The 55,769-nt window shown below is 71.4% G+C and carries 50 protein-coding genes, 1 tRNA gene and 6 pseudogenes (1 of these 57 running past the window's edge); 33 read left to right on the top strand and 24 right to left on the bottom strand.

Going from position 1 to position 55,769, the window contains the following annotated elements; genetic code table 11:
- The 3 genes in view from AQJ67_RS46515 to AQJ67_RS01885 are tightly spaced (at most 30 nt apart) and all read left to right on the top strand, a layout consistent with a single transcriptional unit that may run on beyond the window.
- Nucleotides 1–2,525, top strand: partial view of a bifunctional acetate--CoA ligase family protein/GNAT family N-acetyltransferase gene (locus AQJ67_RS46515; protein ID WP_062716183.1) — the 3' portion only. It extends 226 nt beyond the left edge of the window; the window shows 2,525 of its 2,751 coding nt (coding positions 227–2,751); its start codon lies off the left edge, out of view; the stop codon is at nucleotides 2,523–2,525.
- Between the two features lie 12 nt (nucleotides 2,526–2,537).
- Complete coding sequence (locus AQJ67_RS01890; RefSeq protein WP_062716182.1) at nucleotides 2,538–3,269, top strand: CBS domain-containing protein; 732 nt, start codon at nucleotides 2,538–2,540, stop codon at nucleotides 3,267–3,269.
- Between the two features lie 30 nt (nucleotides 3,270–3,299).
- A complete protein-coding gene (locus AQJ67_RS01885; protein ID WP_062716181.1) occupies nucleotides 3,300–3,800 on the top strand; it encodes a flavodoxin domain-containing protein in 501 nt (166 codons plus the stop codon).
- A 245-nt stretch (nucleotides 3,801–4,045) separates the two neighbouring features.
- Here the strand turns inward: AQJ67_RS01885 and AQJ67_RS01880 are convergent, their stop codons facing one another.
- The 10 genes and pseudogenes from AQJ67_RS01880 to AQJ67_RS01840 form a co-directional block, all read right to left on the bottom strand.
- Entirely contained in the window at nucleotides 4,046–4,672 is a 627-nt protein-coding gene (locus AQJ67_RS01880; RefSeq protein WP_062716180.1) for a CBS domain-containing protein, read from the bottom strand.
- A gap of 21 nt (nucleotides 4,673–4,693) precedes the next feature.
- On the bottom strand, nucleotides 4,694–6,025 hold the full coding sequence (locus tag AQJ67_RS01875) for a Ni/Fe hydrogenase subunit alpha (protein ID WP_062716179.1): 1,332 nt from the start codon (nucleotides 6,023–6,025) through the stop codon (nucleotides 4,694–4,696).
- A complete protein-coding gene (locus tag AQJ67_RS01870; RefSeq protein ID WP_062716178.1) occupies nucleotides 6,022–6,792 on the bottom strand; it encodes an NADH-quinone oxidoreductase subunit B family protein in 771 nt (256 codons plus the stop codon). Before AQJ67_RS01870 ends, AQJ67_RS01875 begins: the two co-directional genes overlap by 4 nt.
- 1 nt (nucleotide 6,793) lies before the next feature.
- The gene (locus AQJ67_RS01865) at nucleotides 6,794–7,600 is read right to left on the bottom strand and encodes an FAD/NAD(P)-binding protein (RefSeq protein ID WP_062716177.1); all 807 of its coding nucleotides are present in this window, start codon (nucleotides 7,598–7,600) and stop codon (nucleotides 6,794–6,796) included.
- Nucleotides 7,597–8,061 carry a Crp/Fnr family transcriptional regulator gene (locus AQJ67_RS01860; protein WP_062716176.1) on the bottom strand — a complete coding sequence of 155 codons (465 nt, stop codon included), beginning with the start codon at nucleotides 8,059–8,061 and terminating at the stop codon, nucleotides 7,597–7,599. Before AQJ67_RS01860 ends, AQJ67_RS01865 begins: the two co-directional genes overlap by 4 nt.
- A complete protein-coding gene (locus AQJ67_RS01855; RefSeq protein ID WP_062716175.1) occupies nucleotides 8,061–9,233 on the bottom strand; it encodes a 4Fe-4S dicluster domain-containing protein in 1,173 nt (390 codons plus the stop codon). Before AQJ67_RS01855 ends, AQJ67_RS01860 begins: the two co-directional genes overlap by 1 nt.
- A gap of 246 nt (nucleotides 9,234–9,479) precedes the next feature.
- Nucleotides 9,480–9,530: pseudogene (locus tag AQJ67_RS48870) on the bottom strand (hypothetical protein); the annotation flags it as partial.
- Between the two features lie 89 nt (nucleotides 9,531–9,619).
- Nucleotides 9,620–9,973: pseudogene (locus AQJ67_RS48865) on the bottom strand (acylphosphatase); the annotation flags it as partial.
- The gene (locus tag AQJ67_RS01845) at nucleotides 9,945–10,451 is read right to left on the bottom strand and encodes a hydrogenase maturation protease (protein WP_062716173.1); all 507 of its coding nucleotides are present in this window, start codon (nucleotides 10,449–10,451) and stop codon (nucleotides 9,945–9,947) included. The pseudogene AQJ67_RS48865 and the gene AQJ67_RS01845, both read right to left, overlap by 29 nt.
- A 121-nt stretch (nucleotides 10,452–10,572) precedes the next feature.
- Nucleotides 10,573–11,397, bottom strand: a complete 825-nt coding sequence (locus tag AQJ67_RS01840; protein ID WP_062716172.1) for a universal stress protein — start codon at nucleotides 11,395–11,397, stop codon at nucleotides 10,573–10,575.
- Between the two features lie 183 nt (nucleotides 11,398–11,580).
- Here AQJ67_RS01840 and AQJ67_RS01835 point away from each other — a divergent pair, with 183 nt between their 5' ends.
- The 8 genes from AQJ67_RS01835 (at nucleotide 11,581) to AQJ67_RS01800 (ending at nucleotide 20,955) form a co-directional block, all read left to right on the top strand.
- A complete protein-coding gene (locus tag AQJ67_RS01835) occupies nucleotides 11,581–12,525 on the top strand; it encodes a universal stress protein (RefSeq protein ID WP_062716171.1) in 945 nt (314 codons plus the stop codon).
- A 15-nt stretch (nucleotides 12,526–12,540) separates the two neighbouring features.
- Nucleotides 12,541–15,228 (top strand): pyruvate, phosphate dikinase, encoded by a 2,688-nt coding sequence (gene ppdK, locus AQJ67_RS01830; protein WP_062716755.1) that lies wholly within the window; start codon nucleotides 12,541–12,543, stop codon nucleotides 15,226–15,228.
- A 474-nt stretch (nucleotides 15,229–15,702) separates the two neighbouring features.
- Nucleotides 15,703–16,647, top strand: coding sequence for an FtsX-like permease family protein (locus tag AQJ67_RS01825; protein WP_341846134.1), 945 nt, complete (start codon nucleotides 15,703–15,705; stop codon nucleotides 16,645–16,647).
- Between the two features lie 75 nt (nucleotides 16,648–16,722).
- Entirely contained in the window at nucleotides 16,723–17,586 is an 864-nt protein-coding gene (locus AQJ67_RS01820) for an ABC transporter ATP-binding protein (RefSeq protein ID WP_244190339.1), read from the top strand.
- A 22-nt stretch (nucleotides 17,587–17,608) separates the two neighbouring features.
- Complete coding sequence (locus AQJ67_RS01815; RefSeq protein WP_062716170.1) at nucleotides 17,609–18,304, top strand: hypothetical protein; 696 nt, start codon at nucleotides 17,609–17,611, stop codon at nucleotides 18,302–18,304.
- 54 nt (nucleotides 18,305–18,358) lie between these two features.
- Nucleotides 18,359–19,027, top strand: a complete 669-nt coding sequence (locus AQJ67_RS01810) for an NUDIX domain-containing protein (protein ID WP_062716169.1) — start codon at nucleotides 18,359–18,361, stop codon at nucleotides 19,025–19,027.
- A 94-nt stretch (nucleotides 19,028–19,121) separates the two neighbouring features.
- Entirely contained in the window at nucleotides 19,122–20,105 is a 984-nt protein-coding gene (locus AQJ67_RS01805) for an aldo/keto reductase (RefSeq protein WP_062716168.1), read from the top strand.
- 46 nt (nucleotides 20,106–20,151) lie between these two features.
- Nucleotides 20,152–20,955 (top strand): DUF427 domain-containing protein, encoded by an 804-nt coding sequence (locus AQJ67_RS01800; RefSeq protein WP_062716167.1) that lies wholly within the window; start codon nucleotides 20,152–20,154, stop codon nucleotides 20,953–20,955.
- Here AQJ67_RS01800 and AQJ67_RS01795 read toward each other — a convergent pair.
- From AQJ67_RS01795 to iolC, 6 genes are all read right to left on the bottom strand, one after another.
- Entirely contained in the window at nucleotides 20,945–21,730 is a 786-nt protein-coding gene (locus AQJ67_RS01795; RefSeq protein WP_062716166.1) for a GntR family transcriptional regulator, read from the bottom strand. The two genes, AQJ67_RS01800 and AQJ67_RS01795, sit on opposite strands and share 11 nt — an antisense overlap.
- Nucleotides 21,731–21,752: 22 nt before the next feature.
- Nucleotides 21,753–23,246, bottom strand: coding sequence for a CoA-acylating methylmalonate-semialdehyde dehydrogenase (locus tag AQJ67_RS01790; RefSeq protein ID WP_062716165.1), 1,494 nt, complete (start codon nucleotides 23,244–23,246; stop codon nucleotides 21,753–21,755).
- 64 nt (nucleotides 23,247–23,310) lie between these two features.
- A complete protein-coding gene (iolD, locus tag AQJ67_RS01785) occupies nucleotides 23,311–25,188 on the bottom strand; it encodes a 3D-(3,5/4)-trihydroxycyclohexane-1,2-dione acylhydrolase (decyclizing) (protein ID WP_062716164.1) in 1,878 nt (625 codons plus the stop codon).
- A gap of 8 nt (nucleotides 25,189–25,196) precedes the next feature.
- Nucleotides 25,197–26,084: a 5-deoxy-glucuronate isomerase gene (gene iolB, locus AQJ67_RS01780; protein WP_062716163.1), complete on the bottom strand. Its 888-nt coding sequence runs from the start codon at nucleotides 26,082–26,084 to the stop codon at nucleotides 25,197–25,199.
- Between the two features lie 25 nt (nucleotides 26,085–26,109).
- Complete coding sequence (locus AQJ67_RS01775; RefSeq protein WP_062716162.1) at nucleotides 26,110–26,988, bottom strand: Cgl0159 family (beta/alpha)8-fold protein; 879 nt, start codon at nucleotides 26,986–26,988, stop codon at nucleotides 26,110–26,112.
- Between the two features lie 35 nt (nucleotides 26,989–27,023).
- The gene (gene iolC / locus AQJ67_RS01770; RefSeq protein WP_062716161.1) at nucleotides 27,024–27,983 is read right to left on the bottom strand and encodes a 5-dehydro-2-deoxygluconokinase; all 960 of its coding nucleotides are present in this window, start codon (nucleotides 27,981–27,983) and stop codon (nucleotides 27,024–27,026) included.
- 299 nt (nucleotides 27,984–28,282) lie between these two features.
- Here iolC and AQJ67_RS01765 point away from each other — a divergent pair, with 299 nt between their 5' ends.
- From AQJ67_RS01765 to AQJ67_RS01745, 5 genes are read left to right on the top strand one after another with little or no spacing between them, the layout of a single operon-like run.
- Nucleotides 28,283–29,299, top strand: coding sequence for a sugar ABC transporter substrate-binding protein (locus tag AQJ67_RS01765; protein ID WP_062716160.1), 1,017 nt, complete (start codon nucleotides 28,283–28,285; stop codon nucleotides 29,297–29,299).
- Between the two features lie 5 nt (nucleotides 29,300–29,304).
- Nucleotides 29,305–30,378, top strand: coding sequence for an ABC transporter permease (locus AQJ67_RS01760; protein ID WP_062716754.1), 1,074 nt, complete (start codon nucleotides 29,305–29,307; stop codon nucleotides 30,376–30,378).
- A 5-nt stretch (nucleotides 30,379–30,383) separates the two neighbouring features.
- Nucleotides 30,384–31,292 carry an ATP-binding cassette domain-containing protein gene (locus tag AQJ67_RS01755; RefSeq protein ID WP_062716159.1) on the top strand — a complete coding sequence of 303 codons (909 nt, stop codon included), beginning with the start codon at nucleotides 30,384–30,386 and terminating at the stop codon, nucleotides 31,290–31,292.
- 1 nt (nucleotide 31,293) lies between these two features.
- Complete coding sequence (locus AQJ67_RS01750; RefSeq protein ID WP_062716158.1) at nucleotides 31,294–32,196, top strand: sugar phosphate isomerase/epimerase family protein; 903 nt, start codon at nucleotides 31,294–31,296, stop codon at nucleotides 32,194–32,196.
- Nucleotides 32,197–32,221: 25 nt separating this feature from the next.
- Nucleotides 32,222–33,244, top strand: coding sequence for a Gfo/Idh/MocA family protein (locus AQJ67_RS01745; RefSeq protein WP_062716157.1), 1,023 nt, complete (start codon nucleotides 32,222–32,224; stop codon nucleotides 33,242–33,244).
- Nucleotides 33,245–33,354: 110 nt separating this feature from the next.
- Here the strand turns inward: AQJ67_RS01745 and AQJ67_RS01740 are convergent, their stop codons facing one another.
- Genes AQJ67_RS01740 through AQJ67_RS01725 form a run of 4 tightly spaced genes read right to left on the bottom strand, consistent with a single transcriptional unit; the run spans nucleotide 33,355 to nucleotide 37,406 of the window.
- Nucleotides 33,355–34,377: a Gfo/Idh/MocA family protein gene (locus AQJ67_RS01740; protein WP_062716156.1), complete on the bottom strand. Its 1,023-nt coding sequence runs from the start codon at nucleotides 34,375–34,377 to the stop codon at nucleotides 33,355–33,357.
- Nucleotides 34,374–35,378 (bottom strand): Gfo/Idh/MocA family protein, encoded by a 1,005-nt coding sequence (locus AQJ67_RS01735; protein WP_062716155.1) that lies wholly within the window; start codon nucleotides 35,376–35,378, stop codon nucleotides 34,374–34,376. The genes AQJ67_RS01740 and AQJ67_RS01735 overlap by 4 nt, the downstream gene beginning before the upstream one ends.
- Before the next feature lie 58 nt (nucleotides 35,379–35,436).
- The gene (locus AQJ67_RS01730; RefSeq protein WP_062716154.1) at nucleotides 35,437–36,213 is read right to left on the bottom strand and encodes an SDR family oxidoreductase; all 777 of its coding nucleotides are present in this window, start codon (nucleotides 36,211–36,213) and stop codon (nucleotides 35,437–35,439) included.
- Nucleotides 36,214–36,239: 26 nt separating this feature from the next.
- A complete protein-coding gene (locus AQJ67_RS01725) occupies nucleotides 36,240–37,406 on the bottom strand; it encodes a phytanoyl-CoA dioxygenase family protein (RefSeq protein ID WP_062716153.1) in 1,167 nt (388 codons plus the stop codon).
- A 107-nt stretch (nucleotides 37,407–37,513) separates the two neighbouring features.
- Here AQJ67_RS01725 and AQJ67_RS01720 point away from each other — a divergent pair, with 107 nt between their 5' ends.
- Nucleotides 37,514–38,542 (top strand): LacI family DNA-binding transcriptional regulator, encoded by a 1,029-nt coding sequence (locus AQJ67_RS01720; protein WP_062716152.1) that lies wholly within the window; start codon nucleotides 37,514–37,516, stop codon nucleotides 38,540–38,542.
- Nucleotides 38,543–38,607: 65 nt separating this feature from the next.
- Nucleotides 38,608–39,219: a TMEM175 family protein gene (locus AQJ67_RS01715; protein WP_208614883.1), complete on the top strand. Its 612-nt coding sequence runs from the start codon at nucleotides 38,608–38,610 to the stop codon at nucleotides 39,217–39,219.
- 9 nt (nucleotides 39,220–39,228) lie between these two features.
- Here the strand turns inward: AQJ67_RS01715 and AQJ67_RS01710 are convergent, their stop codons facing one another.
- Nucleotides 39,229–40,389, bottom strand: a complete 1,161-nt coding sequence (locus tag AQJ67_RS01710) for a Gfo/Idh/MocA family protein (protein WP_062716151.1) — start codon at nucleotides 40,387–40,389, stop codon at nucleotides 39,229–39,231.
- A gap of 123 nt (nucleotides 40,390–40,512) precedes the next feature.
- On the opposite strand from AQJ67_RS01710, the gene AQJ67_RS01705 reads away from it, so the two are divergent.
- The 8 genes and pseudogenes from AQJ67_RS01705 (at nucleotide 40,513) to AQJ67_RS48520 (ending at nucleotide 46,825) form a co-directional block, all read left to right on the top strand.
- The gene (locus tag AQJ67_RS01705; RefSeq protein ID WP_062716752.1) at nucleotides 40,513–41,520 is read left to right on the top strand and encodes a LacI family DNA-binding transcriptional regulator; all 1,008 of its coding nucleotides are present in this window, start codon (nucleotides 40,513–40,515) and stop codon (nucleotides 41,518–41,520) included.
- 231 nt (nucleotides 41,521–41,751) lie between these two features.
- A complete protein-coding gene (locus tag AQJ67_RS01700) occupies nucleotides 41,752–42,402 on the top strand; it encodes a GntR family transcriptional regulator (RefSeq protein ID WP_062716150.1) in 651 nt (216 codons plus the stop codon).
- Between the two features lie 70 nt (nucleotides 42,403–42,472).
- On the top strand, nucleotides 42,473–43,261 hold the full coding sequence (locus AQJ67_RS01695) for a PIG-L deacetylase family protein (protein ID WP_062716149.1): 789 nt from the start codon (nucleotides 42,473–42,475) through the stop codon (nucleotides 43,259–43,261).
- Nucleotides 43,258–43,967 (top strand): annotated as a pseudogene (locus AQJ67_RS01690) (4-carboxy-4-hydroxy-2-oxoadipate aldolase/oxaloacetate decarboxylase). The gene AQJ67_RS01695 and the pseudogene AQJ67_RS01690 overlap by 4 nt, the downstream one beginning before the upstream one ends.
- Nucleotides 43,964–45,055 (top strand): annotated as a pseudogene (locus AQJ67_RS01685) (4-oxalomesaconate tautomerase); the annotation flags it as partial. The pseudogenes AQJ67_RS01690 and AQJ67_RS01685, both read left to right, overlap by 4 nt.
- 38 nt (nucleotides 45,056–45,093) lie before the next feature.
- Nucleotides 45,094–45,429 (top strand): annotated as a pseudogene (locus AQJ67_RS44605) (VOC family protein); the annotation flags it as partial.
- 193 nt (nucleotides 45,430–45,622) lie between these two features.
- Nucleotides 45,623–46,306, top strand: a pseudogene (locus AQJ67_RS50940) (MFS transporter); the annotation flags it as partial.
- 219 nt (nucleotides 46,307–46,525) lie between these two features.
- On the top strand, nucleotides 46,526–46,825 hold the full coding sequence (locus AQJ67_RS48520; protein WP_208614882.1) for a hypothetical protein: 300 nt from the start codon (nucleotides 46,526–46,528) through the stop codon (nucleotides 46,823–46,825).
- A gap of 61 nt (nucleotides 46,826–46,886) precedes the next feature.
- On the opposite strand, the gene AQJ67_RS01670 is transcribed toward AQJ67_RS48520, so the two are convergent.
- Entirely contained in the window at nucleotides 46,887–47,822 is a 936-nt protein-coding gene (locus tag AQJ67_RS01670; protein ID WP_062716148.1) for an alpha/beta hydrolase fold domain-containing protein, read from the bottom strand.
- 178 nt (nucleotides 47,823–48,000) lie between these two features.
- Between AQJ67_RS01670 and AQJ67_RS01665 the strand changes: the two genes are divergently transcribed.
- The 3 genes from AQJ67_RS01665 (at nucleotide 48,001) to AQJ67_RS01655 (ending at nucleotide 49,571) form a co-directional block, all read left to right on the top strand.
- Nucleotides 48,001–48,074: transfer RNA gene (locus AQJ67_RS01665), tRNA-Pro, on the top strand.
- 164 nt (nucleotides 48,075–48,238) lie between these two features.
- On the top strand, nucleotides 48,239–48,679 hold the full coding sequence (locus AQJ67_RS01660) for a hypothetical protein (protein ID WP_062716147.1): 441 nt from the start codon (nucleotides 48,239–48,241) through the stop codon (nucleotides 48,677–48,679).
- A 103-nt stretch (nucleotides 48,680–48,782) separates the two neighbouring features.
- A complete protein-coding gene (locus AQJ67_RS01655; protein WP_062716146.1) occupies nucleotides 48,783–49,571 on the top strand; it encodes an FHA domain-containing protein in 789 nt (262 codons plus the stop codon).
- A 4-nt stretch (nucleotides 49,572–49,575) separates the two neighbouring features.
- Here AQJ67_RS01655 and AQJ67_RS01650 read toward each other — a convergent pair whose 3' ends face one another.
- Nucleotides 49,576–51,480 carry a serine/threonine-protein kinase gene (locus AQJ67_RS01650; RefSeq protein WP_062716145.1) on the bottom strand — a complete coding sequence of 635 codons (1,905 nt, stop codon included), beginning with the start codon at nucleotides 51,478–51,480 and terminating at the stop codon, nucleotides 49,576–49,578.
- Nucleotides 51,481–51,772: 292 nt separating this feature from the next.
- Between AQJ67_RS01650 and AQJ67_RS01645 the strand changes: the two genes are divergently transcribed.
- The 4 genes from AQJ67_RS01645 (at nucleotide 51,773) to AQJ67_RS01630 (ending at nucleotide 54,750) form a co-directional block, all read left to right on the top strand.
- Nucleotides 51,773–52,555: a polysaccharide lyase family 7 protein gene (locus tag AQJ67_RS01645; protein WP_062716144.1), complete on the top strand. Its 783-nt coding sequence runs from the start codon at nucleotides 51,773–51,775 to the stop codon at nucleotides 52,553–52,555.
- 80 nt (nucleotides 52,556–52,635) lie between these two features.
- The gene (locus AQJ67_RS01640; protein WP_062716143.1) at nucleotides 52,636–53,136 is read left to right on the top strand and encodes a protein kinase domain-containing protein; all 501 of its coding nucleotides are present in this window, start codon (nucleotides 52,636–52,638) and stop codon (nucleotides 53,134–53,136) included.
- A gap of 33 nt (nucleotides 53,137–53,169) precedes the next feature.
- Nucleotides 53,170–53,793, top strand: coding sequence for a hypothetical protein (locus tag AQJ67_RS01635; RefSeq protein ID WP_062716142.1), 624 nt, complete (start codon nucleotides 53,170–53,172; stop codon nucleotides 53,791–53,793).
- Nucleotides 53,794–53,817: 24 nt separating this feature from the next.
- Nucleotides 53,818–54,750 (top strand): tetratricopeptide repeat protein, encoded by a 933-nt coding sequence (locus AQJ67_RS01630; protein ID WP_062716141.1) that lies wholly within the window; start codon nucleotides 53,818–53,820, stop codon nucleotides 54,748–54,750.
- Between the two features lie 33 nt (nucleotides 54,751–54,783).
- On the opposite strand, the gene AQJ67_RS01625 is transcribed toward AQJ67_RS01630, so the two are convergent.
- Entirely contained in the window at nucleotides 54,784–55,716 is a 933-nt protein-coding gene (locus AQJ67_RS01625; protein WP_062716140.1) for an ABC transporter permease, read from the bottom strand.
- Nucleotides 55,717–55,769 lie beyond the last annotated feature (53 nt).

Genomic DNA, 55,769 nt, shown 5'->3' with positions numbered 1-55,769 from the left:
TGCTGGCCGAGACCGGTGGTCGGGTGATCGGCCTCGCCGAGTACGACAGCGGCGGGACGGGGGACACGGCGGAGATCTCCATCGCGGTCGCCGACGGACTGCACCACCGGGGCGTCGGCACCCTGCTCGTCGAGCACCTGGTCTCCGCCGCCCGCGCCGAGGGCATCACCGGCTTCACGGCCGACGCGCTCAGCGAGAACCACGAGGTGCTGAGACTCTTCGCCGACCTCGGCCTGCGCACGACCCGCCACTTCGAGGGCCCCGAGGTGCGCTGCGCCATCGCCCTCGACCAGAGCGACACCTACCTCACGGCCGTGGAGGAACGCGGCCGCGCCGCCGACGTCGCCAGCCTCGAACCGCTGCTGCGGCCGCGCACGGTCGCTGTCATCGGGGCCGGACGCAAGGCGGGTTCGGTGGGCCGGGCGATCCTGCATCAGCTGCACACGGGCCGCTTCACCGGCCGCCTGTTCGCGGTGAACCCCCACGCGAGCTCGATCCTCGGTGTGCCCTGCCATCCCTCGGTCGGCGCCCTGCCCAAGACCCCTGACCTCGCGGTGCTCGCCGTACCGGCAGCCGCACTCTCCGCCACCGCCGAGGAGTGCGGGAAGGCGGGCGCACGGGCGCTCCTCGTCGTCACCGCCGGCCTGGACGCCGACCAGTCGCAGGCCCTGCTCGCGGCATGCCGCGCCTACGGCATGCGTCTCGTCGGCCCCAACTGCCTCGGCATCTCCAACACCGACCCGGAGCTGCGCCTGGACGCCACCTTCGCCGCCGGCCACCCGAGCCCCGGCACCGCGGGCGTCGCTGTGCAGTCCGGCGGCGTCGGCATCGCGCTGCTCGACGGGCTGTCCCGGCTCGGCATCGGCGTGTCCTCCTTCGCCTCGCTCGGCGACAAGTACGACGTCAGCGGCAACGACATGCTCCAGTGGTGGGAGAGCGACGGTCGCACCGGCCTCGCTCTGCTCCACCTGGAGTCCTTCGGCAGCCCGCGCGCCTTCTCCCGCACCGCCCGCCGCGTCACCCGCCGGATCCCGGTCCTGACCGTCGACGCAGGGCGCACCGAAGCGGGCCGCCGCGCCGCCGCCTCGCACACCGCGGCCGCCGCCACCCGCACCATGACTCGCGGTGCCCTGTTCACCCAGGCCGGCATCACCGCCACCCGCTCGGTCGGTGAACTCCTCGAAGTCACCGCGCTGATGAACTCCCAGCCCCTGCCCGCCGGTCGCCGCGTCGCCATCGTCACCAACGCCGGGGGAGCGGGCGTCCTCGCCGCCGACGCCTGCGCCGAGTCCGGGCTGGAACTCCCGGCGCCCGGCTCCGAGCTGGTCGACGATCTCCTCGCCGTCCTGCCCGCAGGCGCCTTTGTCGGCAACCCCGTCGACGCCACCGCCTCCGTCACCGAAGAGCAACTCACGGACTGCGTGGACCGGATCATGCGCAACGGTGCCGTCGACGCCGTCCTCGTGGCCCTCGTCCCCACGGCGGTCGCCGCGGCGACCGGCGACGACCTCGTCCGAGCCCTCACCCTCCCTCAGTCTCGAATGGACTCGACCGGGAGGGCCCCCGTTCCCGGACGACGGCCGCCCAAGCCGATCGTCGCGGTACGGCTCGAACAGGGCCTGCCCGTCGAGCTGTTGCCCGCCGCCGAAGGCACCACAATCCCGTCGTACGCCGAACCTCAGGCGGCGGCCCGGGCGCTGGCCCACGCGGCCCGCCGCGCCGTCTGGCTGGCCCGCCCCGTCGGGACGGTCCCCGACCTGGACGACGTCGAGACGGACCGCGCCCACGCCTTCGTCGATGCCTATCTCGACCGGCACCCGGACGGCGGCTGGCTCGACCCGCGAGAATGCGCCGAACTCCTCGGCTGCTACGACATTCCCCAGCTGGCCTGGGCCTGGGCGGGCACCGAGGACGACGCGGCTCTCGCCGCCGACCGGCTGCATGGCTTCGACGGACGTGTCGTGATGAAGGGCTACTGGCCAGGCTTGGTACACAAGACGGCCGAGCATGCAGTCCACCTCGACCTGCGCGGGGATGCCCAAGTCCGCGCCGCCTTCCGTGACCTGGAGACCCGGTTCGCCGGTCTGCTGGAGGGCGTGGTGATCCAGCCGCTCGCCGACCGCGGCACCGAACTGTTCGCGGGCGTCGTCCAGGACCAGGTCTTCGGGCCCCTCGTGCTGTTCGGGCTCGGCGGCACCGCGACGGAGATCCTCGCAGACCACGCCGCACGCCTGGCCCCGCTCACCGACCACGACGTGCACGACCTCATCACGTCCCCGCGCTGCGCCCCGCTCCTGCTCGGCGCTGGGGGTACCCCCTCTGGGGGAGGCGCCCGGCCGGTCGACCTCCCGGGCCTCGAACAACTGCTGCTGCGCCTGTCCCGCATGGCGAGCGACCTGCCGCAGCTGGCCGAGGCCGACTTCAACCCCGTTCTCGCGACACCGGGCCGAGTCACCGTGCTCGACGCGCGCGTACGCCTGCTGCCCCGCAGGCCCCAGGACCCGTATCTGCGCCGACTCCGCTGAGGAGGGACAACCATGAAGCACGACAAGGTCGGCTCCGTGATGACCACGGAGGTCGTCCGCGCCGAGTACGGCACCCCGTTCAAGCAGGTTGCCGGGCTGCTCGGCGACCACCGCATCAGCGGACTGCCGGTCGTCGACGACGACGAGAAGGTCATCGGCGTCATCTCCGAGACGGACCTGATGGTTCGGCAGGCCGAGACGCCCGACCCGTTCGAGCCGAAGAAGCGCTCCCGCTTCGACCGGCTGACCCGCGCCGGTCGGGAGCGCGCCGTCAAGGCGCGAGCCCGCACCGCCGGTCAGCTGATGACGCGGCCGCCGATCACGGTCCATGCGAACGACACCATCGTCGAGGCCGCCCGGACCATGGCGCAGCACCACATCGAACGGCTGCCCGTCCTCGACGAGGAGAACCGGCTCGTCGGCATCGTCACCCGCCGCGACCTGCTCCAGGTCTTCCTGCGGCCCGACGAGGACATCCGCGCCGAGGTCGTCGACGAGGTGCTGGTACGAGCCCTGTGGCTGCCGCCGCGCAGCATCGCCGTCAGCGTCACCGAGGGCGTGGTCACGCTCATGGGCCAGATGGAGCGCAAGAGCGAAACGGAGATCGCCGTCTCCATGACCCGTCAGATCGACGGCGTGGTCGCGGTCGTCGACAAGCTCACCCACCGGCTGGACGACTCGCGTCTCCGGCCCGACGAACAGGTGCTGCACGGCGTCGCCGACGACTGGCTGCGCAGGCTGTGAACCTGTGAACATGAAAGGAGGCGGAGCACCATGACCACCAAGGTGCTGGTCGCCTACGGGACGACGAACGGATCGACCGCGCAGATCGCCGAGGCCGTCGCCGAGGTCCTGCGTAAGGAGGACCTCACCGCCGAGGCACTCCCGGCCGGTTCCGTCGCACGCGTCGACCCCTACGACGCCGTCGTGGTCGGCGGCGGACTGTACGCCGGACGCTGGCACAGGGACTCCCGCCGGTTCCTGCGCCGGCACCGCCGCGAGCTGGCGCGACGCCCGCTGTGGCTGTTCAGCAGCGGACCGCTGGACCCGTCGGCCTCCGAGCGGGACATCCCGCCCGTGCCCGGCCTGAAGCGGGCCATGACCCGGCTCGACGCCAACGGGCACGTCACCTTCGGCGGCTGCCTGCAGGAGGGCGCGAAGGGATGGGTCGCCCGGATGATCATCAAGAACGGGAAGGGCGGAGACTTCCGGGACTTCGCCCGGATCGAGGACTGGGCACGGACGGTCGCCGACGAGTTGGTGGCCAAGGACTGACTCAGGCCCCGCGAGTCAGGAACGTTCCCGAAGGGGCAGCACCGTGTCCGTGTGCACGAGAGTCCTGGCCGTGCTTGCCACGTGTGCTCCGGTCGTGCCGGCTCCACAAGGAGTGTGGGTCCGGCCGCCGCACATCTTCCTGATCCGCCCGGGGGCGTGTGGCGGTCTGCCGCAACTCCAGCAGACGCCGGGCGGGGACGCGAGCACGGTACTCGCCGAGGTACTTCACAGATCGTGCCGCCCCTTCAGCGGTGGCTCAGATCCAACTGGACGTCGACGACTCCCTCGACCGCGCGCACGGCCCGGGCCACCACCGGCTCGAGCCCGCGCTCAGGCATCGAACCGCTCAGCGTGACCACGCCCTCGACGACCGAGACGCCCAGCCCGGTGGTGACCGGGAGGTGGGTCAGCACGCCGCTCCGGATCTCGTCGGCGATTTCCGCGTCGGAGCGCAGGAACACCTTCAGCAGGTCACTGCGGCTGACGACGCCCTGGAGCAGGCCGACGCCGTCGACGACCGGGAGTCGTTTGACGTGCCGACGGGCCATGATGCGCGCCGCCTCGGCCAGCGACGCGTCCGCGTGCACGGTGACCGCCGGGGTGCTCATCAGTTCTCCTGCGGTCAGCGCCGCCGCCTTGAGCTGCCCTGTGGGGTCGCCGGCGGGCTCGTTGCCGTTGCGGAACTCCTCCTTGGGCAGCAGGTCGGCCTCGGAGACCACTCCGACGACCCGCCCCTCCCCGGCCAGCACCGGCAGGGCGCTGACCTTCCACTGGTTCAGCAGCTCGACGATCTCCTTGAAGGGCGCCTCACTGCCCACGGCGACGACCGTGTGCGTCATCACATCGCTCACGGTGTACGGGGATTCAGACATCGCGACCTCCCGTAAATCTTCTCAGGAACGGATGACCGTCAGGTCGAGGAAGTGGGTGGAGCAGGAGATGCACGGGTCGTGATTGCGGATCGCCCGCTCGCACAGGGCTGTCAACTCGCGGTCGTCCGGGTCACCCTCGCCGATCGCCCGCTGGGTCAGCAGCCTCAGGTCGTCCTCGATCGCGCCCTGGTTCTGCGCGGTGGGCGGCACCAGCAGTGCGTTGGTGACGATGCCGGCGGCGTCGAGTTCGTAGCGGTGGTAGAGGAGCCCGCGCGGCGCCTCGGTGGCTCCGTGACCGATGCCCGCGACCGGGGGCACATCCGTGTACGGCCTCGCGGGCGGTTCGTAGGCATTGATGATCCGCAGCGCCTCGCCGACGGCGTACACCGTCTCCACGGCCCGCACCATGATCGACCGGAAGGGATTACGGCACACGGCCCCCTCGCGCGGATCACCGAGCCCGGCCTCCACGGCGGCCTGCAGGGCCACCGGCGACAACTGTGCGCCACTGATCGCGAACCGGGCGAGGGAGCCGGTGAGATGGAGCCGTCCGTCGAGCCGGGAGTGCAGTGCCGTGGAGTGCGGCAGGTGTGTCTCGGTGACGTGCTCGGTGAAGTCCGGCACAGGGAAGGAGCCCGTGCTCCCGTCGGCCCGCAGCACGGTTGGCGTCCCGCTCTCGATGGCGTACGTGTCCGGCTCCGCCAGCGCCAGCAGATCGGCCTCGATCCGGGCGTCCGGGAACTCGAAGCCGGCGACCCAGCGAACGGTGTCCCATGCGTCGTCCAGCGCCTGTTTCAACTGCTCCTCGACCGGCCGCAGTTCCGTCCGCGTGGGCACCCGGTGGAAGCCGCCGAGACGGACGTTCACGGGATGCACGGCCCGCCCGCCGAGCAGCTCCATCAGTGAGTTGCCCGCCTTCTTCAGCCGCAGCCCCCGCTCGACCTCTCCCTGGTGTGTGCGGGCCAGTTCGATCGCGCTCGCGCGGCCCAGGAAGTCCGGTGCGTGCAGCAGATAGATGTGCAGGGTCTGACTCTCGATCCACTCGCCGCAGTACAGCAGCCTGCGGAGATCACGGATCGCCGGGTCGACCGTCACCCCGCACGCGTCCTCGATCGCCGCGCAGGCGCTCATCTGGTAGGCCACCGGGCAGATCCCGCACACCCGGGCCGTGATGTCCGGCGGTTCGGTGTACGAACGCCCGCGCAGGAACGCCTCGAAGAACCGGGGCGGCTCGTAGATGTTCAGTTGTGCGTCGGTGACCGTGCCTTCGTGGATGTGCAGGCGCAGCGCACCTTCACCCTCGACCCGTGACAGCGAACCGACGTGCAGCAGACGAGAACCACGGTGGGTCACTTGGTCGACTCCTTCTCGAACTTCTCGAACTTCTCGAACGCGGCGGCGTTGAAGGTGTGCAGGAACCGCACCACGGCGTCGTCGTCCAGGCCGTCGCGGCGCAGCAGCGGGATCAGAGCGGGCAGGTTCACCGACCCGGACGGCCCGAAGCAGCCGAAGCAGCCGCGCTGGTACGCGGGGCACAGTGCCCCGCAGCCGGCGTGCGTGACCGGACCGAGGCAGGGGGTGCCGTGGGCGACGGTCACGCAGACGGTGCCGCGCCGCTTGCACTCGAAGCACACGCTGTGGTCCGGGATGTCCGGCTTGCGGTCGGCGAGGAACGCGGTGATCACCTCGATGAGCTGACGCTTGTCGATCGGACAGCCGCGCAGTTCGAAGTCGACGTCCACATGCGCCGACACGGGTGTGGAGGTGGCCAGTGTCCTGACGTACTCGGGATGCGCGTACACCACGCGCCGGTACTCGTCGACGTCCGCGAAGTTCCTCAGCGCCTGAATGCCTCCGGCGGTCGCGCACGCTCCGATGGTCACCAGTCGGCGCGAGGCGGCGCGGATCGCACGCACGCGCTCCGCGTCCTCGGCCGTGGTGACGGACCCCTCGACGAGGGACAGGTCGTACGGTCCGGGCGCCACCGCGCTGGACGCCTCCAGGAAGTGGGCGATCTCCACCTCACCCGCCAGCGCCAGGAGTTCGTCCTCGCAGTCCAGCAGAGTGAGCTGACAGCCGTCGCAGGATGCCAGTTTGAACACGGCGAGCTTGGGGGTCATCTCACAACTCCCTTACCGACAGGAGCGGTTCGGCGTGCGCCCAGTCCACCACCGGGCCTACCTGGCACAGCAGCAGCGGTCCGAACTGGCAGTGCCCGCAGTGCCCTGTCGCACAGCGCATGTTCCGCTCCAGGGAGACGCGGACGCGGTCGCGGGGGACGCCGTGCTCGGCGAGTTCGCGGGCGGCGGCCCGGATCATCGGCTCGGGCCCGCACACGAACGCCCAGGTGTTGTCCGGGGCGAAGCGCGCGCGCCCCAGCAACTGGGTGACGACGCCGACGTCGCCGCGCCAGCCGTCGGCGGGCTGGTCGACGGTGACGCCGGTGAACGTCGTGGGCCAGCTCTCGATCTCTTTCCGGACGATCAGGTCGTCCGGGGTGCGTGCCCCGATGAGCACGTTGACACGGCCGTACGCCTTCCGCCCGTCCAGCGCGGTCAGGATCAGCGGCCGCAGCGGGGCGAGACCGATGCCGCCGGCCACGACCAGCACGTCAGCTCCGTGCGCCCGCTCCAGTTCCCAGGTGTTGCCGTACGGACCACGGAGCCCGACGACGTCGCCGACCCGGGTCGCACACAGCCCGTCGGAGACGGCGCCCACTGAGCGGATCGTGTGCGCGAGACCGCCCGTGGCCTGCACGGAACTCGCCGACACGGGGATCTCGCCCCGGCCGAAGGAGTGCACCATCGCGAACTGTCCCGGCGCGAAGTCGGGCAGCGCCGCGCCAACCGGTTCCAGGCACAACGTGACGGTGTCCGCGGTCTCCGGACGGCGGGCGACCACGCGGTGGGGAACCGGCACGGCGGTCATCGCACTTCCTTGGCCTCGTGGATCCCGTACAGGTCGACCAGCCGGGTGCGGGCCGCGTTCAGCCGGTGCGCGAGCACCCGACCGACCCAGTGCTCGACGGCACGCCCGAACTCGGGGTCCTCCAGGCACATCAGCCGGACGGCGACGGCGTCGAACTCGTGGGCGCTCAGCGGCGTCAGTGCCTCGGCGCCGAGCTGCCAGACGAACGGCTCGTACAGCCAGGACAAGCCGGTGAGGTCGCCGACGCCGAGGGTCTCGATGACCGGCGGCCGACGGCCGGGCACATACATGTCCAGGGCGGCAGTGCCGTTCCGGATGATCCAGAAGCGGCCCGCGTGACCGCCCTCCTCGAACAGGCGGGTGCCCGGCGCGAAGCTCACCTCGCGGCCGAGCCGTACCAGCCGTTCGCGGTGCTCGACGGGCAGAGCGTGGTTCATGCGCAGCGCGATCGAGGGAGGCATCAGTCCGGCTCCGTTCGGAAGGCCGCATGGTCGGCGTCGGCGGCGCTGCCGGTGAGTTCGGCGTCCAGTGCGGTGACTTCCTCCGTGATGTCGATGCCGGCCGGGCACCAGACGATGCACCGCCCGCAGCCGACGCATCCGGTGGTGTCGAACTGGTCGTGCCAGGTGGAGAGCTTGTGAGTGAGCCACTGCCGGTATCGGCTGCGGCCCGACGAGCGGACCGGCCCGCCGTGCAGATGGGAGAAGTCCAGGTCGAAGCAGGAGTCCCAGCGCTGCCAGCGTTCGGTGTGGTCACCGGTGAGGTCCGTGACCTCCTCGGTGGTGGTGCAGAAGCAGGTCGGGCACACCATGGTGCAGTTGCCGCAGGTCAGACAGCGAGAGGCGACGTCGTTCCAGCGCTCGGCGTCGAGGCTCGCGCCCATGAGCGCGCGCAGGTCGACGGGCGGCAGGGCCCGGCCCATGCGGTCGCGGGCGGTGTCCACGGCAGTACGGGCTGTGGCCTCGGTTGCCGGGTCGGCGGTGCGATGAGGCAGCCGTTCCAGCAGCTTGGCGCCCTCTTCGCTGCCGACGCGCACGAGGAAGCGGTGCCCGTCCTCGTCCACGACCTCGGTCAGCGCAAGGTCATATCCCGGGTCGGCCGCGGGGCCGCCACCCGTGGACACACAGAAGCATGTCGCGCCGGGTTCGGTGCATTCGGCGACGATCAGGAACGCGCCCGCGCGGCGCTTCCCGTACCCGGTGTCCTCGTACCGCCCGCCGGTCAGGACCCGATCCTGGATCGCGATGGCCCGCAGATCACAGGGGCGGACGCCGAGAAAGGCGTACGACGGCGGATCCGGCTCGTGCGGGGTGAAGCGGATGTCCCCTGCCGGTGTCCGGTCGGCGCTCCACAGCCGCTCTCGTGACGGATGAAGGTAGGACTTCCAGGACTGCGGCCCCGAACTGTGCGCGAAGGCGGCCCCGTCCTCGCGGCTGACCAGCCGGTAGCGTCCGGCGTCCAGTTCGACGCCCCAGCCGAAGGGCAGCTCGTCCGCGGATGCCAGCTCGGCCAGCACGATCGCGCCGTCCCGCACCGTCGGGCCGACGACGGTCCGTCCCTGCGCCACCAATGCCGCGACCAGCGCGTTGAGACCGTCCCGGTCGAGCACGGCGGGGGCTGCGGTGGCGGTCATGACGGTCCTCCTTGTCCAGGCCGGATCGCGCTTCTCCAACGTTAGGTTCCGACATGGAAAGGCGCCGTCGGGAGGGGCCGACCGGCCCTGTTCGCGAGCCGACCGGATCACTCGACGCCGGGCCGATCGCGCCCCGCGGGGGCTCAGGGCCGCGTCCTCATGCGGCTCCGCCGGGTGGGCGCGACCAAGCCAGGCGCCGCCCGCAGACCGGGCAGGCGACGGGCCCGCGTGGAAGCGCCGGTCATCGGGATCGGCGTACTCGGCGGCACACGCGGCGCACAGCGGGAAGCGGCGCATGGTCGTACGGACCCGGTCGTACGGGCAGGCGGCAGGTCCTTGACGATCGGGGCACGCGGGCCGCAGTCGGTGCAGTTGACGAACGGATAGCGGCAGCGGTGGTCGCGAGGGTCGCGCAGTTCGCTCAGGCATGTGTCGCAGATCGCCATGTGCCGTGTGTGGAAGCCGGTGTCGTGCGGCGGCCGGCGCGCGCCGTCGGTCGGCTGGAGGCGACGAACCAGGGCGAGCGCTGGTGCGTCGGCGCGCAGCCGGGCGGTGAACGCGATGGCCCGCGTCGGTCCGGAGGCTTCGCCCTCGACGTGCCCGTTGACGTTGGCCACGCAGCCGTCCAAGCCGAGCCCGGCCGCAGTGCGGTAGACGAACGGCCGGAAGCCGACACCCTGCGCGATGCCCTCGATGTGGAGCCGTGCACGGTCAGGTCGCCCCCCGGGGCGCCACGTCACCCTGTCGCGTGATCTCGTCCTCGACTGCCTCCACCAGGGGCTCCACGGCGTCCGCGACGGCAGGGGACAGGCCCGTGCCCATCTCACTCCGGGCGCCTTCCACGGCGTACACGACCAGATGCTCCGGCAGCAGACCCAGCACCCGGGCAAGTTCGACGGCCTCGCCGAGGCCCAGCCCGTGCGAACTGGTGGGCGGGGGATGCGCGAGTAGTCCCGCGTCGAGTTCGAGGCGGTGCACGCGTCCGGGAGTGCCCGGGTGGGTGTGGGCCGCGTCGATGACGATTGCGAGGCGGGCGCCCTCCCACAGTCCGATCAGCCGACCGGGATCGCCGTCGCAGGCGGCGAGGACGGTGTCCGGCGGCAACGGCCGGTCCTCTGCCCGTGCGCGCAGTCGGGCGAGTACGGCCCAGCCCACACCGTCGTCGTGCCGGAACTCGTTCCCGACGCCGATCACGGCGATCCGACCGCGGTTCCTCATGCCTTCACTGTGGTCCGTGACCGTCGTGCTCGCATGGCCGAACGTCCCAACCCCTTCGGGCCGACCTGCCGCGTCGCAGGTGCGTCGCACGATGTGCAAACCGTCGTGGACCGGGCCATGCCTAGGCCGACACCACGGCGATCGGGCACATGGCATGTCCCAGGAGCGTGAGCGCCGTACCACCCGATCGGCGGCCAACCACCACCAAGCCGGAGTTCTCGGCGGCGCGCACGAGTGCCACCTTCGGGGCGAGCAGAACGACGTCCTCCAGGACATCGACCTCCGGATACTTGCCGTGCCACGGCCGCAGCGTGTCGGACAGCCGCTGTACCTCGTCGTCCTCCCAGGCTGCACGGTCCTCCTCCAGCGGCGGGAAGGGCCGCTCCGCCGCCTGTGCGGGCAGCGTCCAGGAGTGCAGCGCGTGCAGCCGTGCACCGTGCAGCCGGGCCGCCTCGAAGGCCAGGCCGACGGCGCCACTCGCGGGGTTGCGCGCATCGATCCCGAGCGCCACTCCGTCGCCGTGGCCGGGCGGTCCCTCGCCCGCGAGGCTGCCGGGGACCAGCACGACAGGCCGCTCGCACGCCCGGGCCAGTGCGGCGGCGGTCGAGCCCACGGGGGCACCTGGGCGACTGCCCTCGCCGCGCAGGCCGAGCACCAGCATCTCGGCATCTTCGGCCATGGTCCGCAAGGCCGCCACGGGACTTCCGGTGAGGTTCACGCCCTGGGCCCTCAACGTCGGGTGGCGGACCGTGAGCTCGACGACCACGCCGTCCGCCACCGTCTCGGGACGGTACGGCCCCTGCTGTGCGGGATCCGGACGGTCCGGCGGCGACACATGTATCACCCGAAGCGGCAGCCCACGCAACAGAGCCTCACGCGCGGCCCAGTCGGCCGCGGCACGGCTGGATGCCGACCGGTCGACGCCGGTGATGATCACTTGCTCCATGATGTGCCGCCTTCTGCCCGCGGGGAACTCGAAGCTCGGGCAAGGTCCAGCTTCGCCGCGCGGCCGACCCGTACACAGGGGGCCGACCGGCCCCGGATCGGAGCCCTGGCGGCCCATACCCGCGGGTAAGGCGCGGGAGGACGCTGGCTTCGGGGAGCAGACCGACCGCAGGAGGTGCGCGCCATGCTTCCGCCCGTCATCGCCGGAGCCGGTGGATCCGCTGAGAGTCTCGCCGCCGCCATGGGGGTGGCTCCCCCGCCTTTGAGGCAGTGGGGGAGGGCCACCCGTGAGGCGGTGCGTCGGGACCGGCCGCTGCGTCTGGCGCACACCCGGAACAGGCACCCCTGTCAGGGAGCGGGCGAGCCTGAGACCGCCGCACAGCAGTATCTGGCCCGGTGCGCGCTGCGCCAGGCCGAGGATCGCATCCGCCGTACGTGTCCCGCCGTCGAGCTTGACGACGATCAGATCGAGGGACCCGTGACCACAGTCCTTCTGCAGGCCGGCGAGCAGGCCGCCCGGCTCGTCCTCGGTTCGCGCGGCCTCAGCGGCTTGACCGGATTCCCGGTCGGCTCGGTCGCTCGGGGCGTAGTGGCCCGGGCCGTGTGGCCGGTCGTCCTCGTCAGGGCGGACGAGGACGCGGCGGACGAGCACCTCCCGGCCGACAACGGCAGCCCGTCCAGCCGCACCGGCCACCGGGACGTTGTCCTGGGCATCGACCTCGGGGACCCCTGCGACGAGGTGATCGAGGTGATCGAGGTCGCCTTCGAGGCGGCCCGGTTGCGCAGGGCGCGCCCGCACATCGTGCACGCCTGGCAGGCGTTGTCCCCGATCGGGCTCGGCACAGGCGGCATCGGTCGGGTCGACGGCTCCGCGCAGGCGGACGAGTGGCTCGGTTTCATGACCGCCGTCCTGCAGGTGTGGCAGGACAAGTACCCCGAGGTCGTCGTCGCTGAGACCGTGTCCGAGGGCCGCGCCCAGTCCGTGCTGGTCCGCGCCGGCGCCGGCGGGAGTCCGCTCGTGGTCGGCCGCCGGACGACCGAACGTCCGACGGGCCCCCGCACCGGACCCGTCACCCACGCCGCCATCCATCACGCCGGCTGCCCCGTGGCCGTCGTCCCCCACGAGTGAGAGGCCGTGCCCCTGATGAGCGCGCCCATCAAGTACGTGTACGAATTCGCCGAGGGCGGCCGCGACATGGCCGCCCTCCTCGGCGGCAAGGGAGCCGGCCTCGCCGAGATGACCCGGCTCGGCCTGCCCGTCCCGCCGGGCTTCACCGTCACCACCGAGGCATGCAAGGTCTACCTGGCCACGGGCGAGGAACCGGATGAGCTCGGCGTCGAAGCCGCCCAGTCCCTCGCCGGCCTGGAGCGGGCCATGGGCCGCACCCTCGGCGCGCCCGACGACCCCCTGCTGGTCTCCGTGCGCTCCGGCGCCCGCTACTCCATGCCCGGCATGATGGAGACCATCCTCGACATCGGCCTGGGCGACCAGTCGGTCACCGGGCTTGCCAAGGCCTCGGGACAGGAGCGGTTCGCCTGGGACTCCTACCGCAGGCTCATCCAGATGTTCGGCCGCACCGTGATGGGCGTCAACGGCGACCTGTTCGAGCAGGCCATCGCCGCGCGCAAGTCCCGGCGCGCGGTCGCGACCGACCACGAGCTCGACATCAGTGAACTCGTCAGGCTCACCGAGGAGTTCAAGGACATCATCCGCAAGGAGACCGGTGGGGAGTTCCCACAGGACCCCGCCGAGCAGCTCGCCCGTGCCATCCGCGCGGTCTTCGACTCCTGGAACGGCGAACGCGCCCGTATCTACCGCCACCGCGAGCACATTTCCGAGGACCTCGGCACCGCCGTCAACGTCCAGGCGATGGTCTTCGGCAACCTTGGCTCCGACTCCGGGACCGGCGTCGCCTTCACCCGTGACCCCGCCACCGGTGAGAGCGGCATGTACGGCGACTATCTGCCCGACGCCCAGGGCGAGGACGTCGTCGCGGGCGTCCGCAACGCACTGCCGCTGAGCGAACTGAAGGTCCTCGCCCCGCGAACGTACGTCGAACTCGGCGACCACCTGCGCACCCTGGAGGGCCACTACCGCGACCTGTGCGACGTGGAGTTCACCGTCGAGCGCGGCAAGCTGTGGATCCTGCAGACCCGCGTCGGCAAGCGCACCGCAGAGGCCGCCTTCCGCATCGCCCACGATCTGCGGGGCGACGGCACGATCACCGCCGACGAGGCCCTGATGCGGGTCGACGGCGCCGAGCTGACCCGGCTGATGTTCCCTCGATTCGAAACCCGACCCACCGATGTGCCGCTGGCCCACGGTGTGCCCGCCTCGCCCGGCGCGGCGGTCGGCGTCGCCGTCTTCGACTCCGCCGAGGCCGTACGGCGCGCCGCGACCGGCGAGCACACGGTCCTGGTCCGCCGCGAGACCACTCCCGACGACCTGCCCGGCATGATCGCCGCGCAGGCTGTCCTGACCAGCCGGGGCGGCAAGACCAGTCACGCGGCCGTCGTCGCGCGCGGCATGGGCAAGGTGTGCGTGTGCGGCGCCGAGGCCCTCACCGTGGACACGGTCGCCCGACGGTTCACCACGGCGTCCGGCGTCGTCGTGGACGAGGGTGACACCATCTCCGTCGACGGGACCGCCGGCACGGTCCATTCCGGTGCGCTTCCGCTCACGGCGTCCGACGTGGGGCGCGCACTGGAGACCGGCACGAGCACCGGACCGGTCACCGAGGCTGTCCTGGGGGCGCTGGCCCACGCCGACTCCGTACGCCGGCTGGGGGTGCGGGCCAACGCCGACACCCCCGAGGACGCCGCACGCGCGCGTGCCCTCGGCGCGCAGGGCATCGGCCTGTGCCGCACCGAGCACATGTTCCTCGGCGAGCGCAGGGCGCTGGTCGAGGCGATGATCCTGGCGCGAGACGACACGGCACGCGACGCGGCGCTGGCCGCCCTGCTCCCGCTCCAACGCGAGGACTTCACCAGCATCCTGACGGCGATGGACGGACTACCGGTGACGATCCGGCTGCTGGACCCGCCGCTGCACGAGTTCCTGCCCGACCGCACCGAACTCGCCGTCCGCCTCGCCTCCACGGTGGACCCGGATCCGCACGAACGCGAACTCCTGCACGCCGTCGAGCGTATGCAGGAGCAGAATCCGATGCTGGGGCTGCGCGGCGTACGCCTGGGTCTGGCCGTGCCCGGCCTGATGGCCATGCAGGTGCGGGCCGTCGCCGAAGCGGTCATCAGCCGGCTGGGTGCGGGGGGCTGTCCGCACGCCGAGATCATGGTCCCGCTCGTCGGGACTGTCGAGGAACTGCGCCTGGCCCGCGCCGAGGCGGAACGCGTCCTCGACGAGGTCGCGGCCGAGACCGGCACGACCCTCGACTGCCCGATCGGCACGATGATCGAGCTGCCGCGCGCCGCCCTCACCGCCGGACGCATCGCCGAGGCCGCCGACTTCTTCTCCTTCGGTACCAACGACCTCACCCAGACGACCTGGGGCCTGTCCCGCGATGACGCCGAGGCCTCCTTCTTCCCGCTCTACCTGGAGAAAGGAGTCTTCGGAGTGTCGCCGTTCGAGTCGATCGACCAGGAGGGCGTCGGGCGGCTGGTGGAGTTGGCTGTCGAGGCCGGACGCGACGTCAACCCCCGGCTGGAGACCGGCGTGTGCGGTGAGCACGGCGGGGACCCCGACTCCATCCACTTCTTCCACGGGGCGGGACTGGACTACGTCTCCTGCTCGCCGTTCCGCATCCCGGCGGCCCGACTGGAAGCGGGCCGGGCGGCCGTCGCCGCCCGTGCCGGGACCAGCGACACCCGGTGAGGCACACAGGGGAAGACCCCGGGGCGCAGGACTGGGCGTTGCTGCGGTGGGCGACGACGACCGACCACGATGTGATCGGTCACCTCTCTTGACGACCGCTTTCGGGTTCTTCCTCCCCAGCGGTTACTCGTACTGGTGATCCGGACCGAACCCGCCGGCCCCGTGAACGTGAGCGGTACGCCCCGGGAGCTTGACGCTCGGCGAACGCCACCGGCCGCTTTCAGTGGACGGCGTCGCCGAGTCCTGCGAGCGCGCTGACTCGCCGCCCGGGACTGCCTGTCGCGTCCGCCGCCGTGCAAGGCCGCGGGGCGGGGCAAGAGGACACGAATCCGCCAGCTTCTGACAGCGCGACAGGCGCTTGGAGGTGGCTGGTCCGCACCTCACGTCGGTGCTGACGGCCGCGTCGAGAGCACCGCCGGCGTACTCCCTTGCGGCCTGCCCGACCGAGTACGCCGACTGCCTGGCGTACAGGACATGACGGAAGCAAGCGTCACCGACGAGGCGCAGCCCTCACTGGGCAGCCGGCCGGTATCGCTGGCCGGTGTGGAACCTGACGCCTATGTGCACCTGTCGCACCACACGGGACTGGGGCCGTTCGACGCGTCGAGCCTCCGGCCGGCGGACGCCGCCACGACGGGCAGCGCCGACCGGCCCCTGCCCGCGCTGGCCTCACCTCGTGTGGCCGACGAGTACGGCACCGGCCCCTACTCCGTCCTCCTCCCCGACGGCACCTCCGTCACCGTCCGGATCGTCCTGGTCCGCGACAGCACCCCGGCAGTGCTCGGCGACGACTTCCTGATCGTGGACCGCACCGGCCTTCCCCGCGCCGCGGCGCGTACGACGACCCTGCTGCTGACCGGTGACGCCCTGAACGGCCGGGCGCTGCGCTCGGCGGCGGAAGGCACGGCGGGGGAAGGCACGGCGGCGGCCGTCCAGCTGCGCGCCGAGGAACGCACGCGGCACGTCGAGTCACCGCTGCAGTCCGGCGCGGAGCGTCTGTACGGCGTCGCGGTCGCCGCGGGCGCCGGGTACGCGGTCCTGGCGCTCGTGCTGACCGTGCTGCGCACCGCGCCCGAACGCGGCGCCCTGCTCGCCCGGTTGCGCACGATGGGCATGACCCGGGCCCAGGGCCGCCGATTGCTGATCCTCACGGCCCTCCCACAGGCGTTCCTGGCCGCGGCCGGCGGGATGCTGACCGGCTGGGCCGACATTCACCTGCTGTCGCCCGGCATCGACCTGACGGCCGTCGCCCTGGCCTCCCCGTCCGTTCTCGAGGGGGCCGTGCTGCGCACCGATCCGCTCTCGCTCGCGGTTCCGGCGCTCACCGTGCTGCTCCTGGCCATCGGTGTGCCCGCCGACCAGGCCTGGTGGACCAGCCGACGTGGCTCGGTGCGCGAACTGAGGCTGGGTGACGACTAGACGGTGAGCAGAGCCTCGACGAGACCAAGCCCCCTCCGGCACCGGCCCGTGCCCCTCCGAGCCCAGGAGCAGCCGATGAGCAGCAGCCCGACCTTCCACGAGCTCGCCGACCGGGCCCTCGCCGCGCGGGACGCCGCTGCCTACGGTCACGACGCCCTGATCACCTGCGACCGGCTGGTACGGATCTTCGCCGCCGACGGCGTGGAGGTCCAGGCACTGCAAGGCCTCGATCTCCTCGTCCGCAAGGGAGAGCTCATAGCCCTGGTCGGCGCCTCCGGCAGCGGCAAGTCCACCCTCATGAACATCCTGGCCGGACTGGACAAACCCACCGCCGGCGCGACCCGTGTCGCCGACCACGACCTGGTCACGATGTCCTCCAAGGAACGACTCGCCTACCGGCGCAGGACCGTCGGTTTCGTCCGGCAGCAGACCTCCCACAATCTCCTGCCCTACCTCACCGCCGCACAGAACGTCGCCCTGCCCCTGCAGCTGGCCCGCGCCCGAGGCCGGCGCCGAACCTGGGCCGACCGCGCCATGGAACTCCTCGACCTGCTGGACGTGGCCGAATGCCGCGACCGTCGGCCGCACCAGATGTCCGGCGGGCAGCAGCAGCGCGTCGCCCTGGCCGCCGCCCTCGCCAACGACCCCCCGGTCCTGCTCGCCGATGAGCCCACCGGCGAACTCGACTCCCACACCGCCGAACAGGTCTTCGCCGCGTTCCGCACCGCCAACGAGGAGTTGGGGACCACCATCGTGATCGTCACGCACGATCAGTCCGTCGCCGGAGAGGTCCGCCGTACGGTCGCCATCCGGGACGGCCGCACGGCGACTGAAGTCCTGCGGCACAGCGAAGTCGACTCCGCCACCGGGGCATCGAGGACTGGCGGAACAACCGCTGGTAGGCTCCCGCTGCCGATCATGGACATGGCCTGTCGGTGAACGGGGACAGCCGGGGGGCTCGATGCGAACGAGACATCTGACGACGGCGCTGGCGTGCCTGCTCACGGGAGCCGCGCTCACCGCCTGCGGGGCGGGCGGCGGCAGCGCCGAGAAGTCCGCGGCGGAACTGCTCGACGAGGCCAACGACACGATGAGCGCACTGCGCTTCGTGACCATCGAGATGAGCAACACCCCCGACAGCGGCAACGGCCCGGTCACCTCGCGCCTGCGGACCGATCTGAAGGACCGGTGCACGGCGAAGACCACCTGGGGCGAGAACGGCAGCCTCGAACAGATCAGGATCGGTGAGACGGACTACGTCCGGCCGGACGCGACGTATCTGCAGAAGTGGAGCGGCAAGACCGTCGCCGACGTCCGGCCGAAGCAGTGGGCGAAGGTGCCCGCCTCGGAGGCCCGGCCCGGCGAGGGACTGGCCGCGTGCACCTGGACGTTCGAGTCGTTCGGCACGGCGAGGAAGGGCGCGGCGACCCGCGTCGGCGACCGGGAGGCGGTCGCCGTGCACGTCAAGGACAAGGCCGACAAGGAGGGGACGTACACCTTCTACGTGGCCACCGAGGGCGAGCCGTACCTGCTGAAGACCGTCTACAAGGGCGGCGGGAACGTCACCACCACGTCGTTCAGCGCCTTCGACGAACCGGTGGACGTCCGGCCGCCCGCGGCGGAGCAGGTGGTGGACAAGGCCGACATCGGGGACTGAAGGATGGTAGAAGCGGGCCATGACCAACTCGCTCATCCATCCGGCCGGTGCCCGATGACCGCCGGCATCGACACCCCCGACCGCCGCGGCCGCACCGGACTCGACCAGGCGGGACGGGACCTGACCGGCAACCCGCGCGTCAAGGTGCGGGACGTGCAACTCCTGTCCAGCCACTGGTACGTCGAACGCGCCACGACCTTCGACTTCCAGCACGCCGACGGCACCTGGAGCACCCAGCAGCGCGAGACGCACGACCGCGGCAACGGGGCCACCATGCTGCTGTACGACGCCGAACGTGAAACCGTCCTGCTGACCAGGCAGTTCCGCTTTCCGGTGTATGTCAACGGCCATCCCGACGGCATGCTCGTCGAGACGCCGGGCGGGCTCCTCGACGACGATGACGAGCACCCGGAGATCGCGGTGCGGCGCGAGGTGGTAGAGGAGACCGGACACACCATCGGCGACGTCCGGCACGTCTTCGACGTCTATATGAGCCCGGGGTCGGTCACCGAACGCGTCAGCTTCTACGCCGCCGCGTACGGCCCCTCGACCCGCACCCACGAGGGCGGTGGCCTGGACGAGGAGGGCGAGGACATCGAGATCGTCGAGCTGCCCTTCCGCCGGGCCCTGGAGATGATCCGTACCGGGGAGATCGCCGACGCCAAGACGATCATGCTGCTGCAGTGGGCGGCGCTGGAGGGCCCGTTCGCGTCCCAGAGGTGATTGCGCCGCGAACTCCCTTGACTTGAAGTGCGCTTGAAGATGAAGACTCCCGTTCGTGCCCCGAAGGCGGGCGCACGAACGGGAGGCGTTCACCATGAAGTACCGCACCATCGGCACGGCCCCGAACACCCGCCGCGAGGTCAGCGTCCTCGCCCTCGGCGCCATGCTGTTCGGCTCCCGGACCGACGAGGAGACCTCCTTCGCCGTACTCGACCGCTACGTCGAGGCCGGCGGGACCTTCATCGACACGTCCGACAACTACGCCTTCTGGGAGGACGGCGGCCAGGGCGGACAGAGCGAGGAACTGCTCGGCCGCTGGCGCCGCAGCCGCGGCGTCGGCGACGGGATCGTCATCGCCACCAAGCTCGGCGCCCGCCCCCTGGCCCCCGGCACCGGTTACGTCGACAACGCGGAGGGCCTCTCGGCGAAGGTGATCCGCGAGTCCGCCGAGCGCAGCCGCGACCGGCTCGGCGTGGCGAAGCTGGACCTGCTCTACGCCCACATCGAGGACCAGCGGGTACCCCTGAAGGAGACCGTCGAGGGGTTCGCCGAACTGGTCGCCGAGGGCACGGTCGGTCTCCTCGGCGTCAGCAACCACGCGATGTGGCGGGTGGAGCGCGCCCGCGCCCTGGCCGCCGCGGCCGGACTGCCCGGCTACGAGGTGCTCCAGTACGCCCACAGCCATCTGCGGCCCCGCCTCGACGTCCCCGACGGCCTGTTCCCCGACGGCAGCCTCGGCCACGCCGGCCCCGACCTGCTCGGCTATCTGCGCGCCGAGCCCGGACTGGCCCTGGTCGCCTACTCGCCGCTGCTGAAGGGCGCGTACACCCACCCGGACAGGCTGCCGGCGGACTTCGACCACCCCGGCACCCCCGCCCGCCTCAAGGTCCTGCACGAGGTCGCCCGGGAGACCGGCGCCACCGTCAACCAGGTCGTCCTGGCCTGGCAGATCGGCGCCGAGCTGCCGATCCTCCCGCTGGTCGGCGCCTCCTCCGTGGCCCAGCTGGAGGAGAGCCTGGCCGCCGTGGACCTGGAGCTCACCGCCGACCAGCGCGCCCGGCTCGACGCGGCCCACTGACCACGGCCGGAGTACGCTCCGAAGAGGAGCCGAAGGAGAGTGGGCCATGCCTCTGTTCCCCAACGAGCGCAATGTCCGTACGACCCCCGAAGGCCTCCTGTGGGAACCCAGCGAGCGCTGGGTACGGGGCCGCAAGGGCGAGGTCACCGTCGTCGACAGCCGGCACCCCGTCCTGGTCTGGGAACCCGACCTGCCCGTGCCCTGCTACACGTTCCCGCGTGACGAGGTCCGCACCGACCTCCTCCGCCCGGCCGGGAACCCGACGCCGGGCAGGCATACGGGGTCGCAGGTCTTCTACGACCTGGAAGTCGACGGAGAGCTGGTGGCGAACGCGGCGTGGACCTTCCCCGTCGACGAACTCGCCGGGCACGTCTCCTTCGAATGGTTCCGGCGCTGGGGGAGCGGCCTCGACCACTGGTTCGAGGAGGAGGAAGAGATCTTCGTCCATCCGCGCGACCCGCACAAACGGGTGGACGCCATGCCCAGCAGCCGTCATGTCCAGGTCGAGATCGAGGGCACCGTCGTCGCGGACACCCTCCGCCCGGTACTGCTCTTCGAGACGGGGCTGCCGACGCGGTACTACATGCCCCGGGAGGACGTCCGCCTCGACCTCTTCGAACCCACCGACCACCACACCGGCTGCCCGTACAAGGGCACGGCCCAGTACTGGAACTGGCGCGGCGACGGCGAGGTCCCGCGGAACATCCTCTGGAGCTACGCCGAACCGCTGGCCGCGGTGGCCCCCGTCAAGGAGCTCGTCGCCTTCTACAACGAGGCCGTGGAGATCACCGTGGACGGGGAGCGCCTGGAGCGGCCGGTCACGCCGTTCACCGCGAGCCTCAAGGCCTGACCAGCAGCTGGAAGTCGAACGCGTACCGGGACGCGCGGTAGATGTGCGTCCCGTACTCGACCGGCCGGCCCGTGTCGTCGTACGCCGTGCGCTGCATGGTCAGCAGGGCCGCGCCCTCCTTCTCGTCGAGCCGCCCGGCCTCCTCGGCGGTGGCGCAGCGGGCGCCGACGGTCTGGCGGGCGCTGTGCAGGGTGATGCCGACCGCGCGCATCATCCGGTAGAGGCCGGTCGACTCCAGCCGGGCGGTGTCGAGGTCGAGCAGGCTCGCGGGCAGGTAGTTGCAGAGGATGGCCACGGGCTGGCCGTGGGTGCAGCGCAGCCGCTCCAGCAGGGTGACCTCGCTGCCCTCGGCGATGCCGAGCGCTGCGGCGACGTCGGCGGTCGCCGGGACCCGTTCGTTGCGGACGACCTCGGTGGTCGGGCCCTGCCCGGCCGCCTCCAGGTCGTCGTAGAGGCTGCTGAGCTCCAGCGGGCGCTTCACCTGGCTGTGCACCACCTGGGTGCCCACCCCGCGCCGCCGGACCAGCAGCCCCTTGTCCACGAGGGACTGGATGGCCTGCCGGACGGTGGGCCGGGACAGGCCCAGCCGCACCGACAGGTCGACCTCGTTGCCCAGGAGGTTGCCCGGGGCGAGGACCCCGTGCTCGATCGCCGACTCCAGCTGCTGGGCGAGCTGGTAGTACAGCGGCACGGGACTGCCCCGGTCCAGGGCGAAGTCCAGCGAGTCCAGCGCGGAGCCGGATCCGGCACGGGTGGAACCGCGGGCCTTCGCCATGGGACGAACCTCCCTGTCAGGGTCAGGAGTTGCTGGGGAAACCGAGGTTGATGCCACCGTCGGACGGGTCCGGCCAGCGGGTGGTGATCACCTTGCCCTGGGTGTAGAAGGCGATGCCGTCGTTGCCGTAGATGTGCAGGTCGCCGAAGAGCGAGTCCTTCCAGCCACCGAAGGAGTGGTAGCCGACCGGCACCGGGATCGGCACGTTCACGCCGACCATGCCCGCCTTGACCTCCAGCTGGAAGCGGCGGGCGGCGCCGCCGTCCCGGGTGAAGATCGCGGTGCCGTTGCCCCAGCGGGAGGCGTTGATCAGGTTGATGCCTTCCTCGTACGTCTCCGCACGTACCACCGCCAGGACGGGGCCGAAGATCTCGTCCCGGTACGCGTCGGCCGTCAGCGGCACCCGGTCCAGCAGCGACACACCGAGGAAGAAGCCGTCCTCGTGGCCCTCGACCGAGTAGCCGGTGCCGTCCACGACGACCTCGGCGCCCTGCTCGGCGGCGCTCGCCACGTACGAGGCGACCTTGTCGCGGTGCTCGCGCGTGATCAGCGGGCCCATCTCGGACGCCGGGTCGTTGCCGGGGCCGATGCGCAGGTTCTTCGCGCGCTCGGCGATCTTGCCGACCAGCTCGTCGCCGGTGTCACCGACGGCGACGACGACCGAGACGGCCATGCAGCGCTCGCCCGCCGAGCCGTACGCGGCGTTGATCGCCTGGTCGGCGGCGAAGTCCAGGTCGGCGTCGGGCAGGACCAGCATGTGGTTCTTGGCGCCGCCGAGCGCCTGCACGCGCTTGCCGTGCTCGACCGCCTTGAGCTGGATGTACTTCGCGATCGGCGTCGAGCCGACGAAGGAGACCGCCTCGACGTCCGGGTGCTCCAGGAGCCGGTCCACGGCCACCTTGTCGCCCTGCACGACGTTCAGCACACCCTCGGGCAGACCCGCCTCGGTGGCCAGCTCGGCCAGCCGGTACGACGCCGACGGGTCCTTCTCGCTCGGCTTCAGCACGAAGGTGTTGCCGCACGCGATGGCCAGCGGGAACATCCACATCGGCACCATCGCCGGGAAGTTGAACGGCGTGATGCCGGCGACCACACCCAGCGGCTGCCGGATCGAGGCGACGTCCACCCGGGTCGACACCTGCGTCGACAGCTCGCCCTTCAGCTGCACGGAGATGCCGCAGGCCAGCTCCACGATCTCCAGACCGCGCGCCACCTCGCCGAGCGCGTCGGAGTGCACCTTGCCGTGCTCGGCCGTGATCAGCTCGGCGATCTCGTCCCGGTGCGCGTCGAGCAGCTCGCGGTACTTGAACAGGATCGCGGTGCGCTTGGCCAGGGAGGTCTGGCCCCAGCTCTCGAACGCGGCCTTGGCGGAGGCGACGGCGGCGTCCACCTCGTCGACGGTCGCGAAGGCGACCTGCTTCTCCTGGGCGCCGGTGGCCGGGTTGTAGACGGGGGCGAAGCGGCCGGAGCCGCCCTCCACGGGCTTGCCGTCGATCCAGTGGGTGATGGTCTTCATGGTGCGAAAGGGCCTTTCAAACGCGGGTCGGGTGCGGGTCGGGTGCGAGTTGTTCGCCGGCGGTTCAGAGGTGGTGGCGACGGTCGGCGACATGCTGGTCGTACCGTGCGCGGGCTTCGACGGCGGCCTCGCGGGACGCGACCTCGGCCACGGGCACGTCCCACCATGCCTCGGCGCCCGGCGCGGTCGGGTTCGTGACGTCGGTCTCGACGTACACGCAGGTCGGCCGGTCCGAGGCACGGGCGGTGGCCAGCGCCTGGCGCAGTTCGCCCACCGTCTTCGCGCGCAGGACGTCCATGCCGAGGCTGGCCGCGTTGGCGGCGAGGTCGACGGGGAGCGGGGCGCCGGTGAAGGTGCCGTCGGCGGCGCGGTAGCGGTAGTCGGTGCCGAAGCGCTCGCCGCCGACCTCCTTCGACAGCCCGCCGATGGAGGCGTAGCCGTGGTTCTGGATCAGGACGATGTTGACCGGCAGTCCCTCCTGGACCGCGGTCACGATCTCCGTCGGCATCATCAGATAGGTGCCGTCACCGACCAGCGACCACACGGCGACGTCCGGCGCGGCCTGCTGGATGCCGATCCCGGCCGGGATCTCGTAGCCCATGCAGGAGTAGCCGTACTCCAGGTGGTACTGGCGCGGCGAGCGCGACCGCCACAGCTTGTGCAGGTCGCCCGGGAGCGAACCGGCGGCGTTGATCACCACGTCGTCGTCACCGACGACCGCGTCCAGCGCGCCGAGCACCTGGGTCTGCGTGGGTACGGCGCTCTCGTCGTCGGCGCGGTAGGCGCCCTCGACGACCGCGTCCCAACGCTCCTTGCCGGTGCGGTAGTCGGCCTCGTACGCGGCATCGACACGGTGGCCGGAGAGCGCCTCCGTCAGGGCAGTGAGCCCCGCCCGGGCGTCGCAGACCAGCGTCCGCGCGGCCAGCTTGTGCGCGTCGAAGCCGGTGATGTTGAGGTTCAGGAACCGCACGTCCGGGTTCTGGAAGAGCGTGCCGGAGGCGGTGGTGAAGTCGGTGTATCTGGTGCCCACGCCGATCACCAGGTCGGCGGCGCGCGCGATGTCGTCGCTGACCGAGGTGCCGGTGTGGCCGATGCCGCCGAGGTCGCACGGGTGGTCGTACCGCAGCGAGCCCTTGCCGGCCTGGGTGGAGGAGACCGGGATGCCGGTGGCCTCGACGAAGGCCTTCAGGGCCGCCTCGGCCTCGCTGTGGTGGACGCCGCCGCCCGCGACGATCAGCGGGCGCTCGGCGGCCCGGATCGCCTCGACGGCCGCCGTCAGCTCCACCGGGTCGGGCGCGGGACGCCGTACGTACCAGACGCGCTCGGCGAAGAACTCCTGCGGCCAGTCGTACGCCTCCGCCTGCACGTCCTGGGGGAGGGCCAGGGTCACCGCGCCGGTCTCGGCCGGGTCGGCGAGCACGCGCATGGCGTTCAGCGCGGACGGGATGAGGGCCTCGGGGCGGGTGATCCGGTCGAAGTACTTCGACACCGGGCGCAGGGTGTCGTTGACCGAAACGTCCGCCTCGGTCGGGTGCTCCAGCTGCTGGAGCAGCGGGTCCGGGGCGTGCGAGGCGAAGTAGTCGCCGGGCAGCAGCAGGACCGGCAGGCGGTTGATGGTGGCGAGCGCGGCACCGGTGACCAGGTTCGTCGCGCCCGGGCCGATCGACGTCGTCACGGCCTGTGCGGACAGGCGGTTGAGCTGCCGGGCGTAGCCGACGGCCGCGTGCACCATGGACTGCTCGTTGCGGCCCTGGTGGTACGGCATGACGTCCTCGCCCGCCTGGAGGAGGGCCTGACCGATGCCGGCCACGTTGCCGTGGCCGAAGATGCCCCAGGTGCCGGCGACCAGCCGGTGCCGTACGCCGTCGCGCTCGGTGTACTGGACGGACAGGAACCGCACCAGCGCCTGGGCGACGGTCAGACGGACGGTGGATGGGCTCATCGGGGACCTCACTGGGACGGAGCGGTGTAGAGGGGCAGACGGGGGTCGACGGGCTGGTCCGGCCAGGTGCCGCGGATCCAGGCGTGGTCGGGGTGGTCGCAGATCAGCCAGGCGCGCTCGGCCTCGGGGCCCGCCATGACGTTGAGGTAGTACATGTGGTGGCCGGGCACCGCCATCGAGGGCCCGTGCCAGCCGTCGGGGATCAGTACGACGTCGCCGCCGCGCACCTCCGCCAGGACGTCGGTGTTGTGACCGTGTCCGGATGGGGAGACGCGCTGGTAGCCGAGGCCGGGGGTGCCCTCGTGGTCGGCGAACTCGAAGTAGTAGATCTCCTCCAGCACCGACTCCTCGCCGGGCCGGTGCTCGTCGTGCTTGTGCGGCGGGAACGACGACCAGTTGCCGCCCGGCGTGATGACCTCGACCGCGATGAGCTTGTCGCATTCGAAGACGCCGGCCGCGCCGAAGTTGTTCACCTGGCGGCTGCTGTTGCCGGTGCCGCGCAGTTCCACCGGCACCGAGGAGGCCGGGCCGTAGCGGGCGGGAAGTCGCCGGGTGCAGCGTGCGCCGGTCAGCGCGAACCGGCCGCCGTCGGCGGAGGAGACGGTCGCTCGGGCGTCGCGCGGGACATAGGCGAAGTCGCTGACGCCGCTGAACACGCTGTCCCGGCCGGTGATGCGGAAGGTGTCATGGCCGAAGTCGTCCGTCGCCTCGACCGTGCAGCCGCCGTTCAGGGACAGCACGATCCACTCGCTGTCGCCGGTCTCGAAGCTGTGCGCGCCACCCGGCGGCAGCTCCAGGACCTTCAGGCTGGAGTAGCCCCAGCCGGCCTTCTCGGGCGTGACGTCCACGACGTAGGGGCCGCCGAGCGCCTTTCCCGCGGGAAGGTGATACGTCATCGTCTCTCTCCGCCTCGCAATCCGGTCACAACAGGCCGACGGCCGTGTCCACCGCCGTCTCCACGCTGCCCTCGGCCGGGTAGAGCAGCGAGCGGCCGACGACCATGCCCTGGACGGTGGGGAGCCTGAGCGCCTTGCGCCAGCGCTCGTACGCGCCCTCCTGGTCGCCCCCCACCTCGCCGCCCAGCAGGACGACGGGGAGCGTGGACGTCTCAAGAACTTCCGCCATGTCGTCGGGGTCATGGGTGACGGGCAGTTTCAGCCAGGTGTACGCCGAGGTGCCGCCGAGGCCGGACGCGATGGCGATCGACTTGGTGACGGCCTCGGCGGACAGGTCGTTGCGCACCTGGCCGTCGATCCGCCGGGAGATGAACGGCTCGACGAACAGCGGGAGTCGCAGCGCCGCCATGTCGTCGACGGCGCGGGCCGTGGTCTCCAGGGTGGTCAGCGAGCCCGGGTCGTCGTAGTCGATGCGCACCAGCAGCTTGCCCGCGTCGAAGCGCAGCCGGGCGATGTCCTCGGCGCGGTGACCGGTGAAGCGGTCGTCCATCTCGAAGGACGCCCCGGCCAGGCCACCGCGGTTCATGGAGCCCATGACAACCTTGTCGTCGAGGACGCCGAGCAGCAGCAGATCCTCCAGGATGTCCGCGGTGGCCAGGACCCCGTCGACGCCGGGCCTGGACAGCGCGATGCAGAGGCGTTCCAGCAGGTCGGCCCTGTTGGCCATGGCGAGCCGGTGGCCGCCGACGCCCAGGGCGCCGCGGGCCGGATGGTCGGCGGCCACGATCATCAGACGGCCGCTGTCGCCGACCAGCGGGCGGCGCACTCGGCGGGCGGCGGCCTCGGCGACGGCCTCGGGGTCGCGGGCTCTGACCGCGGTGAGGTCGGGAATGCTGATGCTCAAGGAAAAGCTCCGTTCGGGGATGGCTCGGTGGGCCGTCACGACGCCTGGGCGAGGAGGTCCTCGACCTCGGACTCGGTGGGCATCGCGGAGGAGCAGGCCAGACGGGAGGCGACGAGGGCGCCGGCGGCGTTGGCGTGGCGCATGACGCGCTCCAGGTCCCAGTCGGCCAGCAGCCCGTGCACCAGCGAGCCGCCGAAGGCGTCGCCCGCGCCGAGGCCGTTGGCCACCTCGACCGGAACCGGCGGCACCTCGGCCTCCGTACCGTCGCGATGCACCGCCAGCACACCCTTGGGGCCCTGCTTTACGACCGCCAGCTCCACGCCGGCCGCCAGCAGTGCCTCGGCGCAGGCGCGGGGCTCACGGACGCCGGTGGCGACCTCGCACTCGTCGAGGTTGCCGACGGCGACCGTGGCGTGCCGCAGTGCCTCGGCGTAGTACGGGCGGGCCTCCTCGGGGTCGCGCCAGAACATCGGGCGCCAGTCGAGGTCGAAGACCGTGGTGCCTGCCTTGTCGCGCGCCTTGAGGGCGGCGAGGGTGGCGGAGCGGCTCGGCTCCTCGCTCAGGCCGGTGCCGGTGATCCAGAAGACACGGGCCGAGCGGATCGCCCAGTAGTCCAGTTCGTCGGAGTGTATCTCCAGGTCAGGGGCCTTAGGCTGCCGGTAGAAGTACAGCGGGAAGTCGTCCGGCGGGAAGATCTCGCAGAACGTCACCGGCGTCGGGTACGCCGCGACGGGCGTCACCCAGCGGTCGTCGACGCCGAAGCCCTTCAGGGCCTCGTGCAGGTACGCGCCGAACGGGTCGTCGCCGGTGCGCGTGAGCACGGCGGTGTCGCGACCGAGCCGAGCGGCGGCCACCGCGACGTTCGCGGCCGAGCCTCCGAGGAATTTGCCGAACGTCTCCACCTGCGCCAGAGGTAGGCCAGACTGCAGGGGGTAGAGATCGACTCCTATCCTTCCCATCGTGATCAAGTCGAAGGACTTGGCTGACTCGGCCATGCGCGACGCTCCTACAGCTGGACTGGGGGTGCGGGTCCCATCGGGCCTGCCGCCTCCAAGGTGTAGGTCGTGGAGGCCGACGCTGTCAATACTTTGTACTTACATTCGGACCTGAGCGTGAAATGATGTCTTAACAAAGTATTGACAGCGGGCGCATCCAGGGATTGGATCCCGTGTCAGCGAACGTGCCGTGTCCCACGGCACACGACCCGGACTTCCCGAAGGCCCGGGCCATGGAATCCAGTGATCATCCCTTTCCCCCCGTCGCACACCCCGTCGCACAGTGAGGTGCTGGAAAGATGGACCGCTACACCCCCCGCTCCCGCAAGCTGGCCCCCATGGTGGCCTTGGCTGCCGCGGCCACGCTGACCCTTGCAGGCTGCTCCAGCAGCTCCGGTGGCAAGCAGGCCGAGGAGGGCGGGGAAAACGCTTCTGCGGGCAAGGCCAACACTCCCCGTATGACCGTCGCCCTGGTGACCCACCAGGCACCCGGTGACACCTTCTGGGACATCGTCCGCAAGGGCGCCGAGGCGGCCGCCGCGAAGGACAACATCAAGCTGATCTACTCCGCCGACCCGAACGCGGGCAACCAGGCCAACCTGGTGCAGAACGCGATCGACCAGAAGGTCGACGGCATCGCGATCACCCTGGCCAAGCCGGACGCCCTGAAGGACGTCGTCAGCAAGGCGGAGGCGGCGAACATCCCGGTCGTCGGCCTCAACTCCGGTGTGAGCGAGTGGCAGAAGCTCGGCCTGATGGAGTTCTTCGGCCAGGACGAGACGGTGGCCGGCGAGGCGCTCGGCAAGCGCCTGAACGAGGCCGGCGCCAAGAAGGCCGTCTGTGTCGTCCAGGAGCAGGGCAACATCGGCCTCACCCAGCGCTGTGACGGGGTGAAGAAGACGTTCGAGGGCACGACCGAGACCCTGAACGTCAACGGCACGGACATGCCGTCCGTGAAGTCCACGATCACCGCCAAGCTCAAGACGGACAGCGACATCGACTACGTCGTCGCCCTCGGCGCCCCGTACGCGCTGACGGCCGCTCAGTCCGTGGACGAGTCGGGCAGCAAGGCGAAGGTCGCCACCTTCGACCTGAACAAGGAACTGACCGGAGCGATCAGCAAGGGCGACATCGAGTTCGCCGTCGACCAGCAGCCCTACCTCCAGGGCTACCTGGCCATCGACTCCCTGTGGCTCTACAAGAACAACGGCAACTACATGGGCGGCGGCGAGGCGCCGGTGCTGACCGGACCTGCCTTCGTCGACAAGACGAATGTCGAGCAGATCGACAAGTTCGCTGCGAAGGGCACTCGGTGACGAACATGACCCGACAGGCTGAGCCGGCGGTGACCTCACCGCCGGCCCCCGGCCCCGGCAAGGAATCCGACGGGCGGACCCGGCAGCGGCCCCTGGCGCTGCGCCTTCTCGCCCGTCCCGAGGTCGGCGTCTTCCTCGGCGCCGTCGCGGTGCTGATCTTCTTCCTCATCACGGCCCCGGCCGTGCGTGACGGCAGCTCGATGGCGAACATCCTGTACCAGTCGTCGACCATCGGGATCATGGCCCTGCCGGTCGCGCTGCTGATGATCGGCGGCGAGTTCGACCTCTCCGCCGGTGTCGCCGTCATCACCTCCGCGCTGACGGCCAGCATGACCGCCTACCAGCTCAGCATGAACGTCTGGGTCGGCGTGATCGTCGCCCTGATCGTGTCCCTCGCGATCGGTCTGTTCAACGGCTGGCTGCTGGTCAAGACCGGCCTGCCGAGCTTCCTGGTCACCCTCGGCACGTTCCTGATCCTCCAGGGCGTGAACCTCGCGGTCACCAAGTCGATCACCGGCAACGTCGCCACGGACGACATCAGCGACATGGACGGCTTCGACCAGGCCAAGGCGCTGTTCGCCTCGTCCTTCGAGGTCGGCGGCGTCAACGTGAAGATCACGGTCGTGTGGTGGCTGGTCTTCGCGGCCATCGCCACCTGGGTGCTGCTGCGTACCAAGTACGGCAACTGGATCTTCGCGGTCGGCGGCAACAAGGACTCCTCCCGGGCCGTCGGTGTCCCGGTGACTTTCACGAAGATCTCGCTGTTCATGCTGGTCGGCTTCGGTGCCTGGTTCGTCGGCATGCACCAGCTGTTCTCGTTCAACACGGTGCAGTCCGGCGAGGGCGTGGGCCAGGAGCTCATCTACATCGCCGCGGCCGTGATCGGTGGCTGTCTGCTGACCGGTGGTGCCGGTTCCGCGATCGGCCCGGTCTTCGGTGCCTTCATGTTCGGCATGGTCCAGCAGGGCATCGTCTACGCCGGCTGGAACCCGGACTGGTTCAAGGCCTTCCTCGGCGTGATGCTCCTCGGCGCCGTCCTCATCAATCTGTGGGTCCAGCGCACAGCGACCAGGAGGTGACCCGAATGACCACCGAGAAGACCGGCACACACGGTGCCATCCTCCAGGACAAGGCCCCGGAGAAGGACGCCGCGATCGTCGAACTGCGCGGTGCGGGCAAGTCGTACGGCAACATCCGCGCTCTGCACGGCGTGGATCTGAAGGTGTTCCCCAGCCAGGTCACCTGCGTCCTGGGCGACAACGGCGCCGGCAAGTCGACCCTGATCAAAATCATCTCGGGCCTGCACCAGCACACCGAGGGCGAGTTCCTCGTCGACGGCGCACCCGTGCGGTTCTCCACCCCGCGCGAGGCCCTGGACGCCGGTATCGCCACCGTCTACCAGGACCTCGCCGTCGTCCCGCTGATGCCGGTGTGGCGCAACTTCTTCCTCGGCTCCGAGATGACCAAGGGCCCCTGGCCCATCCGGCGTCTCGACATCGAGAAGATGAAGAAGACCGCCGATCACGAACTGCGCGAGATGGGCATCGTCCTCGACGACCTGGAACAGCCCATCGGCACCCTCTCCGGCGGCCAGCGCCAGTGCGTGGCCATCGCCCGCGCCGTCTACTTCGGCGCCCGCGTCCTCATCCTGGACGAGCCCACCGCCGCCCTCGGCGTCAAGCAGTCCGGTGTGGTGCTGAAGTACATCGCCGCCGCCCGCGAGAAGGGCCTGGGCGTCATCTTCATCACCCACAACCCCCACCACGCCTACATGGTCGGCGACCACTTCAGCGTCCTGCGCCTCGGCACGATGGAACTGAACGCCTCCCGCTCCGAGGTCAGCCTCGAAGAACTCACCAACCACATGGCCGGCGGCACCGAACTGGCCGCGCTCAAGCACGAACTGAGCCAGGTCCGCGGCGTCGACGTCGAGGAACTCCCCGAAGAGGAAGACCTCACCGCACCCGTGGCGTCCACTGAAGGGAAGTCCTGACATGCCCCCCGCCCTCGACCGAATCCGGGTCGGCTCGGCCCCCGACTCCTGGGGCGTCTGGTTCCCCGACGACCCCGTACAGGTGCCCTGGGAACGCTTCCTCGACGAGGTCTCCGAGGCCGGCTACGACTGGATAGAACTCGGCCCGTACGGCTACCTCCCCACCGACCCGGCCCGCCTCACCGACGAGATCAACAAGCGGAACCTCAAGGTGTCGGCCGGCACGATCTTCACCGGTCTGCACCGCGGCCCCTCCGTCTGGGACTCCACCTGGGAGCACGTCAGCGAGGTCGCGTCCCTCACCCAGGCCATGGGCGCCAAGCACCTGGTCGTCATCCCGTCGTTCTGGCGGGACGACAAGACCGCCGAGATCCTGGAGCCGCCGGAGCTCACCGGCGAGCAGTGGGCGCACCTGACCAAGGGCATGGAGCGCCTCGGTCACGAGGTGAAGGAGCGGTTCGGCCTCGACATCGTCGTGCACCCGCACGCCGACACCCACATCGACACCGAGGACCACGTCGAGCGCTTCCTCGACTCGACCGACTCCGACCTGGTCAACCTCTGCCTCGACACCGGTCACTACGCCTACTGCGGCGGCGACAGCGTCAAGCTGATCGAGACCTACGGCGAGCGCATCGGCTATCTGCACCTCAAGCAGGTCGACCCGGAGATCCTCGCCGACGTGGTGAAGAACGAGATCCCGTTCGGCCCCGCCGTCCAGCGCGGCGTGATGTGCGAACCCCCGGCGGGCGTACCCGAGTTGGGTCCGGTCCTGACGGCCGCGCAGAAGCTCAACGTGGACCTGTTCGCGATCGTCGAGCAGGACATGTACCCCTGCGAGCCGGACAAGCCGCTGCCCATCGCGGTGCGTACCCGTAAGTTCCTGAGGTCCTGCGGCGCCTGACGAACCGAAAGGACGGCCGATCACCATGACCCAGCGTCCGCACACGCTCGGAGTCGCAGTCATCGGTACCGGAAAGATGGGCGCCGACCATGTGCGCCGCATCCAGGAGGTCACCAGCGGGGCACGGGTGACCGCCGTCGTGGACGTCGACGCGGAGCGCGCCAAATCGGTCGCGGCCCGCGTCGACGGCTGCACCGCCCACACCGACCCGGCCGCCGCGATGGCGGCGGCCGACGTCGACGCGGTGATCATCGCCTCGCCGGGCCCCGCCCACGAGGCGGCCCTCCTCACCGCCTTCGAGCACGACCTGCCGGTGCTGTGCGAGAAGCCGCTCACCCCCGACGCGGCCTCCGCGCTGCGGGTCCTGGAGGCCGAGCAGAAGCTCGGTCACCGCCGCGTCCAGGTGGGCTTCATGCGGCGCTACGACGCCGAGTACATGAAGCTCAAGTCCCTGCTGGAGACAGGGCAGTTGGGCCGCCCCCTGCTGCTGCACAACCGGCACCGCAACGTCGCCAGCCCGCCCGGCTGGACGTCCGAGATGCTCATCAACGACTCGGTGACCCACGAGATGGACGTGACCCGCTGGCTGCTCGGCCACGAGATCACGGCCGTCACCGTGCTCGCCCCGGCGCCGTCCGGCAACGCGCCCGACGGCATCCGGGACCCGCAGTTAGTGGTCTTCGAGACCGACGGCGGCGCGATCGTCGACGTCGAGATCTTCGTCAACTGTGGCTTCGGCTACCAGGTCCAGGCCGAGGTCGTCTGCGAACGCGGCACCGCCCGCGTCGGCGACGGCCACGCCATGGTCACCAACGCGGCCGGCCGCTGGGGCGGCATCATCGCCCAGGACTACATCGAGCGGTTCGCCGACGCCTACGACCGTGAGGTCCAGGCCTGGGTGGACGCCACCCGGCGCGGCGAGGTCACCGGCCCCAGCGCGTGGGACGGGTACGCCGTGGCCGCGGTGTGCGAGGCGGGCGTACGAGCGTTGGCGGACGGCGGTCGGGTCGCGGTGGACCTGGTGGAGCGGCCCGCGCTGTACGCCTGACAGGGCGCCGGACAGGGACCGAGGGCGCTGGACAGGGGCCGAGAGCACGGACAGGGGCCGGGGGAATCTTCCCCCGGCCCCTGTCCGTGCTCCGCCCGGCGTCGGGGTGTTCAGCCCGCGAGCGCCGTGCGCGGCCGGGGCTCGAAGCCCGCCGCCCGGTAGGACTCGTCGATCAGCGTCATCGTCGCGAGCGCGTCGTCCGCGTCCAGCGGCAGCGGCGCGTCCCGCCGGATGTGCGCGGCGAGCGCCTCCAGCTGGTAGGTGTACGACGAGCGCGTGCCGAGCCGCTCCGTCCGCTCGCCGTCCGCCGTACGCACCACGACCCGGTCGTCCCGGTGCGGCAGCACGAAGTTCGGCGCGAACGCCTCGCCCGCCGAGCCGACGATCCGGCAGCTCATCTCCAGCTCGTCGTACGCCATGTGGCAGCGCGCCGACGCGGTCGCACCGCCGGGGAACTCCAGCTCGGCGTCCAGCCACTCGTCGACGCCCGGCGCGCCCGCTCGCTCGCCACCCCGCGCGGAGACGAGCCGTGGCGCACCGCCCGCCCACGGCGCTAGCGTCCGCACCGCGTGCAGGCTGTAGCAGCCGAGATCCATCACCGCGCCGCCCGCGAGCGGCAGCGACCAGCGCGGGTCGGAGCCGTCGGGCGCCGGAATCGCCACCAGCGTCTCCACCCGCTGGAGCTCGCCCAGCTCACCGCTCCCGACGATCTCGTGCAGGCGCCGGGTGACGGGGTGGAAGAGGTAGTGGAAGGCCTCCATGAAGACCGTCCCGGCCTTCGCCGCCGCCTCCCGTACCTCGGCCGCCTCCTCGGCGTTGCTCGCCGACGGCTTCTCCGTCAGGACGTGTTTGCCGGCCGCGAGCGCGGCGAGGTTCCAGGGACCGTGCAGAGCGTTGGCGAGCGGGTTGTAGACGACCTCGACCTCGGGGTCGGCCAGCAGGTCGGCGTAGGAGTCCACCACCCGCTCCACGTCGTGCTCGTCGGCGAACGCCTCGGCGCGGGACCGGTCGCGCGCGGCCACCGCCACGAGGCGGTGGCCGGTCGTGCGGGCCGGGCCGACGAGGGAGAGCTCGGTGATGCGTGCCGCGCCGAGGACGCCGATGCGCAGTGGTTCCGGGCTCGGGTCGTTCATGCCTGCCGTACCTCCTCGATCGTCACCGGACGGTGCTCGTGCAGCGACAGCGTGCACGCGTCGGCGATCCAGCCGGCCTCCAGGGCGTCCTCAATGGTGCACGGGGAGGGCCGGTTGCCGGCCACGACCTCGGTGAACGCGGTGAGTTCGGCGCGGTAGGCCTCGGTGAAGCGGTCCATGAAGAAGTCGTGCGGAGTGCCGGCGGGGAAGGTCACGCCGGGCTCGACGGAGCGCAGCGGCAGCTTGTCCTCCAGACCGACGGCGATGGAGTCCGTGAAGCCGTGGATCTCCATGCGGACGTCGTAACCCCGGGCGTTGTGACGGGAGTTGGAGACCACCGCGATCGTGCCGTCGTCCAGGGTGAGGATCGCGCCGGTGGTGTCCGCGTCGCCCGCGTCCTTGATGTAGTCGGCGCCCTTGTTGCCGCCGACGGCGTAGACCTCGACGACCTCGCGGCCGGTCACCCAGCGGATGATGTCGAAGTCGTGCACCGAACAGTCCCGGAAGATGCCACCGGAGGCGGCGATGTACGCGGCCGGCGGCGGCGCCGGGTCCAGCGTGGTCGAGCGGACCGTGTGCAGCTTGCCCAGCTCACCGCTCTGCACGGCGGCACGGGCGTTGACGAACCCGGTGTCGAAGCGCCGGTTGTAGCCGATCTGGATCGGCACGCCCTTGCCCTGGACGGCCTTCAGCACCTCGACGCCCTCGCTCATCGTCTTCGCGACGGGCTTCTCACAGAAGACGGGGATGCCGGCCTCGACACCGGCCAGGATCAGCGCCGGGTGGGCGTCGGTCGCGGCGGCGACGACGATGCCGTCCACACCGGCCGCCAGCAGCGCCTCCGGCGAGTCCACGACCTCGGCCCCGAACCGCTCCGCGGCGGCCTTGGCGGCCTCCGCGAACGGGTCCGTGACGACGAGGGAGTCGACCGAGTCGAGCGCGGAGAGGGTCTGGGCGTGGAAGGCGCCGATGCGGCCGAGGCCGAGAATTCCGATACGCATGGTTCAGTTCCTTGAGTGCGAGGCTTGCGGTAGGGGAGGTTCGAGGGCTTACGAGGTTCTAGTCCAGGCCACCGAGGACGTTCTGATCCCAGTCGATCACCGACCCGGTCACCACCCCGGACCGCTCCGACAACAGGAACACCACGAAGTCGGCGATCTCGTCCGGCTGCCCCAGCTTGCCCATCGGCAGCCTGGCGGCGGCCTCGTCACGCCAGTCGTCGCCGGCGCCGTGGAAGGCCTTCTGCGTCGCGTCCTCGCCCTCCGTCGCCGTCCAGCCGATGTTCAGTCCGTTGATCCGGACCCGGTCGAAGCGGTGGGCGTGCGCCGCGTTGCGGGTCAGCCCGATGAGGCCGGCCTTGGCGGAGACGTACGGCGCGAGGAACGGCTGCCCGCCGTGCGCCGAGGACGTGATGATGTTGACGATCGTGCCCGGCGCCTTACGCGCGACCATGTCCGAGACGGCCGCCTGCATGGCGAAGAACGGCGCCTTCAGGTTGATCGCGATGTGCTGGTCGAACAGCTCGGGCGTGGTGTCGAGCAGCGTGCCCCGGGACGTCAGCCCCGCCGAGTTGACCAGGCAGTCGATCCGCCCGTACGCGTCGACGACCTCGGCGGCGGAGGCCTTCGCCTGCTCGGCGTCCGCCAGGTCGGCCTGTACGAACATGGCCTTGCCGCCCTCGGCGGCGAGTTCGGCCACCAGGGCCTCGCCGGGCTCGGCGCGCCGCCCGGTGACGGCCACGACCGCCCCCTCGCGCACGGCGGCCCGCGCGATGGCGGCGCCCACACCCTGGCTGCCGCCGTTGACGAGGACGACCTTGTCGTCGAGAAGTCCCATGTCTGTCCGGGTCCTTTCAGCTCTGGTCAGCTCTGGCGTCGCTCGGCGCCGGCCCGCAGCTCGTCCCGCAGAGCCTTGGGGGTCCACCCCTCGCGCAGCGCACGCCGTACGACGTCCGCCTGGCTGGGCGGGGCGAGCCCGTCGACCGGCGGGTCGCTGTCGAGGTTGGTGGGGAAGGGGTAGCCCTCGGCGCTCGCGGCGATCACGTTCGCCGTCCACGCCTCGTCGGCGCCCTCGCTCCGGCGCCGGAGCAGCACCGGGTACGCGGCGTTGGCGACGGCCTCGCGGTCCACGGTCTCCATGGCCCGCCCGAACGCGGAGGACACCTGGAGGAGGTTCGCCATCCGGCGGATGTCCGCCGACCGGTTGGTGCCGGCCGCGTGGAACAGTGCGGGGTTGAAGAAGGCCGCGTCGCCCTTGGCGAGGGGCAGCTGGACGTGACGCTCCTCGAAGTACGCCTGGAACTCCGGCAGTCGCCACGCGAGGTAGCCGGGCTCGTACCGCTGCGAGTACGGCAGGTACATGGTCGGCCCGGACTCCACCGGCATGTCGCAGTGCGCGACGGCGCCCTGGAGGGTGAGCACGGGGGAGAGGACGTGGACGTGGGCCGGGTAGGCGGCCGCGACCTCGCCCGAGAGGAACCCCAGGTGGTAGTCGCGGTGCGCGGTCTGCGCCGCGCCGCCCGGGTTGACCACGTTCACCTGGGAGGTGACCTGGTAGCCGGGCCCGAGCCAGGCGGTCGAGACCAGGGCCAGGATGTCGTTGGCGTAGTAGTCGGCGAAGGCCTCGGGGTCGTAGAGGGCCGCCTTCTCCAGCGCGTTCCAGACCCGGTCGTTGGCGCCCGGCTTGGCGAAGTGGTCCCCGGCGTCGACGCCCGAGGCGCGCTGCTCGGCGATCAGGGCGTCGAACACGGCGCTGAGCCGGTCGACGACCCCCGGGTCCGCAAAGGCGCCCTGGAAGACCGCGATGCCCGGTCCCTCGGTGAGGGCGCGGACCAGTTCCGCGCCCACGGCACGAGGGTCGTCGGCCTCGCGCAGGCGGTCGCTGTCGTAGACCAGGACCTCGCGCTCCACAAAGGAGGCGTACGGGTAGTCGGCGAGGTCGGTCGTCCGCTCCACGAGCTCCCGGAAGCCGGCGAGGTCGCAGTCGCGCTCGGACAGCCAGGCCCGGCGGGGTGCGGCGGTGAAGGACATCGGTGTCCTCTCGGTGACAGGGGCGACTCAGCGCTGCCATTCTTGTCATGACAATCCCGTCGAACAACCAGCAGCCGCCCATCAAAAACCCCTCAAGGAGCCACCGCGTGAGCCACCCCTTCCCGATCCGGGAAATCGCACGTCAGGCGGGCCTGAGCGAGGCCACGGTGGACCGGGTCCTGAACGGCAGGGGAGGGGTGCGCGAGAGCACCGCGCGGGAGGTCCAGCAGGCGATAGCCGACCTGGACCGGCAGCGCACCCAGGTCCGCCTGGTGGGCCGTACCTTCATGATCGACATGGTGGTGCAGGCGCCCGAGCGGTTCACCACCGCCGTGCGCGCCGCCCTGGAGGCCGAGCTGCCGTCCCTGCACCCGGCCGTCGTGCGCTCACGCTTCCACTTCCGGGAGACCGGGCCGATGCCGGAACTGACCCGGACGCTGGACCGCATCGCGCGGCGCGGCTCGCAGGGCGTGATCCTCAAGGCCCCCGACGTCCCCGAGGTCACCGCCGCCGTCGCCCGGCTCGCGGAGGCCGGCATCCCCGTGGTGACCCTGGTGACCGACCTGCCGTCCACCGCCCGGCTCGCCTATGTCGGCATCGACAACCGGGCCGCCGGGGCGACCGCCGCGTACCTCATGGGCCAGTGGCTCGGCGACCGCCCCGGCAACGTGCTGACCAGCCTCAGCAGCGGCTTCTTCCGCAACGAGGAGGAGCGCGAGATGGGCTTCCGCAGCGCCATGCGGACCCGCCATCCCGACCGCACTCTCGTCGAGATCGCCGAGGGCCAGGGCCTGGACGCCACCCAGTACGACCTGGTCCGGGCCGCGCTGGAGCGGGACCCGGACATCCGTGCCGTCTACTCGATCGGCGGCGGCAACATCGCCACCCTGCGGGCCTTCGCCGACCTGGGCCGGGAGTGCGCGGTGTTCGTCGCCCACGACCTCGACCAGGACAACACCCGGCTGCTGCGCGAGCACCGGCTGTCCGCCGTCCTCCACCACGACCTGCGCCAGGACATGCGCGAGGCCTGCCACATCGTGATGCGGGCCCACGGCGCGCTGCCGCCGGCCGGACCCACGCTGCCGTCGGCGATCCAGGTGGTGACGCCGTACAACATGCCCACGCCCATCGGGTGACGATCGAGGGCGTGCTCGTGGCGTCTGCACCGGCTGGACGGCCCCGGCTCCCTACGGTCGTGCACATGTGGAAATCGAACCCGGACGGCGACCCCGAGCGGCTGGTGGCCCTCGCCGACGGCGTGTTCGCCATCGCCCTCACGCTGCTGGTCCTGGACTTCGACGTGCCACGGGGACTGGGCTCGGACCAGTACGACGACGCCCTGCGCGAACTGCTCCCGAACCTCGGGGCCTACGCGCTCAGCGTGGTGGTGCTCGGCGCCTTCTGGCGCGAACACCGCCGGATCTTCGGCTTCGTCCGGCAGATCGACGGGCAGGTGATCACCCTGTCCGTCGTGGGCCTGAGCATCGCGGCCCTGGTGCCGTTCCCCACCAAGCTCCTCTCCGAGTACGGCAGGGAGCCCGAGTCCGTCGCCGTCTACGCGGCGGCCGTCGCCGCCCTCGGCACCGCGCACCTCGCGGTGCTCCTCGTCCTGCTCCGGCGCCCCTGGCTGCGCGGCGAGACCGAGCCGCCCGGGGGCTTCCGGCTCTACGCGATCGACCTCGCGGTGACGGTGGTGGTGTTCGCCCTCAGCATCCCGCTCGCCCTGGCCGTCGGTGCCGCGGCCATGTGGCTCTGGCTGGCCATGGCACCGGTCAAGATGGCCATCGGCCGACGGGCGGACCGGGCGCGCTGACCCCGGGCGTCACGCTCCCGCGGCCACGTCCACCCACGCGCCGCTCAGGGCCGACCGCGCCATCGCGTCGAGTACGGCCGCGCTGCGTACGGCGTCGTCGAGGGTGGCTCCGTGCGGGACGCCCTCGGCGACCGAGCGCAGGAAGCGGTACGCCTCGACGACCTTGAGGTCGTCGTAGGCCATGGCGTTCGCGGCGCCCGGCTGGAAGGAGCCGAACTCGCCGTCGCCCGGGCCGACGTACACCGTGCTGACCGGCTGGTCCTGGTAGCTGGTGCCACGGCTGACGCCGAGCTCGCCCATGCGGCGGAAGTCCCAGAACACGGCGCCCTTGGTGCCGTGCACCTCGAAGCCGTAGTTGTTCTGCTCGCCGACCGAGACCCGGCAGGCCTCCAGGACGCCCCGGGCGCCGGAGGCGAAGCGCAGCAGACAGTTGACGTAGTCCTCGTTCTCGACCGGGCCGAGTTCTCCCGTGGCGAGGGTGTGCCCGGCGGTGGCGCCGGTCGGGCGGGCCCGCTCGGGTACGAAGATCGCGGTGTCGGCGGTCAGCGAGGCGATGTCGCCGAGCAGGAAGCGGGCCAGGTCGGCGCCGTGCGAGGCGAGGTCGCCGAGGACTCCGCTGCCGCCGCGCTCACGCTCGTAACGCCAGGTCAGGGCACCCTGGGGGTGGGCGGCGTAGTCGCTGAAGAGGCGGACGCGCACGTGCGTGACGGTGCCGATCTCGCCGGCGGCGATCAGGTCGCGGGCGGTCTCGACGGCGGGCGCGTTGCGGTAGTTGAAGCCGACCGCGCTCTGTACGCCGGCCTTGGCGGCCGCGTCGGCCACCGCCCGGGCGTCCTCGGCGGTCAGGCCGACCGGCTTCTCGATCCAGATGTGCTTGCCGGCCTCGGCCATCGCGACGCCGATCTCGCGGTGCAGGAAGTTCGGCGCGGTGATGCTGACGGCCCGCACGCGCGGATCGGCGGCCACCTCGCGCCAGTCGCGGGTCGCCGAAGCGAACCCGAACCGCGCGGCGGCCTCCTCGGCCCGGCCGGGCACGTCCTCGGCGACGGCCACCAGCTCCGGACGCAGCGCCAGCGCCGGGTAGTGATGCGCGACTCGGGCGTACGCCTGGGTGTGCACCCGCCCCATCCAGCCGAATCCGACGACGGCGACGCCAAGCGTGTCCACCATTGCAGCCCCTCTTTGGACCGGTCCATCTCCTGTCCAGCTCACCTTGGGTGCGGCCCGGCTGTGGTGTCAACCCTTTCCGTCCCCTTTGACAAGGCCCGGCAGCTCATGGAACGGTCCATGTCCATGAGAGCGCCGACGATCCGCGATGTGGCCGACCGGGCCGGCGTCTCCAAGTCACTGGTCTCGCTCGTCCTGCGCGGCTCGGACCAGGTGCGCCCGCAGAAGCGGGAGGCGGTCCTGCGGGCCGTACGCGAACTCGGCTACCGCCCGAACGCCGCCGCGCGCAGCCTCAGCGAGCAGCGCACCCGCACGGTCGGCGTCCTCCTCAACGACCTGCGCAACCCCTGGTTCGTCGACATGCTCGACGGCCTGAACTCCCTCCTGCACGACAACGGCCTGCGCATGCTCCTGGCCGACGCCCGCCTCAACCGCCGTACCGGACAGGACCCGGCCGGCCCCTTCCTGGACCTCGGGGTCGACGGGCTCGTCGTGGTCGGCACGCTGCCCGACCCGGCCGCGCTCGGGGCGGTCGCCGAGCGCCTCCCGGTGGTGGTGGCGGGTGCCCGCGAGCCGCTGCTGCCCGGCGTGGACGTGGTCGCCAACGACGACGAGCGGGGCGCCCGCCTGGTCACCGAGCACCTCATCGGCCTCGGGCACCGGCGCATCGCGCACATCGCCGGGTACGGCGCGGTCGGTGAGCTGCGGCGGCGGAGCTTCGAGGCGACGATGCGGGAGCGCGGCCTCGGGGACGAGACGGTCGTCGAGGCGAGCGACATGACCGAGGAGGGCGGCTACCGCACGACGGTCCGGCTGCTGAGGCGGGCGGAACGGCCGACGGCCGTGTTCGCGGTGAACGACATCGCCGCCATCGGCGCGCTCTCGGCGGCCGAGGAGTCGGGGCTGCGGGTGCCGCGCGACCTGTCCGTCGTCGGCTACGACAACACGAGCATCGCCCGCCTGCGTCACGTGTGGCTCACGACCGTCGACAACGCCAGCCACGAAGTCGGCCGCCGCGCGGCCCGCCGTCTGCTCGACCGGTTCGAGGGCGCCGGGGGAGCGGGCGAAGTCCGCCTCGCCGTACCGACGTTGGAGATCCGCGGCTCGACGGCGCCGCCACGCCTCACTGGTTGATCGCGTACGCCTTGCGCAGCCTTTCGTGCACCGTCCCACGTCGTACGGTCGCCCTCGCGCAAGTACGGCCATGTCGCAGGACCCCACCCTCGGCGTCGGCCCGCGACCGGCGTCGGCCCGGCGACCGGCGTCGGCCCGCGACGGCACCGGCGTACAGAACGGCGCACAAAATTGTTGACAATTTTGTTTGGCTAGATTTACGTTCGACAGGCACTCACTCAGGGAGGGCACATGCCGAAGGAAGCCCGTCCGGGCACCGGGGAGCAGGCCAAGCAGCACGCGCTCGCGCAGCTGCGGCAGGCGATCCTGCACGGCGAGATGGCACCGGCTCAACGGCTGGTGGAGAACGAGCTCGCCGAGCAGTTCGGTGTGACACGGGCCAGCATCCGCGCGGCACTTATCGATCTGGAGGCTCAGGGACTGGTCGAGCGGATCCGCAACCGCGGCTCGCGGGTGCGGGTGGTGACCGTGGAGGAAGCGGTCGCCATCACCGAGTGCCGCATGGTCCTGGAGGGGCTCTGCGCGGCGAAGGCCGCCGTCGCGGCCAGCGACGAGCAGTTGACCCGACTGGCGGACCTGGGTGAGGCGATGACCAAGGCCGTGGCCGACGGCGAGCCGATGACGTACTCGGAGCTGAACCAGGAACTGCACGCCAGGATCCGGGAGTTCTCCGGCCAGCGGACGGCCGTGGAACTGCTGGAGCGGCTCAACGCACAACTGGTGCGCCACCGCTTCCAGTTGGCACTGAGGCCCGGCCGTCCGCAGCACTCCCTGAACGAGCACCTGGCCATGATCGAGACGATCCGGGCCAGGGACCCGCAGGCGGCCGAGGCGGCCGTCCGCGCCCACCTCACCAGCGTGATCGAGGCGCTGCGCGACTGACCCGTCGGAGTCGCCGCACGGTTCGAGCGCACGGGGCGGGCGCGCACCTGCCACCCAAGGAGTAGCAGCGATGACGCCTTCCGATGCGCCCTCCCCAAGGCTCGGCCAACCTCACGCGGGGGGACCCCCGTCCCCACCACGCTCCACCCTCGTCATCACCGCGCACGCCGGGGACTTCGTGTGGCGCGCGGGCGGAGCCGTCGCCCTGGCCGCGTCCCGGGGCGAGAAGGTCACCATCGCCTGCCTGACCTTCGGCGAGCGCGGCGAGTCCGCCAAGGCCTGGCGCGCGGGCAGGAAGCTCGACGAGATCAAGGCGATACGCCGGGACGAGGCCGAGCGCGCCGCGACCACGCTCGGCGCCGAGGTCCGCTTCTTCGACGCCGGCGACTACCCGCTCCTCGCCACCGCCGAGCTGACCGACCAGCTCGTCGCCGTCTACCGCGACACCCAGCCCGACGTCGTGCTCACCCACCCGACCGAGGACCCGTACAACGGCGACCACCCGGCCGCCAACCGCATGGCCCTGGAGGCCCGGATCCTCGCCCAGGCCATCGGCTACCCGGGCGAGGGCGAGATCATCGGCGCCCCGCCGGTCTTCTACTTCGAGCCGCACCAGCCCGAGATGAGCGGCTTCAGGCCCGAGGTCCTGCTCGACATCACCGAGGTGTGGGAGACCAAGCGGAGGGCCTTGGAGTGCCTCGCCGCCCAGCAGCACCTGTGGGACTACTACACGGACCTCGCCGTCCGCCGCGGCGTCCAGCTCAAGCGCAACGCCGGACCCAACCTGGGCCTGGCCCACAAGACCATGGCCGAGGCCTACATGCGCCCCTACCCGCAGATCGCGAAGGAGCTGGCATGAGCGGCGTCATCGTCACCGACCCGCCCAAGGCGGAGCTGAAGGACGTCGACGCGCTGGCCGGCTTCGGCGTGGCGACGCTCAGCGAGGCCATGGGCCGAACCGGCCTGCTGGGGCCGGGCATCCGCCCCGTCCAGCAGGGCGTACGGGTCGCCGGAACCGCCGTCACGGTGCTCGGCTGGCCCGGCGACAACCTCATGATCCACGCCGCCGTGGAGCAGTGCGGCGAGGGCGACATCCTGGTCGTCACCACCACCTCCCCCTCCACCGACGGCCTCTTCGGCGAGCTGTTCGCGACCGCCCTCCAGCGGCGCGGCGTGCGCGGTGTCGTCCTCGACACCGGCATCCGGGACACCCAGGAGCTGCGCGACATGGGCTTCGCGGCCTGGTCAGGGCGGTCAGCGCGCAGGGCACCGTCAAGGCCACCGGCGGCTCGGTGAACGTGCCGGTCGCCATCGACGGCCAGGTGGTCCGCCCCGGCGACGTGATCCTCGCCGACGACGACGGAGTCGTGGTCGTTCCCCGCGAACGCGCCCGCGAGACCGTCGGGAAGTCCGAGGCCCGCGAGGCCAAGGAGGCCGCCGCCCGCACCGCCTTCCTGGCGGGCCAACTCGGCCTGGACCGGTACGGGTTGCGCGAGAAGCTCGTCCGGCTCGGCGTGACGTACCGGTCCTACGACGAGTACGTCCGCGAGGAGGCGCAGCCGTGACCGGGCCGCCCGTGGCGGTCCGCTGCCTGCTGATGCGCGGCGGCACCTCCAAGGGCGCCTACTTCCTCGCCGAGGACCTGCCCGCCGATCCCGCCGCCCGCGACGAGCTGCTGCTGCGCGTCATGGGCAGCCCGGACGAGCGGCAGATCGACGGCCTGGGCGGCGCCCACCCGCTCGCCAGCAAGGTGGCCGTGGTGTCGCACTCGCCCGACCCACGGGCCGACGTCGACTACCTCTTCCTCCAAGTCGCCGTCGACCGAGCGGAAGTGAGCGCCCGTCAGAACTGTGGCAACATCCTCGCCGGCATCGGCCCGTTCGCCGTGGAGCGCGGGCTGGTCCCGGCGGGGGAGGAGGAGACCTCCGTACGGATCCGCATGGTCAACTCCGGTGACCTCGCCACGGCGACCTTCCCGACCCCCGGCGGCCGCGTCGACTACAGCGGGGACGCCGAGATCTCCGGCGTGCCCGGCACGGCGGCCCCGGTGGTAATCGAGTTCCCGCCCGGCACCGGGCAGTTGCTGCCCACCGGCAACGTCCGCGACGTGCTCGACGGCATCCCGGTGACCTGCGTGGACAACGGCATGCCGACCGTCCTCGTCGAGGCGGCCGCACTGAAGGTCACCGGCTACGAGGCACCCAGGGACCTGGAGGAGGACCTCGCGCTGGCCGACCGGATCCGCGAACTCAGGCTGGCCGCAGGCCACTTGATGGGGCTCGGTGACGTCTCGGACACCACCGTCCCCAAGGTCACCCTGCTCGCCCCGCCCCGCCAGGGCGGCGCGGTCACCACCCGCACCTTCATCCCGGTCCGCTGCCACACCTCGGTCGGCGTGCTCGGCGCGGCGAGTGTCGCCGCCGGGCTGCGGATCCAGGGCGGCGTCGGCACGGACCTCGCGGAGCTGCCCACCGACGGCGACCGCGTCCGTATCGAACACCCCACGGGGTTCCTCGACATCGAGAGTGCCCTGGGCACCGACGCCGCAGGCCTGCCCGCCGCCCGCCGCACCGCCGTCGTCCGCACGGCCCGCAAGATCTTCGACGGCACCGTCTTCCCCCGGCCCGCCGAGACGGCCCCACTCCCGGCACCCACCCCCGGAGGCCCCCGAAGACCCCGCCGCTCGGCGACATCGCCCACATCGGCCACGCCCAGCTGTTCACCCCCGACCTGGACGCCAGCGTCGCCTTCTTCACCGACTACCTGGGCCTCACGGTCAACGGTCAGGAAGGCGACACCGTCTACCTACGGACCTTCGACGACTACGAGCACCACAGCCTGGTCCTCACCGCCCGCGACCGGCCCGGCCTCGGCCGGCTCGCCCTGCGCACCTCCAGCGAGGAGGCACTGCACCGCCGTGTCGGGGCGGTCGAGGCGGCCGGCGGCTCGGGCCAGTGGGTCGAGGACGAGCCCGGCATCGGCAAGCAGTACCTCACCACCGACCCCGACGGGCACGAACACGCCCTGCTCACCCATCCGGCTCCTTAGCGTCTGGCGCACAACGCACGAGAGGAAAACAAGGATGTCCTCCTCCCCCTCCCCGGCCGCTCGCGTCGGCAGACTGGCCGTACTCGCCGTCGGCCTGTGCTGGCTGGCCGTCCTCTTCGACGGCCTGGACATGTTCGTCTACGGCTCGGTACTGCCCCACATGCTGATGGGCTACGAGGTCGAACTGCCCGCCGCCCCCGCCGACAAGCAGGCCGCCGCCGACCGCCGGCACTCCCTGGCCAACCTCTTCCGGGGCGGCGAGTGGACCCGGACCCTGCTGTACTGGCCGGCCTCCTTCGGCGGACTGCTCCTCGTCTACGGCGTCGCCACCTGGCTGCCCACCCTGATGCGCGGCGAGGGCTACAACCTCGGCTCGGCCCTGACCTTCGTGGTCCTGTTCAACCTCGGCGGCATCGTCGGCATGCTGGTCGCCGGGCGCGCCTCCGACCGGTTCGGAGCCCCGCGGATCTCGCTGATCTGATTCGCGCTGACCGCCGCCGGCGTCTTCCTGCTCAGCGTCCGCATGCCGCTGGCGCTCACCTTCACGGTGGTGTTCCTGACCGGTGTGTTCCTCAACAGCGCGCAGACCATGATCTACGCGACCGTCTCGATCCGTTCCCGCCCCGAGAACCGTGCCACCGCCGTCGGCTGGACCTCCGGCATGGGCCGCTTCGGCGCCGTCTTCGGACCGTGGCTGGGAGGCCAGTTGCTCGCGGCGAACCAGGGTGACTGGGGCTTCACGGCCTTCGCGCTCGCCGGTCTGTCGTCCATGGTCCTGATCGGGATCGCCGCACTGCGCGGCTCGAAGCAGACGGCGGACCGGGGAAGCGAGCCGGAGCTCATAGGCGCGCACTGACCGGCGTACGCGCCGACCGGGAGCGAGGGGGGCGCCGCTCGCCGCGGCACCTGCGGTGAGTGGCGTCCGTCATATGTACGGACGAACCATATGTACAGATGAGCCGAACTGGGTTATACGACGGTCTCGCGTATTGTTGCGTCATATGCCCGTAGTGCTGCAGGGCGGCTCTCGTGACGTCGGGGGCAGGTGTGTTCACAGTTGATGGGGGATCAGGACGTGACGGCATTTCTCGCACTGGTGGCTGTCGTCGCGTTCATGGCCAAGGCAGGACTGCCGTGGTGGGTGGTCGTGGCGGTGACGCTGCTGATGGCGGGGTTCGTCGCGGGGATGTCCTGGAGCCCCGGGAGGAGCGCCAGGAACACCCCGACGGCCGCCCCGCCGGCTGCGCCCGCCTGGTCCTCCGCCGACAGGTGTTCGACCGCCCGGCCGGTCTCGACGAACGTGCGGGTGACGTGCCCGGAGGAGTACACCCAGGAGATGCGCAAGGAGCCCTCGCCGATGGTGCGGAACAGGTGAGGGACCGGCGAAGGGATGTACGCCGGCGAGCGCGGCGCCGCGACGGCCGGGCGCCCCGCGTTCAGGCGGCGCCCGTCGCCTCCCGTATCCGCCGGGCCATCAGGTCGTAGACCTCACGGGCCTTGCCGTCGTCCTGCCCGTCGTACCCGTGGTCGGCGCCGCGCACCTCGTGGTGCTCGACCAGCGCCCCCGAGCCCCGGAGCCGCTCGGCGTACCGCTCGCCCTCGGCCCGCAGCAGGTCGTACTCGGCGGTGACCACCAGGGCCGGCGCGATGCCCTTCAGGTCCACGGTGTCCGAAGGGTGCGCCGGGGACACGAGCCGGTCCAGACGCCGCCGCGCGTCCGGGACGTACGACGTGTCGAAGACGTCGGCCATCCAGGGCCGCAGCATCGGCCTGGCGACGGCGGCCCGCTTGTCCCGGGCGTGGGTCGCGAGGTCGAGCGGCGGATAGTGCAGCACCTGGAGCGCGATGGCGGGCCCACCCTCCTCGAAGGCCTGGCGGGCCACGGCCGCCGCCAGTCCGCCCCCGGCGCTCTGCCCGCCCACGGTGAGCCGCCCGCCGTCCCAGCCCTCCTCGACGCCGTGCTCCGCGACCCACCGGACGACGTCGTACGCCTGCCGGGGCGGCGCCGGGAACGGGTGCTGCGGGGCGACGACATAGTCCACGTTGACCACGACCACGCCGGCCTCGGCGGCCAGGAAGCGGCACAGCGGGTCGTCCAGCTCGGTCAGTGTCATGACGTAGCCGCCGCCGTGGAAGTTGACGTGCACCGGGGGAGCGGGCTCGTCGTTCGCGGGCAGATAGACGGTGGCCCGGGCCGGGGCGACCGACGTGGGGATCGCCAACTCCCTTACCCTGCGCGGGAATTCCGGGAACCGGGCATGCGAGGCGGCGGCCGACCCACGGCCGCCCGAACGCCGGTCCGCCATGACGGTCACACGTTGCATCGCCTTGGCGACGAAGGCGGCCACAGCGGGCCGGGCCAGGAGGGACATGGGGCTCCGATCGGTACGCGGGCCGTGGGGTTCCCCGGCTTCCCGCCACGAGATCTGATTGGGGACGGCAATTATAGGTGACAGCAACTATGGGTCAAGAGGTCGCCGCGGCCGGGGCAGGGTGCGTATGCGGTAGGGTTGACCTGCGTGATCACGCGGTTCGCCGCGCGATGCGCGCCGGGACGTGGCGCAGCTTGGTAGCGCACTTGACTGGGGGTCAAGGGGTCGCAGGTTCAAATCCTGTCGTCCCGACAGTTCGACGGACTGTCTGTCCGGATCAGAGCCTCGCCTCACGTGAATGTGAGGCGAGGCTCTCGACGTTTCCGCACCGTTTGTCGCGCTGTGATCCAGATGCGAGCGGGTGTCCGGGCGCGCAAAATGAGGAAGGAACTCTCCCCAGCCCTCACGGGGTTGCCATGACCGCCATACATTCTCGATTCTCGAGGGCGATACGGGTCGGCGCGTGCGCTGTTCTCCTGGGTGGCGCACTGATCACTGTCAACGGCGGGCCCGCGTACGCGCAGGCCGCCGAGATTCCTGGACAACTGCTCGGCGGCTGGATCGCCGAGGACAAGTCGTCCCACGTGGAATTCGAAGCAGACGGGACCTACCTGTACGTCCAAGTCGGACAGCAAGATTACAGCGAGGCAGGGAACTTCGAGGTTCGCCAGCAGGAAATCCAGTACGCACCGGACAGCGCGACCTCGCAGGACCAGGAAACGGCCCCGCCCGGTCCCTACAGCGAGACGTGGAACATCACGACCCGGAACGACGGTACGGACCAGCTCGTCACCCAGGGGTCGAACGACAGCTGGACGTTTCTCGAGATGGATCTCAGCCAGTGCTCCTCCTCCTAGCGAGGCCGTAGACGCGGGGCACGGCCCCCCGGGACCCCTCCCGTGGGTGAAGGCGCATCATGCGGGTACCGCATGACGAGCCCACGCCCCGAGGAGACCCGCGATGCCCCTCTCCGCCAGCCTCGCGCGTGGTGTCGCGCCCACCACGCCCGGGACCCTGCACGCCCGGACGGTCACCGGCGAGCTCAGCGCGCCGCCCCGCCCGGGGCTCACGGTCCGCTTCGGACGCGGTGAGAAACCGGACGTGGACCTCGGGGTCGGCGTGGACGACCTGCGGGTGAGCCGACGGCACGGAGAGCTGACGTACCGTCAAGGGCTGTGGTGGCTACGGAACACCGGGCAGCAGCTCGTCCGGCTGCCGCGCGGCCGGATGATGCACCTCAGCACCGAACCGATGCCGCTCGACACCGGCTACACCCCGCTGTTCGTGAAGGGCTCCGGCTACCGCGAGCACCTGGTGGAGCTGTACGTGGCGGGCCACGACGACCAGGGACCGCTGTCCCGGCGGCGCGCCGAGACCATCCGGCCGGAGACCTGGGCGCTCAACGACGACGAACGACTGCTGCTGGTCGTCCTCGGTCAGCGGTATCTGCTGTACGAGGAGGACCCGCGCCCCCTGTCGTACGCCACGGCCGCCAAGCAGCTCGGCTACCTCCGCCCGGACGCGAAGTGGACGGAGCGCAGGATCGAGCACCGCATCGAGGCCGTACGCCACCGGCTGGACCGCACCGGCTTCCGGTACCCGCTGATCCACGACAAGTCGCAGGGCCGTCCCGGGGACAACAGCCTGCTGCACAACCTGATCAAGGGCCTGGTGGAGTCCACGACGCTCGTACCGCCGGACCTCGACCTGATGGAGGACGACGCGGCCTGGCCCGACTCCGCGCCCTGAGTCCTCAGCCGCCCAGTCGGCCGGCGGCGGAGGCCGCGAGGTCCCTGGCCATCCCGCACAGCTTGTCCGTGGGCTGCTGCCCGCCGACCTCCAGGCGCACCATCTCCGCGGCCGTCTCGGCGTCCTGGCCGCTGTACCTGCGGTACTCCACGAACGCCGAGCAGGTGTCCCCGTCGTCGCCCTTCTCGATGACGGTGCGGTGTCCGCCGAGGCTGAGGGCCGTGCCCTCCCCGGCCGACTTGGGCTGATCGCGGAAGAAGCTCACCTCCGCGTCCAGTTCGTCGACGTCGCTCGACCACTCACAGCTCCAGTTCGCGACCCCGACCTCCGGCACGTCGGCCTCGATCCCGGGAACGACGGACAGCGCCTTGGCGTCGAGCAGTTCGCAGGCGTCGCGCCAGGCCAGCGAGGCGGGCGGGTAGGCGGGCGAACGACGCTGGAGCGGGCCCCGGTCGAGGACCCCGGCCGCGCCCCGGGCGGCCTTGTCCGCGACCGCGCACAGGGCCGCGGTGCCGCCGAACACGGAGCCCTTGCCCATGTTGACGCGGACCCCGACCAGGGTGTCACCGCTGTCGCCGTCGGCCGTCAGCAACAGCTTGCACTCGTCGTCCTCGGCCTGCTCCTCGCGGATCCCGATCCGTCCGACGGTGCTGGAGGGCTTCGACCCCTCGGGCGGGGAGCCCTTGCGCAGGCTCACCGAGACATCGATACGGGTCTTGTCGTCGACGCTCACGAGCACGTCGCAGCGGTCGAAGTTCCCGTAGTCCACGTCCACCCGGATCTCCCCGTCGCCGAACTGTTCGAAGGCGGCGGGGTCGGCCAGGGCGCACACGTCGGCCGTGTGCGGGTCGCCGATCAGAGGCCGGCTCTCGCCCGAGCGCTGCGGAGCGGCCTTGCCGTCGTCGTCGCCGTCCGGCAGGGCGACGAGCCCCAGGGCCAGTGCGGCGGTGACGCCGAGTGCCGCGGCGCCCAGCAGCAGCCGGCCGCGCCGGCGCCGCCGCCCTCTGACGGGGCTGGTGGTGCCCGGGTCCCGGGAGGGCGAAGGCCCGGACCCGGCGACCTCCGCCAGGAGCCGCTTGACCTCGGCGGCCTCGGGGCGCTGCCGGGGATCGCGGCGCAGCATGGAGGTGAGCACGGGGTACAGCGGGCCCACGGCGGCGGCGTCCAGCTCCACGACACCCTGCTCGGCCTTCCAGTACCGCAGGCGCTCGGCCTCCTCCTCCTCGGTCCCCGTCCCGGCCGGGGCATCGTCGTCCGCGGGAGCGCCACCGCGCGGCGGCGCGCCGGTGACCAGCGCGCAGAGGGTGGCCGCCAGACAGAACACGTCCGAGGCGGGCCGCGGGACGTTGCCCCGGGCCAGCTCGGGGGCGGCGTAGTCGGGGGTGAAGCTGAACGGGCCGTTGACGGTGATGGTCTCGGCGCCGCCGACCCGGTACGCGGCGCCGAAGTCCAGTAACTTCGCGGTGCCGTGCCGGGTGAGCCCGATGTTGGCGGGCTTGACGTCACAGTGGACGATGCCCGCCTCGTGCAGGGCGGCCAGCGCGTCGGCGAGCTCGGCCCCGATACGGGCCGCCCGCACGGGAGACACCGTCGGCTGCCGGTCCAGGCCGCCGCCGGGGACGTACTCCATGACGAACCAGTACGTCTCCGGGGCGTCGCCCTCCCGGGGCGCGGTGATGACGTCGAACAGGGTCACTACGTGCGGATGGTCGCGGAACTTGGCCATGGCGCGCGGTTCGCCCAGCAGCCGGCGCACCGCGGTCTCGCCCTCGCCGTCCGTCCGCTCGGGTTTGAGGGCGACGTCCTGGCCCACCACCGTGTCGTGGGCCAGCCACACATCGCCGCCCCGACCCGTGCCGATGACCTCCTTGAGGACATAGCGGTCGGCGAACTCGTCCCCGGAACGCACGGATCTTCCCCCTCGGTCGATTCCCGAACGCACACGGCCCGGACCGCACGCGTGGATCGCATCGAACCTAACGCGTGGGGCGGACCGTACGCAGTGTCTACCCAGAGCCTTCATCAGTCGCACGCATGCGCAGGTGTCCCGTGTGTGCAGATGCGGTGAGACCACCGGTTCCGGAGGGGTCCCGTCGATTTCCGGGAGGGGTCCCGGCGATCGCGCGTACCGTACGCGCGGCCCGAACCGCACAGGACTTTCAGAACATCCCTTGGCGACCCCGACAGGAAGGCACTCCTCCATGCCCAGCACCCGGACCCTCGTGTTGGCCGGTCTCACCGCGGCCGTCTCGACCGCCACGCTCGCCCTGTCCACGCACGCCGGCGCGCAGACCCCGCACGAGCGGGCGGCCGCCCGGTGCGCCCACCCCGCCGACGTCCTCGATCTGACGAACTGGAAGCTGACCCTGCCCACCGGCGAGGACGAGGACCCCACCGAGATCACCCAGCCCGAGCTGGCGACCTTCTCCGCCGACCCCTGGTTCCGGGCGGAGGCCGGCTGTGACGCGGTGCGGTTCCGGGCCGCCGTCAACGGTGTGACGACGGGAGGTTCCAGCTACCCGCGCGCCGAACTGCGGGAGATGACCGACGGCGGCGCGGACGAGGCCGAGTGGTCCACCACCGACGGCACCCACACCCTCGTGGTCCGCGAGGCGTTCACGGCCCTGCCTGAGGAACGGCCGTACCTGGTCGGCGCACAGGTCCACGGCGGGGACGACGACGTCACCGTCTTCCGGCTCGAAGGCAGCAGCCTCTACATCACCGACGGCGACGACCGGCACGCCCACCTCGTCACCGACGACTACGAGCTCGGCACCGAGTTCGAGGCCAAGTTCGTGGCCCGGGACGGGGAGATCGACGCCTACTACAACGGCCGCCTGGAGACGACGGTCTCCCACGACGGCGACACCAACTACTTCAAGGCGGGCGCCTACACGCAGGCCAACTGCGACAACTCCGAGCCGTGCACCGACGACAACCACGGCGAGGTCCGCATCTCCCGCATCAAGGTCACCCACTCCTGACCGGCCGCCCGGCGCCCGGGAGGGGTCCCGGGCGGTGCGTGGCACGGTGAGGCGACCTCAGGGGACGGAAGGGGCGGTGGATGACGGGGGACACGACGGGCGCGGGGAGGGCACTGCTGACCCGTGGGCAGCGGATCAACTCCGCGCTCGTCGTGGACCGCAGGCTCGGCGAGGGCGCCTTCGCCGAGGTGTACCGGGTAGGCCACCACATCCTCGGCTGGCAGGCGCTGAAGCTCTTCAAGCACGTGGCCTCGCTGGCGGCGACCTCCCGGATGTTCGACGAGGCCCGCATCCTCTCCACCCTGGGACACCCCAACATCATCCGGGTCTTCGACGCGGGCACCGTGCAGACCTCCGAGGGGGTGCGCGGCTACATCACCATGGAGTACGTCGCCGGCGGCAGCCTGGAGCGGCTGATCGCCTCGCCTTGGCCGCCGTACCGGTCGGTGAGGCCACGGCCGTGCTGCGGCAGGCCGCCGAGGGACTCGCCGTCGCCCACGAGCGGCAGCACCCCATCGTGCACCGCGACCTGTCGCTGGCCAACCTGCTCATCACCTATGACGAGTCCGGACTGCGCGTGAAGGATGGAGAGGTGATGGACAAGAAAACAGCGCGTGCGTCTCCTTGAAGACCAGGCCGAGGAGGTGCACTCCGACCAGGCGCGGGAGCAACTGGCCGACCTCGCAGAGCAGAAGACCATCCCCCAGCTGCGCAAGGAGGTCGACGCGGCCGCCGTCGACACCGGTGCCGCCGTCACCAGCGAGCGGCGGATCCGTGACGTGCAGGCCCAGCTCGACGACATCGAGCAGGCGATCGAGGTCCCCGGGCTGCAACGTGAGCTGTGGGATCTGCTGAGCTCCTGCGAGGACGTCATGGAACAGACCGGCGGCGGCCCCTCGGACCGCCGGGAGCTGCAGAACATGCGCGAGCGGGCCAGTTCGCTCGGCGACGACGCCACTCCCGCGGACCTGCGGCGGCTCGTCAAGCGGGCCGGGGAGTTCCATGTCGAGCTGCTGCGCCGTACCGACCAGTGGGAGTACGTGGTCTTCCGCGCGCTGGTCGAGATGCGGGACGACATGTTCTCCCGGGCGCAGGCGGACGCCGCGATCCTGGAGGGCCGCCGGGCCGTCGCCGCGGGGAACCGCCGGGCCCTCGCCGGGGTCAACGAGCGGCTGCGCAGGCTGTTGCCGCCGGGGGCGGCGGAGGAGGCGGAGCGGATGACCGGTGGCATCAACTAGCCAGGCTGAGAAGAGGAGTTGACGGTGCTTGCTGCACCCACACCGGTCCGGCCCGCCGACGCGCTCCGGGTCGTCCTGCTTGTCTCGCGCGCACGGGCGGCCGCCCGCTCCGGTGACCTGGACGGTGCGCTGCGGCTGCTGCACGAGGCCGACGATCCCGCCCTCGCCGGCCATCACGACGTACTCGACCTGCTCGCCCGGGTGCACGCCCAGCGGGGCGAGCCGGCCAGGGCGGTGGAGTACTGGCGCAGGGTCCAGGAGCAGCAGCCGCAGGACGCCGCAGCGTCGGCGGGGCTGGCGAGGATCGACCGGCTCGGCCGCCGCGGCCCACGGGCGGCGTTCGCCCGGCATCGCGCCGGTACCGCACTGGCCGCCGCGGTCTGCGCGGTGGCCGCGATCGCGGCCTGCACGGTCGTCCTCACCGACGAAGCGGACGGGCGACCCGAGCGACCCGCCCGGACGCTCGCCGACCGGGCGGAACAGCTCGCCCGGCGACTGGACGCCGAACACCGGGCGCGGCAGGAACAGGAACGGGCCCGCGCGTCGGCAGGCCGCGCGGAGGTGGTGGCGGCACTGGCCCGTGCGGTGCGCGCACCGGGCATCGACGCGGCGGTGCACGGGGACGCGGTGGAAGTCACCTTCACCGACGGGCTCTTCGCGGAGGCCGACCGGCTCACCCCGGCCGGCGCCGACCGTCTTGCCGTCCTGGGCGGGCGTCTCGCGGGACGGCAGGCCGACGTCGAGGTCCTCGGTCACACCGCCACCGTGCCCGGCGCCCCGGACAGGGGCGGCTCCGTCCTCGCCCTGTGGCGTGCGCTCGTCGCCGCCCGGGAGTTGAGCGCCGCCAGCGGCAGGCCACTGACGGCGTTCACGACGGCGAGCGCGGATCAGCGGGACGCGCCGTACCCGGGCGTCGTGCGGAACCGGACGGTCACGGTGCTGATCACGCCCGGCTGACCGGACGGTGGCACGGCGGCAGGCACCGCGCGCTCAGCGGGTGACCAGCAGTCCCCGGCCGCGCAGGACCCTCCGCTCCAGCGGGCTGAAGATCAGCAGGTCGATCGCGATGCCGACGAGCAGGATCAGGAAGATGGCGAGGAACACCTGGGACATGCTGCTGTTGGTGCGGCCGTGCTCCAGCAGCTGGCCCAGGCCGATGCCGAGGTCGGGTGAGGTGGCGATGATCTCGGCGGCCATGAGGGAGCGCCAGGAGAAGGCCCAGCCCTGCTTGAGGCCCGCCAGATAGCCGGGCAGGGCGGCCGGCATCACGATGTGCCGGGCCTCGCGCAGACCGGTCGCGCCCAGGGTCCGGCCGGCGCGCAGGAACAGCGGGGGGATCTGGTCGATGCCCGAGACGAGGCCGTTGGCGACGGAGGGGACGGCGCCGAGGAGGATCACGGCGTACATCATCGAGTCGTTGAGGCCCAGCCAGATGACGGCAGGCGGCACCCAGGCCACCGACGGCAGCGACTGGAGGCCGGAGAGGATGGGGCCGATGGCCGCCCGCACGAACCGCACCCGGGCGACCAGCAGGCCCAGCGGGGTACCGATCGCCAGCGCCAGCAGGAAGCCCAACAGGCCGCGCGAGACGGACGTCCAGATGTAGTCGAAGAGGGTGCCCTGCAGCCAGGACCGGCGCAGCTCGCCCCACACGTCGGACGGGGAGGGCAGCTTGTAGTCGGGCGCGACCTCGGCCCACACCAGCAGCTGCCAGACCACCAGCACCAGCGCGACAGCGGTGACGGGCGGCAGCACCTTGCGGACCAGGGTCTCGCGCAGCGGCGTACGGCCGACCTGCACCGAGTCCAGCGCGTCGAGCCCGGCCTCCAGCCCCGCCAGATCGTCCTGCGCCGCACGCGCCGCCGGGGAGTCGTTCTTGGTGACGTCGACCTCGATGTCGACGCCGTTGTCAGTGCTGGCCATGGCGGCGGATCTCCCCACGCAGTTCTTCGGTGATCTCGACGGACAACTCGGCG

The organism is Streptomyces caeruleatus (assembly GCF_001514235.1).
Lineage (GTDB): Bacteria > Actinomycetota > Actinomycetes > Streptomycetales > Streptomycetaceae > Streptomyces > Streptomyces caeruleatus.
This window is presented reverse-complemented; position numbering and strand designations above follow the sequence as displayed.

Bases quoted from the DNA above. Each gene is read 5' to 3' on its own strand.
- AQJ67_RS01755 (WP_062716159.1), top strand. From the start codon at position 30,384: ATGACCACCGAGAAGACCGGCACACACGGTGCCATCCTCCAGGACAAG.
- AQJ67_RS01860 (WP_062716176.1), bottom strand. From the start codon at position 8,061: ATGCCTCCCTCGATCGCGCTGCGCATGAACCACGCTCTGCCCGTCGAG.
- AQJ67_RS01795 (WP_062716166.1), bottom strand. From the start codon at position 21,730: ATGGCGAAGGCCCGCGGTTCCACCCGTGCCGGATCCGGCTCCGCGCTG.
- AQJ67_RS01765 (WP_062716160.1), top strand. From the start codon at position 28,283: ATGGACCGCTACACCCCCCGCTCCCGCAAGCTGGCCCCCATGGTGGCC.
- AQJ67_RS01750 (WP_062716158.1), top strand. From the start codon at position 31,294: ATGCCCCCCGCCCTCGACCGAATCCGGGTCGGCTCGGCCCCCGACTCC.
- AQJ67_RS01640 (WP_062716143.1), top strand. From the start codon at position 52,636: ATGACGGGGGACACGACGGGCGCGGGGAGGGCACTGCTGACCCGTGGG.
- AQJ67_RS01645 (WP_062716144.1), top strand. From the start codon at position 51,773: ATGCCCAGCACCCGGACCCTCGTGTTGGCCGGTCTCACCGCGGCCGTC.
- AQJ67_RS01825 (WP_341846134.1), top strand. From the start codon at position 15,703: ATGACGGAAGCAAGCGTCACCGACGAGGCGCAGCCCTCACTGGGCAGC.
- AQJ67_RS01705 (WP_062716752.1), top strand. From the start codon at position 40,513: ATGAGAGCGCCGACGATCCGCGATGTGGCCGACCGGGCCGGCGTCTCC.
- iolD (WP_062716164.1), bottom strand. From the start codon at position 25,188: ATGAGCCCATCCACCGTCCGTCTGACCGTCGCCCAGGCGCTGGTGCGG.
- AQJ67_RS01735 (WP_062716155.1), bottom strand. From the start codon at position 35,378: ATGCGTATCGGAATTCTCGGCCTCGGCCGCATCGGCGCCTTCCACGCC.
- AQJ67_RS01885 (WP_062716181.1), top strand. From the start codon at position 3,300: ATGACCACCAAGGTGCTGGTCGCCTACGGGACGACGAACGGATCGACC.
- AQJ67_RS01810 (WP_062716169.1), top strand. From the start codon at position 18,359: ATGACCGCCGGCATCGACACCCCCGACCGCCGCGGCCGCACCGGACTC.
- AQJ67_RS01710 (WP_062716151.1), bottom strand. From the start codon at position 40,389: ATGGTGGACACGCTTGGCGTCGCCGTCGTCGGATTCGGCTGGATGGGG.
- AQJ67_RS01840 (WP_062716172.1), bottom strand. From the start codon at position 11,397: ATGGAGCAAGTGATCATCACCGGCGTCGACCGGTCGGCATCCAGCCGT.
- AQJ67_RS01745 (WP_062716157.1), top strand. From the start codon at position 32,222: ATGACCCAGCGTCCGCACACGCTCGGAGTCGCAGTCATCGGTACCGGA.
- AQJ67_RS01670 (WP_062716148.1), bottom strand. From the start codon at position 47,822: ATGTCCCTCCTGGCCCGGCCCGCTGTGGCCGCCTTCGTCGCCAAGGCG.
- AQJ67_RS01865 (WP_062716177.1), bottom strand. From the start codon at position 7,600: ATGACCGCCGTGCCGGTTCCCCACCGCGTGGTCGCCCGCCGTCCGGAG.
- AQJ67_RS01695 (WP_062716149.1), top strand. From the start codon at position 42,473: ATGACGCCTTCCGATGCGCCCTCCCCAAGGCTCGGCCAACCTCACGCG.
- ppdK (WP_062716755.1), top strand. From the start codon at position 12,541: ATGAGCGCGCCCATCAAGTACGTGTACGAATTCGCCGAGGGCGGCCGC.
- AQJ67_RS01625 (WP_062716140.1), bottom strand. From the start codon at position 55,716: ATGGCCAGCACTGACAACGGCGTCGACATCGAGGTCGACGTCACCAAG.
- AQJ67_RS01790 (WP_062716165.1), bottom strand. From the start codon at position 23,246: ATGAAGACCATCACCCACTGGATCGACGGCAAGCCCGTGGAGGGCGGC.
- AQJ67_RS01845 (WP_062716173.1), bottom strand. From the start codon at position 10,451: ATGAGGAACCGCGGTCGGATCGCCGTGATCGGCGTCGGGAACGAGTTC.
- AQJ67_RS01660 (WP_062716147.1), top strand. From the start codon at position 48,239: ATGACCGCCATACATTCTCGATTCTCGAGGGCGATACGGGTCGGCGCG.
- AQJ67_RS01890 (WP_062716182.1), top strand. From the start codon at position 2,538: ATGAAGCACGACAAGGTCGGCTCCGTGATGACCACGGAGGTCGTCCGC.
- AQJ67_RS01730 (WP_062716154.1), bottom strand. From the start codon at position 36,213: ATGGGACTTCTCGACGACAAGGTCGTCCTCGTCAACGGCGGCAGCCAG.
- iolB (WP_062716163.1), bottom strand. From the start codon at position 26,084: ATGACGTATCACCTTCCCGCGGGAAAGGCGCTCGGCGGCCCCTACGTC.
- AQJ67_RS01655 (WP_062716146.1), top strand. From the start codon at position 48,783: ATGCCCCTCTCCGCCAGCCTCGCGCGTGGTGTCGCGCCCACCACGCCC.
- AQJ67_RS01815 (WP_062716170.1), top strand. From the start codon at position 17,609: ATGCGAACGAGACATCTGACGACGGCGCTGGCGTGCCTGCTCACGGGA.
- AQJ67_RS01760 (WP_062716754.1), top strand. From the start codon at position 29,305: ATGACCCGACAGGCTGAGCCGGCGGTGACCTCACCGCCGGCCCCCGGC.
- AQJ67_RS01835 (WP_062716171.1), top strand. From the start codon at position 11,581: ATGCTTCCGCCCGTCATCGCCGGAGCCGGTGGATCCGCTGAGAGTCTC.
- AQJ67_RS01700 (WP_062716150.1), top strand. From the start codon at position 41,752: ATGCCGAAGGAAGCCCGTCCGGGCACCGGGGAGCAGGCCAAGCAGCAC.
- AQJ67_RS01725 (WP_062716153.1), bottom strand. From the start codon at position 37,406: ATGTCCTTCACCGCCGCACCCCGCCGGGCCTGGCTGTCCGAGCGCGAC.
- AQJ67_RS01715 (WP_208614883.1), top strand. From the start codon at position 38,608: ATGTGGAAATCGAACCCGGACGGCGACCCCGAGCGGCTGGTGGCCCTC.
- AQJ67_RS01740 (WP_062716156.1), bottom strand. From the start codon at position 34,377: ATGAACGACCCGAGCCCGGAACCACTGCGCATCGGCGTCCTCGGCGCG.
- AQJ67_RS01800 (WP_062716167.1), top strand. From the start codon at position 20,152: ATGCCTCTGTTCCCCAACGAGCGCAATGTCCGTACGACCCCCGAAGGC.
- AQJ67_RS01870 (WP_062716178.1), bottom strand. From the start codon at position 6,792: ATGACCCCCAAGCTCGCCGTGTTCAAACTGGCATCCTGCGACGGCTGT.
- AQJ67_RS01805 (WP_062716168.1), top strand. From the start codon at position 19,122: ATGAAGTACCGCACCATCGGCACGGCCCCGAACACCCGCCGCGAGGTC.
- iolC (WP_062716161.1), bottom strand. From the start codon at position 27,983: ATGGCCGAGTCAGCCAAGTCCTTCGACTTGATCACGATGGGAAGGATA.
- AQJ67_RS01880 (WP_062716180.1), bottom strand. From the start codon at position 4,672: ATGTCTGAATCCCCGTACACCGTGAGCGATGTGATGACGCACACGGTC.
- AQJ67_RS01855 (WP_062716175.1), bottom strand. From the start codon at position 9,233: ATGACCGCCACCGCAGCCCCCGCCGTGCTCGACCGGGACGGTCTCAAC.
- AQJ67_RS01820 (WP_244190339.1), top strand. From the start codon at position 16,723: ATGAGCAGCAGCCCGACCTTCCACGAGCTCGCCGACCGGGCCCTCGCC.